The 56440-nt window shown below is 68.2% G+C and carries 53 protein-coding genes (1 of these 53 only partly in view); 20 read left to right on the forward strand and 33 right to left on the reverse strand.

Annotated features, from left to right (window positions below; all coding sequences use genetic code 11):
* From ACLJRL_RS24650 to ACLJRL_RS24670, 5 genes are all read right to left on the reverse strand, one after another.
* Positions 1 to 1704 carry the beginning of a LamG-like jellyroll fold domain-containing protein gene (locus ACLJRL_RS24650; protein ID WP_410658619.1) on the reverse strand. 2511 nt of this gene lie to the left of the window's left edge, so 1704 of the gene's 4215 nt are visible here — the first part of the coding sequence; it begins with the start codon at positions 1702 to 1704; its stop codon lies off the left edge, out of view.
* Positions 1705 to 1833: 129 nt separating this feature from the next.
* The gene (locus tag ACLJRL_RS24655) at positions 1834 to 2235 is read right to left on the reverse strand and encodes an Imm7 family immunity protein (protein WP_410658620.1); all 402 of its coding nucleotides are present in this window, start codon (positions 2233 to 2235) and stop codon (positions 1834 to 1836) included.
* A gap of 38 nt (positions 2236 to 2273) precedes the next feature.
* Positions 2274 to 2813 carry a DUF2716 domain-containing protein gene (locus ACLJRL_RS24660; RefSeq protein WP_410658621.1) on the reverse strand — a complete coding sequence of 180 codons (540 nt, stop codon included), beginning with the start codon at positions 2811 to 2813 and terminating at the stop codon, positions 2274 to 2276.
* A gap of 188 nt (positions 2814 to 3001) precedes the next feature.
* On the reverse strand, positions 3002 to 3610 hold the full coding sequence (locus ACLJRL_RS24665; protein ID WP_410658622.1) for a hypothetical protein: 609 nt from the start codon (positions 3608 to 3610) through the stop codon (positions 3002 to 3004).
* A 75-nt stretch (positions 3611 to 3685) separates the two neighbouring features.
* Complete coding sequence (locus tag ACLJRL_RS24670; protein WP_410658623.1) at positions 3686 to 4192, reverse strand: hypothetical protein; 507 nt, start codon at positions 4190 to 4192, stop codon at positions 3686 to 3688.
* A 243-nt stretch (positions 4193 to 4435) separates the two neighbouring features.
* Here ACLJRL_RS24670 and ACLJRL_RS24675 point away from each other — a divergent pair, with 243 nt between their 5' ends.
* The 6 genes from ACLJRL_RS24675 to ACLJRL_RS24700 all read left to right on the forward strand — a co-directional run bounded on the left by ACLJRL_RS24675 (position 4436) and on the right by ACLJRL_RS24700 (position 12715).
* Positions 4436 to 5626 carry a hypothetical protein gene (locus ACLJRL_RS24675; RefSeq protein ID WP_410658624.1) on the forward strand — a complete coding sequence of 397 codons (1191 nt, stop codon included), beginning with the start codon at positions 4436 to 4438 and terminating at the stop codon, positions 5624 to 5626.
* A gap of 143 nt (positions 5627 to 5769) precedes the next feature.
* The gene (gene fliL / locus ACLJRL_RS24680) at positions 5770 to 7128 is read left to right on the forward strand and encodes a flagellar basal body-associated protein FliL (RefSeq protein ID WP_410658625.1); all 1359 of its coding nucleotides are present in this window, start codon (positions 5770 to 5772) and stop codon (positions 7126 to 7128) included.
* Positions 7129 to 7133: 5 nt separating this feature from the next.
* A complete protein-coding gene (locus tag ACLJRL_RS24685; RefSeq protein WP_410658626.1) occupies positions 7134 to 8477 on the forward strand; it encodes a methyltransferase in 1344 nt (447 codons plus the stop codon).
* A complete protein-coding gene (locus ACLJRL_RS24690; protein ID WP_410658627.1) occupies positions 8474 to 10393 on the forward strand; it encodes a glycosyltransferase family 4 protein in 1920 nt (639 codons plus the stop codon). Before ACLJRL_RS24685 ends, ACLJRL_RS24690 begins: the two co-directional genes overlap by 4 nt.
* Complete coding sequence (locus ACLJRL_RS24695) at positions 10386 to 10949, forward strand: hypothetical protein (protein ID WP_410658628.1); 564 nt, start codon at positions 10386 to 10388, stop codon at positions 10947 to 10949. Before ACLJRL_RS24690 ends, ACLJRL_RS24695 begins: the two co-directional genes overlap by 8 nt.
* Positions 10946 to 12715, forward strand: a complete 1770-nt coding sequence (locus ACLJRL_RS24700) for a glycosyltransferase (protein ID WP_410658629.1) — start codon at positions 10946 to 10948, stop codon at positions 12713 to 12715. The genes ACLJRL_RS24695 and ACLJRL_RS24700 overlap by 4 nt, the downstream gene beginning before the upstream one ends.
* Positions 12716 to 13084: 369 nt before the next feature.
* On the opposite strand, the gene ACLJRL_RS24705 is transcribed toward ACLJRL_RS24700, so the two are convergent.
* From ACLJRL_RS24705 to ACLJRL_RS24735, 7 genes are all read right to left on the reverse strand, one after another.
* Positions 13085 to 13576, reverse strand: coding sequence for a hypothetical protein (locus ACLJRL_RS24705; RefSeq protein ID WP_410658630.1), 492 nt, complete (start codon positions 13574 to 13576; stop codon positions 13085 to 13087).
* A gap of 32 nt (positions 13577 to 13608) precedes the next feature.
* Positions 13609 to 14370 carry a Crp/Fnr family transcriptional regulator gene (locus ACLJRL_RS24710; RefSeq protein WP_410658707.1) on the reverse strand — a complete coding sequence of 254 codons (762 nt, stop codon included), beginning with the start codon at positions 14368 to 14370 and terminating at the stop codon, positions 13609 to 13611.
* Positions 14370 to 14669 carry a hypothetical protein gene (locus ACLJRL_RS24715; protein ID WP_410658631.1) on the reverse strand — a complete coding sequence of 100 codons (300 nt, stop codon included), beginning with the start codon at positions 14667 to 14669 and terminating at the stop codon, positions 14370 to 14372. Before ACLJRL_RS24715 ends, ACLJRL_RS24710 begins: the two co-directional genes overlap by 1 nt.
* A 461-nt stretch (positions 14670 to 15130) precedes the next feature.
* The gene (locus ACLJRL_RS24720; RefSeq protein ID WP_410658632.1) at positions 15131 to 15799 is read right to left on the reverse strand and encodes a response regulator; all 669 of its coding nucleotides are present in this window, start codon (positions 15797 to 15799) and stop codon (positions 15131 to 15133) included.
* On the reverse strand, positions 15796 to 16920 hold the full coding sequence (locus ACLJRL_RS24725) for a sensor histidine kinase (RefSeq protein WP_410658633.1): 1125 nt from the start codon (positions 16918 to 16920) through the stop codon (positions 15796 to 15798). The genes ACLJRL_RS24720 and ACLJRL_RS24725 overlap by 4 nt, the downstream gene beginning before the upstream one ends.
* A 58-nt stretch (positions 16921 to 16978) precedes the next feature.
* Positions 16979 to 17842: a hypothetical protein gene (locus ACLJRL_RS24730; protein ID WP_410658634.1), complete on the reverse strand. Its 864-nt coding sequence runs from the start codon at positions 17840 to 17842 to the stop codon at positions 16979 to 16981.
* Between the two features lie 63 nt (positions 17843 to 17905).
* Positions 17906 to 18739 (reverse strand): helix-turn-helix transcriptional regulator, encoded by an 834-nt coding sequence (locus tag ACLJRL_RS24735; protein WP_410658635.1) that lies wholly within the window; start codon positions 18737 to 18739, stop codon positions 17906 to 17908.
* Positions 18740 to 18847: 108 nt separating this feature from the next.
* Here ACLJRL_RS24735 and ACLJRL_RS24740 point away from each other — a divergent pair, with 108 nt between their 5' ends.
* From ACLJRL_RS24740 to ACLJRL_RS24750, 3 genes are read left to right on the forward strand one after another with little or no spacing between them, the layout of a single operon-like run.
* A complete protein-coding gene (locus tag ACLJRL_RS24740) occupies positions 18848 to 20278 on the forward strand; it encodes an MFS transporter (RefSeq protein ID WP_410658636.1) in 1431 nt (476 codons plus the stop codon).
* Positions 20279 to 20331: 53 nt separating this feature from the next.
* The gene (locus tag ACLJRL_RS24745) at positions 20332 to 20853 is read left to right on the forward strand and encodes an RNA polymerase sigma factor (protein WP_410658637.1); all 522 of its coding nucleotides are present in this window, start codon (positions 20332 to 20334) and stop codon (positions 20851 to 20853) included.
* Positions 20846 to 21739 carry a VOC family protein gene (locus tag ACLJRL_RS24750; RefSeq protein WP_410658638.1) on the forward strand — a complete coding sequence of 298 codons (894 nt, stop codon included), beginning with the start codon at positions 20846 to 20848 and terminating at the stop codon, positions 21737 to 21739. Before ACLJRL_RS24745 ends, ACLJRL_RS24750 begins: the two co-directional genes overlap by 8 nt.
* Before the next feature lie 145 nt (positions 21740 to 21884).
* Here ACLJRL_RS24750 and ACLJRL_RS24755 read toward each other — a convergent pair whose 3' ends face one another.
* The 3 genes from ACLJRL_RS24755 to ACLJRL_RS24765 are packed head-to-tail and all read right to left on the reverse strand — an operon-like array spanning position 21885 to position 25291.
* Entirely contained in the window at positions 21885 to 23651 is a 1767-nt protein-coding gene (locus ACLJRL_RS24755; protein WP_410658639.1) for a gamma-glutamyltransferase family protein, read from the reverse strand.
* 32 nt (positions 23652 to 23683) lie between these two features.
* Complete coding sequence (locus ACLJRL_RS24760; RefSeq protein ID WP_410658640.1) at positions 23684 to 24088, reverse strand: hypothetical protein; 405 nt, start codon at positions 24086 to 24088, stop codon at positions 23684 to 23686.
* A gap of 9 nt (positions 24089 to 24097) precedes the next feature.
* Complete coding sequence (locus ACLJRL_RS24765; protein ID WP_410658641.1) at positions 24098 to 25291, reverse strand: FAD-dependent monooxygenase; 1194 nt, start codon at positions 25289 to 25291, stop codon at positions 24098 to 24100.
* A 114-nt stretch (positions 25292 to 25405) separates the two neighbouring features.
* On the opposite strand from ACLJRL_RS24765, the gene ACLJRL_RS24770 reads away from it, so the two are divergent.
* Positions 25406 to 25984 (forward strand): TetR/AcrR family transcriptional regulator, encoded by a 579-nt coding sequence (locus ACLJRL_RS24770; RefSeq protein WP_410658642.1) that lies wholly within the window; start codon positions 25406 to 25408, stop codon positions 25982 to 25984.
* A gap of 6 nt (positions 25985 to 25990) precedes the next feature.
* On the opposite strand, the gene ACLJRL_RS24775 is transcribed toward ACLJRL_RS24770, so the two are convergent.
* On the reverse strand, positions 25991 to 27301 hold the full coding sequence (locus ACLJRL_RS24775; RefSeq protein WP_410658643.1) for a UDP-glucose dehydrogenase family protein: 1311 nt from the start codon (positions 27299 to 27301) through the stop codon (positions 25991 to 25993).
* A 160-nt stretch (positions 27302 to 27461) separates the two neighbouring features.
* On the opposite strand from ACLJRL_RS24775, the gene ACLJRL_RS24780 reads away from it, so the two are divergent.
* The gene (locus ACLJRL_RS24780) at positions 27462 to 28220 is read left to right on the forward strand and encodes an SDR family NAD(P)-dependent oxidoreductase (RefSeq protein WP_410658644.1); all 759 of its coding nucleotides are present in this window, start codon (positions 27462 to 27464) and stop codon (positions 28218 to 28220) included.
* Positions 28221 to 28289: 69 nt separating this feature from the next.
* On the opposite strand, the gene ACLJRL_RS24785 is transcribed toward ACLJRL_RS24780, so the two are convergent.
* The 3 genes from ACLJRL_RS24785 to ACLJRL_RS24795 form a co-directional block, all read right to left on the reverse strand.
* The gene (locus ACLJRL_RS24785) at positions 28290 to 28964 is read right to left on the reverse strand and encodes a class I SAM-dependent methyltransferase (RefSeq protein ID WP_410658645.1); all 675 of its coding nucleotides are present in this window, start codon (positions 28962 to 28964) and stop codon (positions 28290 to 28292) included.
* Between the two features lie 118 nt (positions 28965 to 29082).
* Positions 29083 to 29727: a PadR family transcriptional regulator gene (locus tag ACLJRL_RS24790; RefSeq protein WP_410658646.1), complete on the reverse strand. Its 645-nt coding sequence runs from the start codon at positions 29725 to 29727 to the stop codon at positions 29083 to 29085.
* A gap of 80 nt (positions 29728 to 29807) precedes the next feature.
* A complete protein-coding gene (locus ACLJRL_RS24795) occupies positions 29808 to 31490 on the reverse strand; it encodes a TM0106 family RecB-like putative nuclease (RefSeq protein ID WP_410658708.1) in 1683 nt (560 codons plus the stop codon).
* 54 nt (positions 31491 to 31544) lie between these two features.
* Here ACLJRL_RS24795 and ACLJRL_RS24800 point away from each other — a divergent pair, with 54 nt between their 5' ends.
* A complete protein-coding gene (locus ACLJRL_RS24800) occupies positions 31545 to 32009 on the forward strand; it encodes a DUF6474 family protein (RefSeq protein ID WP_410658647.1) in 465 nt (154 codons plus the stop codon).
* 69 nt (positions 32010 to 32078) lie between these two features.
* On the opposite strand, the gene ACLJRL_RS24805 is transcribed toward ACLJRL_RS24800, so the two are convergent.
* The 4 genes from ACLJRL_RS24805 to ACLJRL_RS24820 are packed head-to-tail and all read right to left on the reverse strand — an operon-like array spanning position 32079 to position 35649.
* Positions 32079 to 33038, reverse strand: coding sequence for a glycine betaine ABC transporter substrate-binding protein (locus ACLJRL_RS24805; RefSeq protein ID WP_410658648.1), 960 nt, complete (start codon positions 33036 to 33038; stop codon positions 32079 to 32081).
* Position 33039: 1 nt separating this feature from the next.
* Positions 33040 to 33819, reverse strand: a complete 780-nt coding sequence (locus ACLJRL_RS24810) for an ABC transporter permease (RefSeq protein WP_410658649.1) — start codon at positions 33817 to 33819, stop codon at positions 33040 to 33042.
* Positions 33816 to 35015: an ABC transporter ATP-binding protein gene (locus tag ACLJRL_RS24815; RefSeq protein ID WP_410658650.1), complete on the reverse strand. Its 1200-nt coding sequence runs from the start codon at positions 35013 to 35015 to the stop codon at positions 33816 to 33818. Before ACLJRL_RS24815 ends, ACLJRL_RS24810 begins: the two co-directional genes overlap by 4 nt.
* Complete coding sequence (locus ACLJRL_RS24820) at positions 35002 to 35649, reverse strand: ABC transporter permease (RefSeq protein WP_410658709.1); 648 nt, start codon at positions 35647 to 35649, stop codon at positions 35002 to 35004. The genes ACLJRL_RS24815 and ACLJRL_RS24820 overlap by 14 nt, the downstream gene beginning before the upstream one ends.
* A 303-nt stretch (positions 35650 to 35952) precedes the next feature.
* Between ACLJRL_RS24820 and ACLJRL_RS24825 the strand changes: the two genes are divergently transcribed.
* The 4 genes from ACLJRL_RS24825 (at position 35953) to ACLJRL_RS24840 (ending at position 38886) form a co-directional block, all read left to right on the forward strand.
* Positions 35953 to 36441, forward strand: a complete 489-nt coding sequence (locus ACLJRL_RS24825; RefSeq protein ID WP_410658710.1) for a hypothetical protein — start codon at positions 35953 to 35955, stop codon at positions 36439 to 36441.
* Positions 36442 to 36511: 70 nt separating this feature from the next.
* Positions 36512 to 37294 (forward strand): YcnI family protein, encoded by a 783-nt coding sequence (locus ACLJRL_RS24830; RefSeq protein ID WP_410658651.1) that lies wholly within the window; start codon positions 36512 to 36514, stop codon positions 37292 to 37294.
* Positions 37295 to 37858, forward strand: a complete 564-nt coding sequence (locus tag ACLJRL_RS24835) for a copper resistance protein CopC (RefSeq protein WP_410658652.1) — start codon at positions 37295 to 37297, stop codon at positions 37856 to 37858. It begins immediately after the preceding gene.
* A complete protein-coding gene (locus ACLJRL_RS24840; protein WP_410658653.1) occupies positions 37855 to 38886 on the forward strand; it encodes a copper resistance D family protein in 1032 nt (343 codons plus the stop codon). Before ACLJRL_RS24835 ends, ACLJRL_RS24840 begins: the two co-directional genes overlap by 4 nt.
* Positions 38887 to 39135: 249 nt before the next feature.
* On the opposite strand, the gene ACLJRL_RS24845 is transcribed toward ACLJRL_RS24840, so the two are convergent.
* Positions 39136 to 40023: a phosphotransferase family protein gene (locus ACLJRL_RS24845; protein ID WP_410658654.1), complete on the reverse strand. Its 888-nt coding sequence runs from the start codon at positions 40021 to 40023 to the stop codon at positions 39136 to 39138.
* Positions 40024 to 40036: 13 nt separating this feature from the next.
* Entirely contained in the window at positions 40037 to 41440 is a 1404-nt protein-coding gene (locus ACLJRL_RS24850; RefSeq protein ID WP_410658655.1) for a tetratricopeptide repeat protein, read from the reverse strand.
* Positions 41441 to 41761: 321 nt separating this feature from the next.
* Between ACLJRL_RS24850 and ACLJRL_RS24855 the strand changes: the two genes are divergently transcribed.
* Entirely contained in the window at positions 41762 to 42136 is a 375-nt protein-coding gene (locus tag ACLJRL_RS24855) for a hypothetical protein (RefSeq protein ID WP_410658656.1), read from the forward strand.
* A 13-nt stretch (positions 42137 to 42149) separates the two neighbouring features.
* Positions 42150 to 42584: a hypothetical protein gene (locus tag ACLJRL_RS24860; protein ID WP_410658657.1), complete on the forward strand. Its 435-nt coding sequence runs from the start codon at positions 42150 to 42152 to the stop codon at positions 42582 to 42584.
* Positions 42585 to 42908: 324 nt separating this feature from the next.
* On the opposite strand, the gene ACLJRL_RS24865 is transcribed toward ACLJRL_RS24860, so the two are convergent.
* Both ACLJRL_RS24865 and ACLJRL_RS24870 read right to left on the reverse strand, forming a co-directional pair.
* On the reverse strand, positions 42909 to 44165 hold the full coding sequence (locus tag ACLJRL_RS24865) for an MFS transporter (RefSeq protein WP_410658658.1): 1257 nt from the start codon (positions 44163 to 44165) through the stop codon (positions 42909 to 42911).
* Complete coding sequence (locus tag ACLJRL_RS24870; protein WP_410658659.1) at positions 44158 to 45480, reverse strand: GH1 family beta-glucosidase; 1323 nt, start codon at positions 45478 to 45480, stop codon at positions 44158 to 44160. Before ACLJRL_RS24870 ends, ACLJRL_RS24865 begins: the two co-directional genes overlap by 8 nt.
* A 139-nt stretch (positions 45481 to 45619) precedes the next feature.
* On the opposite strand from ACLJRL_RS24870, the gene ACLJRL_RS24875 reads away from it, so the two are divergent.
* Positions 45620 to 46264, forward strand: a complete 645-nt coding sequence (locus ACLJRL_RS24875) for a TetR/AcrR family transcriptional regulator (protein WP_410658660.1) — start codon at positions 45620 to 45622, stop codon at positions 46262 to 46264.
* A 293-nt stretch (positions 46265 to 46557) separates the two neighbouring features.
* On the opposite strand, the gene ACLJRL_RS24880 is transcribed toward ACLJRL_RS24875, so the two are convergent.
* Positions 46558 to 47742 (reverse strand): amino acid deaminase/aldolase, encoded by a 1185-nt coding sequence (locus tag ACLJRL_RS24880; protein ID WP_410658661.1) that lies wholly within the window; start codon positions 47740 to 47742, stop codon positions 46558 to 46560.
* A gap of 104 nt (positions 47743 to 47846) precedes the next feature.
* Between ACLJRL_RS24880 and ACLJRL_RS24885 the strand changes: the two genes are divergently transcribed.
* Positions 47847 to 49151 carry a D-arabinono-1,4-lactone oxidase gene (locus ACLJRL_RS24885; protein WP_410658662.1) on the forward strand — a complete coding sequence of 435 codons (1305 nt, stop codon included), beginning with the start codon at positions 47847 to 47849 and terminating at the stop codon, positions 49149 to 49151.
* On the opposite strand, the gene ACLJRL_RS24890 is transcribed toward ACLJRL_RS24885, so the two are convergent.
* The 5 genes from ACLJRL_RS24890 to ACLJRL_RS24910 form a co-directional block, all read right to left on the reverse strand.
* Positions 49148 to 50095 carry a ribose-phosphate diphosphokinase gene (locus tag ACLJRL_RS24890; protein WP_410658663.1) on the reverse strand — a complete coding sequence of 316 codons (948 nt, stop codon included), beginning with the start codon at positions 50093 to 50095 and terminating at the stop codon, positions 49148 to 49150. The two genes, ACLJRL_RS24885 and ACLJRL_RS24890, sit on opposite strands and share 4 nt — an antisense overlap.
* A gap of 61 nt (positions 50096 to 50156) precedes the next feature.
* Positions 50157 to 50807, reverse strand: coding sequence for an NAD(P)H-binding protein (locus tag ACLJRL_RS24895; protein WP_410658664.1), 651 nt, complete (start codon positions 50805 to 50807; stop codon positions 50157 to 50159).
* A gap of 19 nt (positions 50808 to 50826) precedes the next feature.
* Entirely contained in the window at positions 50827 to 51477 is a 651-nt protein-coding gene (locus ACLJRL_RS24900) for a hypothetical protein (RefSeq protein ID WP_410658665.1), read from the reverse strand.
* Between the two features lie 364 nt (positions 51478 to 51841).
* The gene (locus ACLJRL_RS24905) at positions 51842 to 54079 is read right to left on the reverse strand and encodes a serine/threonine-protein kinase (RefSeq protein ID WP_410658666.1); all 2238 of its coding nucleotides are present in this window, start codon (positions 54077 to 54079) and stop codon (positions 51842 to 51844) included.
* 29 nt (positions 54080 to 54108) lie between these two features.
* Positions 54109 to 56352, reverse strand: coding sequence for a protein kinase domain-containing protein (locus ACLJRL_RS24910; RefSeq protein WP_410658667.1), 2244 nt, complete (start codon positions 56350 to 56352; stop codon positions 54109 to 54111).
* Positions 56353 to 56440 lie beyond the last annotated feature (88 nt).

Below are 56440 nucleotides of genomic sequence, written 5' to 3' on the forward strand. Positions count from 1 at the left end.
GGAGTCGCTCAGCACGTTGTCGACACCTGCCTCGCGGCCGTCCCATGCATAGTTTCCGGAGCTCACCGCGCCCTTGTAGACCCGGAAACCGGTGTAGAGCATGCCGCCGTCCGGATCCTGAACGTTCGCCTTGGCCACGTAGCCGGTACTCGTTCGACCGAGGACAGGACGGACTCGCGGCTTTCCCAGAACGGCCGGAACGCACGGTTCGGTCGAAGTCCCATTGACGATGGCGAGGTTGAACGGCGCTTTCGGACTCGAATTGTAGGTGACCGAGAACCCGACCTGGGTGGAATACCGTTTCCAGGTGTTCTGGTCGTTTTCGTTGGGCGAGAGGATGCCGAAGGTGAAGGTCGGCCCGCCGGCGTTCACCAGCTCCGTGATCGTCGGTTTGATGTTGAACCCGACGTTGGTCGGACAGCCGTTCACTTCGCCCAGTCGGCCGTACCAGGGCGGACCACTCCCGAACTTCAGCCCTGGACTGATCACGCTACTCAACACCACATTGTTGGAGCCGGCACAGGAGTTCGAGTTGTTCACCGCGAGGTTGAGCTGAGCGTCGTAAATCAGCTTCCCCGCCAAGCCACCGAGGTTCATCTCGACGAAGGACCTTGCGGTGACCAGCTTCCCGGCGCAACTCGACTGGTTGTCGTAGATGTACCCGACCCTCAGCTGGTCATCCGAGTCCCATGCCGCGTTACCCGGCGTCTTCGACCCGCCGCAGGCGTACTGGACCAGGTAGTGGTTGCGGCCGCAGTTGGAGCAGTAGTTCGTCTGCCAGGTGGGGTCGACGTAAACCGGGTAGGCGGCGTTCGCCAGCAGGTCGGGGTCGGGCGTGAGAAGCAGCGCCTTGCCCGAGATCTCGGTCGAGACCTTGGCCTGGCGCCCGCCGGCCGCCGGACCGCGGACGAAATCCGTCGTCCCGACTTCCACCCCCGACGAGTCCCACATCAACGGCGCTTTGGCCAGGAAGACGTCGGCCCCCTTGGCGTCCTTGACTCGCAGAGCGCCGTCGTCGTCCTTGGTGACCTTGCCGTTCTTCACCGGGAGGCCGAGCTTGATCTTCGCGATGGCCGGGTTCTTCGCTGCCTCCGGCGTCTTGATCACGACGACCTCGTGGACCTTGTCCACGTCCACCTCGACCTTGAGATCGACCCCGGGGAGCACGTCGGGATAAGTGGCCGTGCCACCCGAAACCACCGGCTGGGGAAGCACGCCCGGCCAATCGAGTCCCACTGAGGTGCCGTTCGCGCTCAACTGCAGCAGAGGCACGGTCCCCGCGGTCTGGACATCACCTCGTCGACCAGCGGAAAGCGAGATATCGGCCATCGCGGCCTTCGGCGACAAGGCCCCGTTCGGCCCGGGGCTCAGCGTCGAGTCCGCGGGAACCCAGCCACCGTCACGGGAGACCCGGACCGGGCGAGTGTTCTGCGTCAGCGTCATGGAGCCGTCCGGGTTCGCGACGGTTTCCGAACGCTCCGAGGTCAGATCGTCGATCCGGACTTTCTTCTGGCCTTGCTTGGCGAATTTCGTCGCGGCCGCGGCGTCGGGAGCGGAATTCGGTACCGCCGACGGCGCTGGGGACGCGGCTTCCCCCGGATATGCGAAAGCCGTGGCCGGGAATACCCCGAAAGCCACGGCCACCACGACGACGACGACACCGAGACGCGATCTCAGGCGCGACGATCTCACCAGGTAAGTCATCCGCGAATCCCCCTCGTTCTGCGGGAATGAATCACCCGCACCCAGGAGAAACACTGTCCTATTCGGACCGCCAGTGAAAGCGGCCGAACAGCCTAATCCGATTATCCGGCGGATTGCCCAGGAAACGGCTCAGATCTCGTAGCCGTCCACCACGGTCGGAGCGACCGGGGACAGGTGGTCGTCGCCGCGTTCGGTGACCAGGCCGCGGGCCATCCGGTACACCTTGAACTCGTTGTCGTGCGCCGGGTCCTGGTCGTCCCACACGTGCAGGAGGCCGTAGGACCCGGGCGCGAGATCGCCGACGCGGGTGAAGAGGTCCACCAGCTCGGTCCCGATCGTCGCGCCGTGCTTGTCCATTCCGCCCAGGTGCAGCACCGGCACCCCGGCGGCCCAGCGGAGGTCCAGCAGGTCGCCGTCGTCGAAGTCCCGGACGGCACGGTGCACCCGCTCGACGATGCGTTCGAGCAGCGCCGCGTCATCGTCGCCGGAAGGGTTCGCTTGGATGGTCACCCACCCGTGGTATTCGAACATTTACCAGAGTTTAAGCAGGTCCGCCCGCCGGACGACGGTCAGCCCGCCATGGCGACCGGTGAACCGTTGCGGCGCAGGGCGTTCTTGAAAACACCGCCGCCGTGCTGTTCGAAGGCGGGCACGAGCTTCTCGCCGTAGACGCACAACGTCCGCTCCCACGGATGTCCGAGCGTGCCGAAGCGGAAATCGTTCGCCAGGAACAGGTGATAGTCCCCGCGAGGGAACACCGGGACCGGCCACGGATCGAGCGCGGCGTGCCGATGCGGGTAGAAGCGGTATGACTGGTGCTGCCAGTGCAGCACCCAGACCCACTCGTCCTCGGCGACGCAGTCCTTCAGCGCCGAGAGTGCGACACGGGCGACGTCGTTCTGCTCGACGGCGTACGGGCCGACCCGGAACTCGGCCGACGACCTGTCGAGTCCTCCGGGCGCGAGATCCCACGCGACGGACGGCGCGGGTTCACGGAAACCCGGCCACGCGTGCGAGTAGGTACTCGGCCAGAACGCGAGCTTCTCGTAGACCCAGTACCAAGCAGGTTCATCTGCGACCCTGGAGATGGCTTCCCAAGCGTTGTTCACTCGCGACCCTCGGTGGTTCGGCCGGTTAAGACTGGGAAAGCTTCGTGTTCAGGGGCCCAAGTTGTCCAGCTCGTGGGCATAGTCCGTCAAATTGTCACCTGATCAGGTGTCTTGCGCCGCCGTCGAAACCGTGAGAATGACGGTGTGTGAACGGCGAGCCCACCCGTAGTGGGCTCGCCGTCGCTCGGTCATGCGGCCGCCTCCCAAAGGCTCATGAACGCCGACGCCTCACTTCGCACCCACGGCCGGACCTTGTCGCGGTCGCGCGGGGACAAGGAGAACTCCTTCGCCCGCCGGACGTCGATCACCAGCGGACGCCCGCCCGGGCGCAGGTCGTCCATGGTCTGTTCGAGCAACCACAGCACCAGCTGCGCCGCGTCCCGGCTCAACGGCTCCTCCCGGAAATAGAGCCAGGTCGCGTACACCGGGCCATCGCCCTTCCGCAGCCCGATGTGCGGGTTGATGCCGACTTCGAGCGAGCCGAGCCGCCAGCGCGCCCGGCCGACCTCGGCCAGCCGCAGGTCACGCCGCCCCAGGTAGCGCAGCCAGCCGTTGGCGATCTCGGTGTAGTGCGGCCGCGTGCGCTCGTCCGCGTTTTCGACGAGGGCGCGCATCACCTCCCGATCCCGCCCGGAGATCCGCCCGGCCCGGATCGCGTTCGCGGCACGAAGGTAGAAGTTGAATCCGCCCCGCGCCGGATCCTCGTACTGGCGACGCCAGCGCCGGACGAAAGAGGAACGCGAGGGACCCGAGCTCGTGCTGTATCCCACGAAGGTGGGCAGGGTGATGTAGGCCATCCGTGTCTGCCTTTCGCCGCTGTTCCTGCTGTACAACGTCCATTTTAGAACACATGTACGACAGAAAACGGCGCCTTACGGGTGACGTGGCCGAGGAGGCCAAGGGCCTTCGAGCAGCTCGGCCGCCTCTTCCAGGATCGGCACTTCGCAGACGTCTCGCGGGGTGAGGTCGGTCGGGATCCAGGAGTCGAGCATCGCCGACCATCGCGCGATCCCGCGCAACGCCGCCGGCGACCCCAGCAGCTCCCCGACCTCGCTCACGAGAGCACCGCCGGCCGACGGCGAGAGGTCGCCCTTGACCATCGCGAGCAGCCAGCCATGGACCAGTTGCCAGCGCGCCGCCGTCGGGTCGGCGGGCAGTTCGAGGCCGAGTTCGTCGACGACCTGGCCGAACGCCTTGTCGACGGCGTCTCCGGCGGAGGACTCGAGTCCGGCGAGCAGCGCCAGCGACGGGGCATCGAGCCCGGCGACGATCGCGTCCAACCCGGCCTCGACCAGGTGCGACGTGCGGACGTCACGCCCGGCGAGCCGTCCGATGGCCAGCTCGCGCAGCGCGCTGCGACACGCGTCGATTTCCGTCACCCGGCACTTCCCACGTTGGCCACCGTACCGGCGAGACGCGCCGACCGCCTCTGACCTGCCGAAAGAGCGAGGCAGGGGGTCGTGAGCGATTTGGGTCGTTCTAACGACCCGAATCACTCACGACCCCGCGATCTGTGCTGGACCGGGTCGCGAGTGGACGCAAGAATGGGCGAAAGACCAATACCGACCACCCGTACGGGTGCATGCAACACTGGCTGCCCACACCCGGCGGCAGGGGGCTACATGAGCTGGCAGGACGAGCTTCGACAGTTGGACGTCGAGCTGGCCTCGGGTCGCCTCGGGCATGCCGAACACCGCAGGAGGCGCGACGAACTCCTGGCGGAGGCGTCCGGCGGGACGATGCCGTCCCCGGTTCCCTCGCCGCTGCGGCGGCCTGGCGGGTCCTGGCACAGCACCAACCCCGCCGCCCAGCCGATCGAACTGCCCGCCGCCGCGATCCGGCAGCCCCACCAGGCGTACGCGCCCCCGCCTCCGCCGATCCCCCGGCCGGAACAGCGGACCCAGCCGCTGAACACCGAGCCCGAGAAGCCCAAGGCGCGCGAAGCGAAGAAGACGCGGAACGCCGTTCCCCGCATCGCCGACCACAGGACGACCGCACCCTCGCCCGCCGACATCAATCCGACGGTCTACCTGCGCGCCGAGCCGCCACCCCAGCTCCAGAACAAGCCGCCGGCCCGGCAGGTGAACCGGCCGCTCCCGCCGTTGACGCCCGAGCCCGGGCCTCGGCACAGCGCTCCGACGGAGGATTACGCGGTCGTCGGCAAGCGCAAGCCGACGTGGTTGTTCATCGGCGCGGGCGTGCTGGTGGTGCTGGCGCTGATCATCGGCGGCACGCTCTGGCTCGGCTCGTCGCAGGAGAACGTCGCCGGTCCGCCGGCGCCGAGCGTGGCCCAGCCGCCGGACGGTGTTTCCGGGCTCGAGCCCAGCGGACAGCCCAACAGCGCCCAGACGCCGTTGGAAGACCGTCTGCCCGCGATGCCGGGAACGCCGTCGAAGGACAACTCGACGATGTCGGTCGCGAAGGGTGTCGAGCTCAACCTCTACTCGAAGGCCGCGGGCGATTACCTCGCCTCAAAGGGTGTCACGTCGGTCACCTACAAGGGTTCGAACGAAGGCACGAACAGCTACCTCGTTCTGGTGATCCCGGCGAACGACGCGAAGGACGCCGCCTCGGTCGTCAAGTACTTCCGTGAGAACTCGATCAACGCCGGACTGCGCGAGCAGCGCATCGGCGACCGGCTCGCCCTGGTCGGCGCGAACAAGAACGGCCAGCTCAGCGGCATCGGTTACGTGTCCGGGACGATGGCCGTGACGACCTGGGTCTCGCAGCCGCTCGGCGGCGACTCGAAGGCGCTCGACACCCGTCTGGAGCAGACGCTGACCTCCTTGGACACTGTTCTTCCGCCGAGCTGAGAGGCACAGGTCGCGGGGAGATCACGATTCGACCCGCGAGGGCGCGCCACAGCCGGGCAGTGCAGAATGTGCGAGGTCACCGCAGTGGTGGTATCGCGAAGGCCGGGAGCCGTGCTTCCCGCCCGAATCGGATAAGGGGGCTGGTGGTGTCCTGGCAGGAAGAGCTGCGCAATCTGGACGAGGAGCTCGCATCTGGACGCCTCTCCGCGGACGATTACCGGCTCCGGCGTGACCAGGTGCTGTCCTCAGCGGTCGCGTACGGCGAGCCCGTCCAGCAGCCCGGTCAGCAGCCGCAGCAGCCTTTCCAGCAGCAGCCGCCTGCTCCGCAGCAGCAGCCGCCGCCTCAGCAACCCCAGCAGCAGGCTCCGCAGTCCGGACAGCCGAGCAGCGCCGATTCGACCCAGATCATCGCGCCGGTGAACCTGCCTCCGGCCGCGGACGGCGGCGCCGAGCGCACGCAGGTCGTCCCCAACTGGCAGCAACAGGCTCAGCAGCCGGACCCGAACCGCACCCAGGTCGTGCAGCCGATCGCGTCGCCGCCCGGCGGTTTCCCGCAGCAGGGCCAGGGTTCCCCGGCGGGCGGTTTCCCCCACCAGGGTCAGGCTTCGCCCGCGGGCGGTTTCCCGCAGCAGCCTCAGCAGCAGCACGGCTACCCGCAGCAGCAGCAACCTCAGCAGCAGGGCTGGACCGACACCGACGCCAGCCCGCCGTGGGGTGGTTCGGACTTCCCGCCGATCTCGCCGGTCGGCAGCACGGAGTGGGTCAAGCAGGGCCCGGAACTGTTCGAGGACAAGCCCAAGGGCAAGGGCGGGAAGATCGCGATCATCGCGATCGTCGCCGTGCTGGTTCTCGCCGGTCTCGGCGTCGGCGGTTACTTCGCCTTCAAGGGCGGCGGTGACGAGCCGGTGGACCCGACGGCCGGGCCGCAGCCGACCCAGTCGCAGAACGTTCCCCCGACGTCGTCGGCCAAGCCGAAGACGCCCGAAGAGCTGCTGTTCGAGAAGATCCCCGAGCAGTCCGGCGAAGAAGACGCGAAGAGCGGTGTGATCACCGCGGCCCAGCTCGCCGCGATCACCGGCATGGAGCAGGCCGAGGCCGATCTGGTCATCGCCGCCGGCGTGAAGCAGGTCGCGTACCGCGGCTCGCAGAAGCAGCCGGACGAGACCGGGCCGCAGCCGGCGAAGATCTCGGTCACGGTCATCCCGCTGACCAGCCCCGGTGCCGCGAGCGAACTGGTGAAGCAGTTGCGCCAGTACCAGACGAGCCACGGGTTCGTGCAGATCACCGAGCCGCTGCCGGGTATGCCGCCGAAGCTGAACTTCCAGAAGAAGGTCGACGCCGACAAGGGCGACTACCGCGGTACCTGGATCAACGGCAACAACATCATCCGGGTGGACATCCTGCAGAATCCGCTCGGCGGCGAAGAAGGCGAAAAGGCGTTGAGCGGCACGTACCAGCGTGCGGTGAAGAAGACGCTGGAAAACTACGCCGTCACCAGCTGAGCCCGATGACCGCCGAGAACGCACGGCTGCTCACGACTCTGCTTTCCCTGGCCGAGGACACCGGTTCGCTGTCCGACGAACTGCACTTCGCCGGCTGGGACGCCACCGAGCGCACCCCGCTCGACCACGGCGCCGCGAACGTCCTCCGGGCGCTCGCGCTGCCGCCGGCGGCACGAGTTCTCGAGGTCGGCGCCGGTTTCGGTGGTCTGACGCGGTATCTGGGCGAGGTCGCCGAGACGGTGCACGCCGTCGAGGCCGACCCGGTCCGCGCGGCGGCCGTCCGCTTCCGCACCCGTGACCTCGGCACGGTCGCGGTGTCCGAGCGGCTGCCGGCCGACGGTTACGACCTCGTCGTCGTCCAGCAGCCGTACGCGACGCGGAACCTGCTGGAGTCGGTGAGAGAACGGCTGGCGCCGATGGGCGCGGTCGTGGTTCTGACCGCGTCGCGAGGTGTCGCCAAGACGCTCGCGGCGGCGGGACTCGAGGTCCAGCGCGAACTTCTCTGTTCCCCCGGCCACGAGGTCGCCCGCGCCGTGCGCACCGCGCAGATCGACGCCGAACTGCCCCGCCTGGCGGCCGCGATCGCCGGCGGACCCGCGAACGGCCTGCTCCTCCTGTGCGGCCCCGGTGCCGCCTCGCTCTGGCCCGCGTACCGGCTCGCCACCTACTTCAACACCGCCGAGCGCGCCGAGTTCGCGTGCACGCGCGCGGACGTCGTGCGCACCGGTGAAGGAGCCGAGGTCCGTCGCACTCCGCTTTCCCCGTCGGCGCCGGTCGCCGGGATCTCCGTCGGGCCGTGCACGGACAAGGTGTACGACGCCCCGACCATGGTCGAGGTCCTGATCGCCGAACCGGAGCGGGCCGCGGAACTGCTCACCGGCTGGCGGGATCTCCTGCGCGAGGAGGCCGCGCGCGGGGTCGAGGCGCTGTGGGATCTGGTGCCGCACAACGTGCTCGTCGACGGCCGCGCGCTGCGCCCGATCGACCTCGAGTGGCGGAACGCCGGCGCGGGCGTCGCCGAAGTGATCGAACGCGGCGTCCTCGTGCTGGCCGACAAACTCGCCGACGCGGAATGGTCCGCGGCGGCCGAGGGCGGTTCGATGCGGGAACTGGCGGGTTGGCTCGGCGTCCTGATCGGCCTCGATCCCTCCTTTGTGGACGATGCGATCGCGCGGGAGGTCCGCTTCTCGACGATCGGCTCGTGCGGCACCGTGCACGGCACGGACGAGGTCCGCGAGTCCATCGCCGAAATCTGGCGAACGCGCTTGGCGCGGACCGTCCACGGGTACCGTTCAACGAACGTCGGCGCCGGTGTGGCGGCGAACGAAGACGAGGTAGCGAAGCGATGACGAGCCTGCACACCGCCGGCATCCTGACCCCGGACCGGCCGGTCGGGCACCTGTTCGAGCTCCGGGGATGGACGACCGGGATCAGCCGGATCGACGAGATGTCCGTGACCATCGCGGACGTCGAGGCGAACCTGTTCCCCGAGCCGTGCCCGGGTGCTCCCGAAGGCACCTTCGGCTGGCGCGCCGTCCCGGCGACCTGGGTCCCCGCGGGCACTCAGGACATCGTCGTCGCCGGGCCGGACGAGCGTGTGCTGAACCAGGCGACCGTCCACGTCGGCACGCTGCCGGGCGAAGAACCGTTGTGGCTGGGCGAAGTCGAAGCGCCGAAGCAGGGCAAGGTCTCCGAAGGCCACGTCGTCTACGTGACCGGCTGGGCGATGCTTCAGGGCCGCGCGCCGAGCCTGATCGAGGTCATGGTCGAGGGTGGCGGCACGGTCAGCGCGCGTACCCGCCTGCCACGCAAGGACGTGCCGAAGGAGTTCCCCGGCTTCGACGACGCAGCCGTCAGTGGCTTCGAGGCGTGGGTGCCCGTCGACCTGCCGTACGGCGAAGAGCGGACACTGTCGCTTCGCATCCGGTACCGCACCGAAGGCGTCGGCGAGGTCGTGTCGCCGAAGCGCACTTTCACCCTTCGCAACCCCGTCGCGGACCCGGACGACGCCGAACTCGCCGACGAGCTGGCCGGCGACACCGCGAAAGCGATGGCACGGGTCAACATCCCGACCGATCCGAAGCACGTGCTGGTGTTCACGCACAGCCTCGGCGTCGGCGGCGGGCAGCTGTGGCTGCAAGAACTGCTGAGCCGGATCGTGACCGACCACGGCTGGCAGGTCAGCCTGGTCAGCGAGACCGACGGCCCGCTGCGCGCGGACTGCCACGAACTCGGCATCCCCGTGCACGTCACGACCCACTACCGGAACCAGACGGTCCCGTCCTACGAAGGTCACGTCGCCGAGCTGGCGCGCTTCGCGAAATGCTCCGGAGCCGGCGTCGCGCTCGTCAACACCCTCGGCGGCTTCGTCGGCGCGGACGCGGCGAAGCGCGCCGGGATGCCGACGGCGTGGGTGATCCACGAGAGCTTCTCGCTGCCCGCGTTCGCCTACCAGAACTGGGGCCCGGTGAAGCCGCCCGCCGCGGTCTGGAAGCGCTGGGAGAGCACGCTCGGCGAGGTCGACAAGCTGCTGTTCGTGGCGGACGCGACCCGCGAGATGTTCCTCCCGTACAGCAAGCCGGAACGCTGCCGGACCGTCCGCTACGGCACGCCGATGTGGAAGTTCGGCGGCCGCACGCGGTCGGAGACCCGGCGCCAGGCGCGGAACATGCTCGGCTACTCGCCGGACGACATCGTGCTGGTCAACATCGGTATCGCGGAAGCCCGCAAGGGGCAGGCGCCGCTGATCTCGGCGATGGAGCGCATCCACAAGGTCCACCCCGAGGCGAAGCTGTCGATCGTCGGCCTGCACCCGTCGCCGTACGGGCTGGCGATGGAGGAATCGGTGGAGCGCGCCGGGCTGGAGGAGTCGGTCAGCCTGATCCCGATCCAGCCGGATCCGCTGCGCTGGCTGCAGGCCGCCGACATTTTCGTGAACAGCTCGGACATCGAGTCTCTGCCGCGGTCGATCCTCGAAGCCGTCGCCTGCGGCATCCCCGTCGCCGCGACCGACGTGTTCGGCGCGCGGGAGATGATCGTCGACGGCGAGAGCGGCTGGCTGTTCGAGACCAACGACGTCGACGCGCTGACGGCGGCGCTGCTGCGCGCGCTGGGCACGTCGGCCACGCGCCGCCGCGAGATGGCGAAGGCCGCGCACGAGAAGCTGCTGCCGTGGCTCGACCCCGCGGGCTACGCGCGCGAGTACTCCGAAATCCTTTCCGAACTGGCCCTGCACGGGCAACCGAGTGGGGGCTCCCATGTCTGATGACCACACTGAGATTCCCGGCCGTGTCCAGGCCGAACTGACCCGGCTGCGGGCCGAACGGCAGGTGTTCACCGCCGAGCAGGACAGGCTGAAGGCCAAGCTTGCCGAGACGGAGCACGAGTTGCGTGAAGCCACCGCCGTCGTCGCTCCGAACGAAGGCGAGTCGGCCGCTGTGAACCAGGCTGAGCTGAACCAAAAACTATCCTCCCAGCAGGAAGAACTCGACGTCGCGAAGGCACGGCTGAAGGCGCTGGAGGCCGAAGTCCTGCTCTCCCACCAGCAACGTGACTCGCTGCGCGCGGAGCTGAAGACCTGCCGTGAGGAGCGGGACAAGCTGCGGCTCGCGCTGCTCGACGCCGAACTCGTGGTCTCCGCGGGCGTCGTCGACGCGGACCTCCTGCCCGGTGGCGAGCCGTCGGCGGACCGTCAGCGCGTGCTCAACGCCGAACGTCTCGCCGCCGAGATGGCCCGCGAACTCGACGCCACGCGCCGCACCGTCAGCTGGCGGGTCACCGCGCCGCTGCGGATCGTGCGCAAGAAGATGGACCGGCCGTGACCGAACTCTGCCTCGTCTCCGCCGAGGGCGGTTCCGCCTTCATGGAGGAACTCCTAGAGGTGGTCGCCGACGCCGTGCGCACGGCGGGCGGCAAGGCCAGGACCGCGGTCGGCAAGTACCCCGAGGCCGGATCCGACACGGTGTACGTCGTCGTCCCCCACGAGTACTTCGTGACCGCTCCGGACGCCGACTTCCCGACCCCCGAACAGTGCCGCCGGACCATCGGGTTCTGCGTGGAGCACCCCGGCACCGCGACCTTCGAACGCAACGCCGAACTGCTCTCCATCCTGGGCGGCGCCGTCGACATCAACACCGATTCGACCGCCGAACTGCGCCGACGCGGGATCAACGTCGAGCATTTCCAGCTCGGCTACAGCCCGCTGTGGGACCTCTGGGGCGGCGACCTCGACAGCCCGCGCGACCTCGACGTCACCTACCTCGGCACGGCCGAGCGGCGGCGTTCGGTGCTACTCGGCTCGTATGCGCGGGACCTCGCCGGACTGCGGGCGCGGCTGCTGACCCCGCCGCACGAGCCGATGACCACCGCCCGCGTCGACTTCCTGCCGGGCAAGGCGAAGTTCGAGCACCTGGCGCGGTCGCGGTTCCTGCTGAACCTGCACCGCGAGCGGAAGCAGACCCTGGAATGGGTGCGCACGCTCGAAGCGATGACCAACGGCTGCGTGGTGATCAGCGAGACCTCGGCCGACGTCGAGCCGCTGGTCCCCGGCGAACACCTGGTGCTGGCGCGGCCGGAGGCGCTCGGCGCCGTCGCGGCGGCGCTGGCCGACGAGCCCGAACGCGAGCGCCACCTGCGCTCGGCCGCGTACGGGTTCGTGAAGTCCCTGGACATGACGGCGTCCGCGCGGCGGCTGATCGAGCTGGCGTCGTCGCTGGGTTCGACGCCGGCCGCGGACATCGCCCCGGCGCGAGCGCTGGCGACGAGCCTGCGGAACCCCGAAGACGCGCTCGCGGTCGACACGCCGTCGTTCGACGCGCGGTTCGCGGGCGACCGTTCGGCTGGCGGCCCGGCTTCGGCACGTGGGACTGCGTTGTCGGCCCGGATCGCGCAGCGCGCGGCAGGTGCTCGCCGGGTCACGACGCGGCGGTGGGAACCCGCGGCGGCTTCCCCGACCGGCTCGGCCGACGTCGATGTGCTGATCGTGCGCCGGACCGGCGAGGTCGACCCGGACGATCTGGCGAACGACCTGCTCACCGGCACCGTGCTGCCGCGGCGCGTGCTCGTCGGCGAGGACGGCGTGCACCCGTGGCCGCGTCCGCGTCCGTACGACGTCCTGCTGCACGACGCCCCGCTGGGCCGCGGGCTCACCCGCAACTCGCTGCTGGAGCGCTCGACGGCGTCCTGGCTGCTGGTGCTCGACGGCGGGATGCGCGCTTCGGAGTTCCTGCTGGAGCGGCTTCTCGCTTTCTCGGAAGGCGCCGACGTCGTGCACTGCCCGGTCGCGGACCCGGTGGACGGCCTGGTCGGCGCGCTGCCGCCGGAGGAGCGGCGGCTGCGGAAGCTGCCGTACCTGGGCAGCGGATATCTGGTGCGGCGCTCGCTGGTCGACGAATTCGGCGGCTGGAATTCCGAGGTGCTCTTCGAGGGCCTGGAGGACCACCTGTTCTGGCGTCGCGTGGCTTCGGCTTCGCGGCCGACCGCGCTGGTGCAGCAGGTGCTGCTGCGACGGCTGCGGCCGGATCCGGACTCGCGGCCGATGGACCTGGATCCGCATCGGGTGTGGGCGGCGGTCGGCAGCGCTCTGTAGTCCCGGACGTGCCATGAACGGCCCGTTACTTGCAAATTTTGCAAGTAACGGGCCGTTCATGGCACCGGGGGTAGGCGTGATCTTCGCCCATTCGAGTGAGTTAGGCCGTGTCGGTGAACGTCCTCCCCCGGTGACGCGCCTTAGGGGAAGAGCATCGAAACGTTCCGATGCCGGACGAGGAGGTGCCGCAATGGCCTGGGAAATCGCCCTGGTCGCCGCGCTGGCCGTCGTGTTCGTCATACGGCTCGCGCTCCAGTTGAAGCGCGGCTAGCTCCTTCTCGGACCTTCCAGCTCAGCCCGCTCCCGCGGCGCACGAGTGAGATGAACGGGGCGTTCCTCTCGGATTTCGCCGGGAACGCCCCGTTCGTCTCACGCAGGGACGCACTCGTGGCCGCTCCGGGTGGCGACCACCTGGTCGAGCACCGGATCGTCGAGCACCGGGCCGTCCCAGGACTCCCGCGCCGTGAAAGCGAAGCTGACCTGCACGTCCTTCGCCGGCCGGGTGCGCAGGTAGACCGCGCCGGCCTGGTCGTCGTCCACCTCTCCGGCGACGAGCCGATCGAACCGGGTGAGCGTCACCCTCGGCAGGGTCGGCAGCCCGCCGAATCCCGGCACCTTGACGGTCTCCCTGGATCGCACCGGCAGCAGGATCAAGTCGATCTCCTGGCAGGAACAGACTTCAAGACGCACGTCACCGAAGCCGAACCAGCGCGGCCACACATTCCGGCGGCGGTGTTTCTCGACCCCGATGCGCTGTGGCTCCCCCATGGTCACGGCCAATTCCGGGAGCGAAGCCCCACAGTGAATCGGCCCGAACCGGCCCTTCTCACTGAACCGGGTCGCGACGTCCAACAAGTCCACGGTCCCCTCTTTCCAGCACGCTCCGTGTCTGTTCAGCATTGCCTCGAAGTCACCCCCGGTAGCCGATGCGCCAAGCCATCGATAGGCAGGTTCTCGGTCACCAACGGTGGCGACACGTCCGGCCGGAGCGGCTTCTTGACGTGAATTGTTTTGTAGCCCGTGGCGATATAGCCCTCGTCCTTGAGTTTGACCATTTCCGCGGTCACCGACGCCACGGATGCCCCGATCGCGGAAGCGATATCGGAATGGTTCAGACCTATATCGATGACAATGCCGTCCTTTCCCGGCTCGCCGTGCACGGCGAGCAAGCGGACCAGAAAGGCGATGAGCCTGCTGCGCACCTTCACCGAGGAAAAGGCGAGCGCCGTGTCACGCAGCCGGATCCGGTGGGCGAGGATCTGGCCGATGGCCGCCATCGCCTGATGGTTGTCGCGAAGAAACGTGAAGAAGGCGCGTTGCGGGATCTCGAGCGCCTTGACCGGCTTCGTCGTCACGAACGCGGCATGGCTCGGTCTGCCGGCGAGGCAGTCCTCGACACCGAGGACGTCGCCGGGCCCACCGAGGTCCAGGATCATCGGACTGCTGTCGCCCTGCGCCGTACGCTGCACTTTTACGACGCCGGACTCCAGGATGTACACGGGCGGGGCCGGATCACCCTCGTTGACCATGTTCGCGGTGGCCGGATAACAGACCGGCTTGGCGATCGCTTCGAGCCGGCGTCGCGACCAGTCCGTGAGTTCGGCCGTGAACGTCAGGCGGCCGCGCGGGGGCCTGGTCCAGCCCGCGGGCCGCATCACGCCACCACCGCCGCGAAGGCGTAGAGCACCGCGGGCAGCCCGGCCAGCAGGAGAGTGAGCGCGCCGACCGCCCGAATCGGATGCGTGACCCGTTTGGCGAACAACTGACGCGTGACAACCACGGCGAAAACAATGTAGGCGAGAACAACGATCCCGGCGGTAATGACCAGCAACGGATCGGGCGTGCTTGAAGGCAAGGGAAACTCCACCTGGGGGCGTGAATCTGATCTTGAAGTCGCGTCGAGTCCGAGATGATCGGTCGAAGCGAAGACTTCACCTATGCGGCCGAACGTCATCGAGAGTAGTTGCACAGAGCTGCATAGGGGAAGCCGCACTACTGCATACGCGTCCTCGATCGTGAAAGCAAACGATTGCTATCTCTACACAGAGTGACCGTCTAGCGGGGCGCCACTCGGACTATCGATAGCGAAGAGTGAATGAAGGCGCTTCGATTTTCGTTGCTTTTCTGCGAAAGGACACCAGAATCAGGATTACCAGTACGAACATATGGTTTAAGATGCGCAGCGAGAGACAATCGAATGCTTTGTCGGATCCGAGGTTTCCGCAGGTGGATCGCGAATATCGGCTCGGGGCCGATCGCCCGGCCCGGCGGCCGCTCAGTGGCGGCGCCGGAGTCGCTGACAACGAGCAATCCTGACGACCACAAGTAGCGTCGCGACAGGTTTTCGGTCACGCGAAGTGACATTTCGAGTTCTTGGCCAATCCCCGGTTTTAGCGAATCCCTCGCCGTGACCCGTCAGCCACGGCGCGGGCTGACCAGCCCGGACTCGTAGGCGAGCACCACCAGCTGCGCCCGGTCCCGCGCCCCGATCTTGGTCATGATCCGGCTGACGTGTGTACGCGCCGTGGCCGTGGAGATCACCAGGTGCGCCGCGATCTCATCGTTCGACATCCCGCCGGCGACCAGCCCGAGGACCTCCCGCTCGCGATCGGTGATCTCGCGGATCGCGCTCACGTCGATGCGCCGGTTCTCCGGCCGGTCGACGAACTCCGCGATCAGCCGCCGGGTCACCGTCGGCGCCAGCAGCGCCTCGCCCGCGGCGACCACCTTCAACGCCCGCAGCAGTTCCACCGGTTCGGTGTCCTTCAGCAAGAACCCGCTCGCGCCCGCGCGCAACGCCTCGTAGACGTACTCGTCGACGTCGAAAGTTGTCAGGACCAGGACCTTCACCCCGGCCAGTTCCGGGTCCGCGGTGATCCGCCTGGTCGCTTCGAGCCCGTCGACGCCGGGCATGCGGATGTCCATCACCACGATGTCCGGCTTGTGCTCGGCCGCGGCGACGACGGCCTGCTCGCCGTCACCGGCCTCGGCGCAGACCTCGAACCCGTCTTCGGTCTCCAGCAGTACCCGGAAACCCGCGCGTACCAGCGCCTGGTCGTCGGCAAGGACCACCCTGATCGTCATCGTTCCCCCTCGATCGGTAGATCCACGCGAACCTGGAACCCGCCGTCCACCACGGACGTGCTGAACTCGCCGCCCAGCGCGGCCGCCCGCTCGGACATCCCGCGCAGACCGTGGCCGAGCGCGGGTTCGACGGCGCCACGGCCATCGTCGCGGACGAGCAGCGTCAGCGCACCGGTTTTCCGCTCGAACCTGACATCGACCCCGCGCGCCTGGTTCGCGTGCCGGACGACGTTCGTCAGCGACTCCTGCAGAATCCGGTACGCGGCGCCGTCGACGGGCGCGGGCAGCTCGCCCGGTTCGCCGTCGACGCGGACCTCCAGCCCGGCGGCCCGCGCGTGCTCGAACAGTTCGCCGGCCTGGGCGAGGCTCGGCGCGGGCGCCTTGTCCTCACCGGAACGCAGCACGGCCAGCGTCGCGCGGAGATCCTTCAGCGCCGAAGCGCTCGCTTCCTTGATGTTCAGCAGGGCCTCTTTCGCCTGCTCAGGCCGCCTGTCGGCGACGTGGGCGGCGACGCCGGCCTGCACGTTGATCATCGCCAGGCTGTGCGCGACGACGTCGTGCACCTCGCGGGCGATGGTGAGCCGCTCCTGCTCGGCCATCCGGTGCCGGTGCTCGTCGGCCTGTTCGCGACGGGCCCGGGCGGCGGCCATCCCGTTGCGCACCGCCGTCCCGATCCCGACGACCGCGACCACCCAGACCACCCCCAGGCCGGCCCGCACGTCGAACGCGGCGAACCCGTGCCGGGCGAACAGCGCGATCCCCGCGACCAGCAGGAGCGCGCCGCCGTTGATCCCGGCGACCAGTGGCCCGCGGATCTTCGTGAGCACGAACAGCGCGATCGTCGGCAGCACGATCGCCGGCCCGCCGGGGTTGCCCGAGGCGTAATACCCCAGCGTCAGCGTGGACGTGAGCAGGAAGACCGGCATCGGGAACCGGTGCGCCACCAGCAGCGGCAGCGCGGTGGCGATCAGCCACAGGTACCCGAGCGGGGTCAGCACCGGCGCGTCCGGCTGCCAGCGGGACGCGCCACTCGTGACCCCGAGGACGAACCCCAGCGGCAGCACCGTGCGCAGGACGCGGCCCGCCCACTCGCTCAGGGGATTTCTGTCTTTCAGCAGCACAGGACGAAAGCTACCCGGGGGAAGGGCGTACCGCGTCCGTCGGGAAGCGGCTTCTCGGCTACGCCGCGTGCGGTAGGCGGCGCAGGATCGACGTCATCATCAGGACGCCGCCGATCACCTGGACGGCCAGCACCGGCACCGGCCACCAGCCGGTCGAACCGTTCGAGCCCATGTTGAGCGCGCTGAACAGGCCCCAAGCCCCCGAGCCCGCCATCGCCCCGGCGCCGGTCCACACCAGCACCAGCCGCGGCCAGAACCGGCCGCGGGACGCGGTCGCCAGCGCGATCGCGGCGAGCACGCTGAGCAGCGCCACCACGACGTCCTGGCCGCGGGCGGACATCCCGCCGGAGCCGAACGCCCAGATCACGTGGGCGGTCGCGGCACCGAGGGCGGCGGCGATGCCCAGCCTGCCTGCCATCCCGAGCATCCCCGGCCGGACGGTCCCGGTGACGACGAACCACCAGCGGTCGCGGGCGTAGAGCACGAACGCCGTCAGCAACATGACGCCCTGCCAGGCGAAGCCGCCGTAGACCACGGCCCAGACCCAGTTCTCCAGCGGCATCTCGGTCAGCTGCTCGGTGGACAGGTCGGCGACGATCACCGGGAGGTTCAGCACGATCGGCGCGAGCAGCCCGGTGCCGATCCAGATCGGGAACAGCACGAGCGGCGCGGGGATCTGGCGGCCCCAGGAGTAGGTGAACGCGAGCGCGAGAATCACCGCGACGACGTCCATCCCGCCGGTGAGGAGGTTCGCGAACAACATCAGGTCGGAGTCCACAAAGGACGGGTCGCGGAGACCGAGGTCGCCGCCGGTGACCCAGGAAGTTTTCAGTGTCAGGTAAGGGAGCGTGCCGAGGATCGCCGCGTAGCAGACGATCAGGCGCGCACTGGATATCTTCGGGGAGGCGACTGCTGCGGTCATGCCTCAAGCGTCGGTCTCCAGGCCGCGGAATGACTCCCTCGCGAGCCTGGTCCTTCTCCCCCTTCAGAAGGAGCCGGGCAGTTTCGCCGCGGTTTCCTCATCCGCCGGAGTGAGCGTGGCCAGCGAGATCTCCGAACGACGTCCCAGGTAGAGGTACGAGAACTCGAACCGCAGCAGGCCGACGTCCGGGTGCAGGTACCGCTTGAGCACGATCCGCTCGCTGGAGACGTCGTGTTCCTTCCACATCCGCTCGAAGAGCTCGGATTCCTGCCGCAGCCGTTTGACCAGGTTCTTCCATGCCGGTTCGGCGAGATGTTCGGCCATCGCCGCCCGGAATCCGGCGATCACCCGGGGCAGGTTGGTCTCCCAGTCCGGCAGCCGTCGCCGCCATTCGGGATTGGTCAGGCACTGGATCATGGTGTTGCGTTCCTCGAACGCGATCGAGTCGACGTCGCCCATCAGCCAGTTGTAGGCCCGGTTGTAGGCGAGGATGTCGCACCGCGCGTTGCGCACGCAGACCGGGAACGGCTCCAGTTTCGCCATCATCCGGTAGACGTTGTCGCTGAGGAGCTTGCAGTCCTTCTCCAGCGGCGGCTCGGGCGCGCCGGCGAGGGTGAACAGGTGCAGGTGCTCGTGCGGGTCGAGCCGCAGCGTGCGGGAGATCGCCTCCAGCACCTGGTCGGACGCGTTGATGTCCCGGCCCTGTTCGAGCCACGTGTACCAGGTGACCCCGACCCCGGCCAGCTGCGCGACCTCTTCACGACGCAGGCCCGGCGTCCGGCGCCGGCCGCTGATCGGCAGGCCGACCTGGTCCGGGGTGATGCGCTCGCGGCGGCTGCGCAGGAACGCGGCCAGTTCGTGCCTGCGTACCTGGGCCACGCGCGAATCGACGGTCATGGTCACCCCATCAGGGTCGCAAAGCTCGGAGCCGGTTACCAGGTAGTGGTAATACCAGGATAAACACACTCCTGGTACCAGGGTGAAGAACGCCGGATCGTAGTACCCATGACTTCGACGCAAGCTCCGGCGACGCCCACCCGCGTCGCCGCCGGACCGGCCCTCACCTCGGCGGGCCTGGTCACCGTGCTGCTGGGGGCAGCACTCCCGCTCATCGACTTCTTCATCGTCAACATCGCCCTGCCGGCGATCGGTTCCGATCTCCGCACCTCCTCGGCCACCCTCGAAATGGTGGTCGCGTCCTACGGGATCGCCTACGCCGTGCTGCTGGTCGTCGGCGGCCGTCTCGGCGACGCCTTCGGCCGCCGCAAGATGTTCCTGATCGGGCTGGCCTCGTTCACCGTGACCTCGCTGCTCTGCGGGATCGCGCCGACGGCGCTGACGCTGGTACTGGCCAGGGCCGCGCAGGGGGCGGCCGCCGCGCTGATGCTGCCGCAGGTGCTGTCGATCATCCAGGCGACCACCACCGGCGAGCGCCGGGCCAAGGCGCTGGGGCTTTACGGCGCGACGGCGGGACTTTCGATGGTGCTCGGCCAGTTCCTCGGCGGGGCGCTGGTCGCCGCCGATCTCTTGGGCACGGGCTGGCGGCCGATCTTCCTGGTCAACGTGCCCGTCGGGATCGCCGGACTGGTGATCGCGCGCAGGCTGATCCCGGAAAGCCGCTCGCGGAATCCGATCGGCATCGACCGCCCGGGCACCGTCCTGCTGGCGATCGCCCTGGTGTCACTGCTGCTCCCGCTGGCGGAAGGCCCGGTGCTCGGCTGGCCACTGTGGACGATCGCGCTGCTCGTGGTGTTCCCGTTCGCCGCCGCCGGTTTCGTGCACGTCGAACGCAAGATGGAACGGCACGGCGGTGTCCCGCTCCTGCCGCCGTCGGTGATGCGGATGCCGAGCGTGCGACAGGGACTGCTGGTCGGGGTCCCGTTCTTCGTCGGGTTCAGCGCGTTCATGTTCGTGTTCGCGGTGACCCTGCAGGACGGCCTGCACCTCGGCCCGCTGGGCTCCGGGCTGGTGACGGCGCCGCTTTCGCTCGCCTTCTTCACGATGTGCCTGGTCAGCAGCCGTCTGGTGACGCGGTTCGGGCAGCGGGTGGTGGCCGCGGGGCTGTCGATCCAGTTGCTCGGGCTGCTGGTCCTGATCGGCACCGTGCTGATGGGGTGGCCGAACCTGGGCGTACTCGATTTCGCGCCGGGGATGCTGCTGTGCGGATTCGGGCAGGGACTCGCGATGACGACGGTGTTCCGGATCGTGCTGTCGAAGGTTCCGCCGGAGATCGCCGGGGTCGGCAGCGGGATGCTGACGACGTCGCAGCAGGCCGCGATGGCGCTGGGCGTGGCGACGCTGGGGACCCTGTTCGCGTCTGTCGGCGCCGGTTCGCTCGGGATGAAGGGCGCGTTCGTGCTGGTCATCGGTATCCAGGCGGTGCTGACGGTCGGCGTGATCACCGTCGCGCGGAAGCTGCCGGACCCGCGGGTCTGAGAAAGTTCGGATTCACCCGTCGGAGAAGTGGCTCCCCGAGCGACTATGAGGTTGTGACGGAACCTCGGGTGCAACGGGACCCGGCCTTCGCGCTGCTGTCGCTGTACGACACGGCGTTGCCGGAGGTCTACGGGTACCTGCTGTCCCGGTGCGGTGATCGCACGCTCGCCGAGGAACTGACGTCCGAGACGTTCCTCGGCGCGGTGAGGGCCTGTCGCAAGGAGTTCGCGCCGGCGGTGAGTACCGGGTGGCTGATCGGCGTCGCCCGGCACAAGCTCGCCGATCACTGGCGGCGCAAAGAACGTGAGGAACGCGGGCTGCGGCTCGTCCACGAGGAGGAGGACTACACCGATCCGTGGGACGAGCGGCTGGACGCCCTCCTGGCGCGCGAAGTGCTCGCGTCACTCGGAGCGCATCATCAAGCCGCATTGACGCTTCGGTATGTCGACGGCCTCCCGGTACCGGAGGTCGCCGCCCACCTGGACCGCACCGTGCACGCCACGGAGGCGTTGCTCGTGCGGGCCCGTGCCGCGTTCCGGCGTGCTCACCAGGAGAAGGAGGGTCGTGATGCCTGATCCGTTCGACGTGCTTCGCGCACCCTCGCAGCCGGTCGATCCCGACCCGCTCTTCGCCGCCGAACTGCGTGACAACCTGCGTCGCGCCGTCCTGAACGGAGCCGATATGACCACGTCCACCGAAACGCCGACGACGAACGCCGAAGTCCGCGCTCTGACCCCGTACCTGGCCGTTTCCGATGCCCGCGCCGCGCTCGACTTCTACGTCGAGGTGTTCGGGGCGCAGCGCCGGGCCGAACCGATCGTGATGGAGGACGGCCGGATCGGGCACGCCGAACTCGCGATCGGTGATTCCGTGCTGATGCTGGCCGACGAGTTCCCCGACATCGGGCACGTCGCGGCCACCGCGGGCGGCGCGTCGATGCGGGTGGAAGTGTCCGATGTGGACAGAAGTTTCGAACGGGCGGTGGCGCTCGGGGCCGAGGTACTCGAACCGGTGAAGGCGTCATCGCACGGACGCGGCGGCTCGATCCGCGACCCGTTCGGCCAGCGGTGGCTGGTCTCGCAAGCGGCGCCGCGCCCGACGTCCGACGCGAATCCGGTGCGACACGGTGAAGCGGGCTACTTCACCTTCCAGGTTCCGGACGACGAGCGCGCGAAGGCGTTCTACGGCGCCGTCCTCGGCTGGCAGTTCTCGCCGGGGCACGTCGAAGGCGGCTGGGGCGTCGAGGGTTCCGGCCTGCGGGGCGGACTCTGGGGCGGCCCGGGCCGCCAGGTCGGCTGGAAGGTGATGTACGCCGTCGACGACCTCGCCGACGCGCTGGACCGCGTCCGCTCCCAGGGCGGTCAGACCGGCGAAACCGAACAGCAGCCCTACGGCCTGAGCGCGGAATGCGTGGACGACCAGGGCATCGAGTTCTGGTTGTGGGAACAGCCGCGCTCTTAAGTCACCATCCCAGCCCCCACCCGAACCCTGGGGGGCGACCCCGAAGCCAGTCTATCGCCGAAGGGGGAGGGGAAGGGGGACTGAGCCGAGTTGTCCACAGGCGGGGGTCGTTGTGGACAACTCGGGCTTGGGCACGGGAAAGCAGCTAGCGTCCCGCCGCGTATCCCTGCATTCCTCGCGCGTTGGCGGCGGCCCGGAGAAGGCCGTCGCCATCGCGCGAGACGGCGGACAAGCGCCCGAGCGACCAGGGGCCCGCGTCGACGACGTCGTGCCCGCGCGCGGCCAATGCGTCCATTGTGGACTGACCGAGCCGCGACTCCACCACGAGTTCCCGCGGCGTCCACGAGCGCGGATAGAACGAACTGGGGAAGGCCGTCGTGTGCCAGGCGGGAGAATCGATCGACTCCTGCAGGTTCAGCCCGCCGAGCGTGTGCGCCAGCCAGAAACACAGCTGCCACTGGTCCTGCTGGTCACCGCCCGGCGTCCCGAACGCCAGCACCGGCTCGCCGTCCCGCAGGCCCATCGACGGCGAAAGCGTGATCCGCGGCCGTTTACGCGGGGCCAGCGAGTTCGGCAGGCCCTGTTCCAGCCAGAACATCTGCCCGCGCGAGTCGAGGCAGAAGCCGAGTTCGGGGATCGTCGGGCTCGACTGCAGCCAGCCGCCCGACGGCGTCACGGAGATCATGTTCCCGGCCGCGTCGACGACGTCGATGTGCACGGTGTCGCCGCGGGTCTCGCCCAGCGGCCCGACCGTCGGCTCTCCCGTCGCGCCGGATCCGGATTCGAGCCCGCGCAGTTTTTCGAGGATCGCGGGCAGGCGCGGTGAAGGTCCGCCCGGCCGGAGTTCCGCGGACGCCTCCTCGGTGATCAAGGCCCGGCGCGTTTCCGCGTACTCCCGGGAAATCAGCAGATCGATCGGCACGTCGGGAGAATCCCCGTACCACGCCTCGCGATCGGCGAACGCCAGCTTCGCGGCCTCGACGGCCAGGTGCACCGTGCGTTCGGTCGGAATTCCGTCTACATAGGACAGTTCGTCGCGCAGGCCGTCCAGCAACCGGGCCTGCTGCAGCAACGCCGGCCCCTGAGTCCAGGCGCCCATCTTGACCAGGCCCCAGTCGCCGAAGTCGACCTGCAACGCGTCTTCGTACGTCGCTTCCCAGCCCGCGAGGTCCTCGCCCGTGAGGAGCCCGGCGTGGTCACGGCCGGAGTCGTCGCGGAAGGCCTTGCGGCTGAACGCGTCGATCGCCTCGGCGACGAAACCCTGCGACCACGCGCGCCGTCCGGCGTCGATCTGCGCCTCTCGCCCGCTGACCGACTCGGCCTCGGCGACCAGGCGTTCCCAGGTGTCCGCGAGCGCCGGGTTGCGGTGCAGTCCCTCGGCGGGCTTGCCGTCGGGCAGCCATAGCGCCGCCGACGTCGGCCAATGCCCGGTGAACAGGTCGCGTACCGCGCGGATGGTGTCACCGACCCGGCTGACCAGCGGAATCCCGTTGCGGGCGTAGGAGATCGCGTAGCCGAGCACCTCACGCAGCGACTTCGTGCCGTGATCCCGCAGGAGCAGCAGCCAGCCATCCCACGCCCCCGGCACGGTCGCGGGGAGCAGCCCGCTGCCGGGGATCAGATCGAGCCCGAGGTTCGCGAAGTACTCCGGAGTCGCGGCCGCGGGCGAGACCCCCTGACCTGCGAGGACGCGAGGCGTCCGGTCTGTCGCGGTGACGAAGATGCCGGGGACCTGACCCGCCGGGCCGCAGAGATGCGGCTCGGCGATCTGCAGGACGAACCCGGCCGCGACGGCCGCGTCGAAGGCGTTGCCGCCGTCTTCGAGGACCGCCATACCGGTGGCCGAAGCCAGCCAGTGCGTCGATGCCACCATGCCGTGGGTGCCGGCCAGTTCCGGCCTGGTCGTGAACACCCGGCTAATACTACGCTTTGCTAACTACTTCTTCAGTCCCAGAAGTTGAAGAGGGCGTTGCCGAGGACGTCGGGCCGCCAGTACCTGGCATCGGGATCGTTCACCCAAGGCGGCACCGAGAGGTCGATCGACGCCTCAAGTTCAGCCCGGCTGTACAACCGGAACTCAGGAAGCAGCTCTCCCAGAACGGCCAGCAATCCCGGCTCGTCGACGAAGGTCATCGATCCCCAGCCCACGGGCGCTTCCGCGATGCCCAGGATCTCGTGCCTTCCGTTCTCGTCCCACTCCTGCGTCCACAACACCGCGGCGGTTCGATGGCGATAAGCGATCTCGCCCGTCTCGAAGTTCCCTGCCATCGGCACGAACCCGGTGACCTGGCCACGCGTTCGCCGAGCCGCCTCGTAGCAGGCCCCGCGAAACTCCTTCAGATCCCTCACATGCCGAAGTTAGCGCTGTGCGGCCACCGGAGCGTCATAGTTTTCCAGCGTCGCCGCGTTGGCCGCGCGCGAAGTGATCCAGGTGAACACCTTCGTCATCGGCCGCGAACCCAGCACCCGGTACAGGAAGTTGCGGTAGCCGATCACGAACCGCGTCTTCGGGATGAGGAACGTGCCGATCCCGGCCGCCTGCTTCTGCGAAACCTTCACCGCACCGCGCAGTTTCTCTTCGTAGCGCGCGAAAGCGACTTCGTGGTCACCGTGTGCGGCAGCGAGTTCGCCCGACAGGATGTACGCGCCCATCATCGCGAGCCCGGTGCCCGAACCTCCCGGACCGGCGCAATACGCGGCATCGCCGAGCAGCACGATCCGGCCCTTCGACCACTTGTCCAGGTAGATCTGGCTGAGCGAATCGAAATACACGTCATCGGCGTCCTTGAGTCCTTCGAGCAACTTCGGGACTTCCCAGCCCATGCCGGCGAACCGCTCCATGACGACCTTCTTCTGCGCCTCGACATCGCGCCGAGGCACCTCCAGCGAGTCCGACGCGAAGAGAAAACTGACGTTGAGGACCGAACGATCGCGACCGCTGGCCGCCATCACCGTCCGGCCGGGGACGCTGCAGATCAGGCCCAGATGGTCGAGGTCGAGGTGGTTGGGCACGACGAAGCCCGCCGTGTGGAAGCCGAGGTCGGTACGGAACCGCTCTTCGTCGCCGAAGGTCAGCCGCCGCACACCCGAGTGCAGGCCGTCCGCGCCGACGACCAGGTCGAATCTGCGCTGCTCACTGTTCGCGAAGGTGACTTCGACGCCGTCGCGCTGCTCGTCCAGCCCGGTGATCCAGTCTCCGAAGACGTATTCAGTGTCGTCCTTCGTGTGCTCGTAGAGGATGCGTGTCAGGTCTCCGCGCTCGATCTCGACTTCGCCGCTGAAGAAGACCGAAGGCATCTCCGCGATCTTCTTGCCGCGTGAATCGATGACGACCTGCGAGCCCATCGCGATTTCCTTAGCGCGGATGTCCTCCAGGATCCCCATGCGCTTGAGCAGGGTCATCTGCTCGCCGCGGAAGTCGACCGCGCTGCCGCCTTCACGCAGGGCAGGGGCGCGCTCGACGACGGTCGGCGCGAAGCCCCGCTTGCGCAGCCAGAAGGCAAGGGCCGGTCCCGCGATGCCGGCGCCGGAGATCAGAACGGTGGTGGTCATGGCTGCTCCCTCAGTGTTCGTGGTGATGGGAGCGACCGTACGGCAGATTTGCACGCTTGGTCAAGCCATTTGGTTAAACCAAATGGATAAACCGCATGGTCTAAGATCTCGGGCATGGGTAATCGCGAAGACCTGATGACGGGCGCCATCCAGTGCCTCAAGGAAAAGGGCTGGTCACGCACCACGGTGCGGGATATCGCGGCGGCGGCCGGGGTCAGCCACGCGGCCATCGGCTACCACTTCGGCTCGCGCGAAACCCTGCTGCTGACGGCGTTCTCCCAGGCGATGGACGACTGGGGTCAAGAGGTTCAGCGCGAGATGATGAGCGCCGTCGACCCCGGCGCCCCGGCGGACGAGCAGTACCGGGCGTCCTGGCACGCGATGATCGACTCCTACGGGCGCAACCGGCAGCTGTGGATCGCCTCGATCGAGGCGTTCGTACAGTCCGAGCACCATCCTGAGCTGCGGAAACAGCTTGCGGCGGCACAGCGCGAAGGACGTCGCGGGATGGCAGCGGGCCTCCTCGGCGTCGATGAGGACACCCTCACCGAGGCGGACGAGCGCCGGATCGGCGCGGTGGCCACGGCGCTGAACTCGGGCATCATGCTGCAGCACATGCTGGACCCGGAGAACGCTCCGACGGCCGAGGAGGTCGTGGACGGGCTTATGAAACTCGTCGCCCTGGTGTCCTGAACGGCGTCATGAGACGGCGACCTTCCGCCGCAGCGCCGCCCGCGGCCGCCCGACGCCCTGCCACGACAGGCCTGCGTCCAGGATCCGTTGCGGGTCGAGCAGATTGCGCGTGTCGACGACCGAGTCGCCGTCCATCTGGTCGGCCATGTAGCGCCAGTCGAGCCGCTTGAACTCGTCCCACTCCGTCAGCACGACGACGGCGTCAGCCGCCTTCGCGACCTGATACGGGTCGTCGACCACGGTCATTCCGGCGATCTCGCCGCCGACTGCCGGGTCGTAGGCGGTCAGGTCGGCGCCGAGCGCGCCCAGCACCGAAGCGACCGCGAGGGCGGGCGAGTCGCGCAAGTCGTTCGTCCCCGCCTTGAACGCCAGCCCGAGGACACCGATCCGCGAACCGGCCAGCGTGCCGCCGACCGCGCCGGCGATCTTCGCGACGATCCGGTCCCGCTGGGCGATGTTCTCCTCGATCGCCGAGGTCAGCAGCGTGAAGTCGTACTGCACCGACTCGGCGACCTTGACCAGCGCGCTGGTGTCCTTGGGCAGGCACGAACCGCCCCAGCCCGGGCCGGGCTTGAGGAACGAGCGGCCGATCCGCCGGTCGTAGCCCATGCCTTCGGTGACGAGGTCGATGTCCGCGCCGAGCCGTTCGCACAGTTCGGCGATCGAGTTCACATAGGACAGTTTCATCGCGAGGAAGCAGTTCGCCGCGTACTTCACCAGTTCCGCGCTGGCCGCGTCGGCGACGACGACCGGGGCGGCGAGGTCGGCGTAGAGATCGCCGACCCAGCGGGCGGCCGCGACGTCGTCCGAGCCGACGACGATCCGGTCCGGGCCGAGGAAGTCCTCGACCGCGGTGCCCTCGCGCAGGAACTCCGGGTTCGAGACGACCGGGACGTCCGTCCGGCCGAGCATGGCCTGGATGCGCTTCGACGTCCCCACCGGAACGGTCGACTTCGTGATCAGCGCGCAACCCGGAGGAATGACGTCGCCGATCTCGTTCGTCACGGCTTCGACGGCCCGCAGATCCGCCGAGCCGCCCGCGCCCATCGGCGTCGGCACACAAAGGAAAACGGCCTCGGCGTCACGAACGGCGTCGCGCGCGCCGACCACGAAGTTGAGCCTCCCGCTGGTCAGCCCCCTCGACACCAGCTCCGACAATCCCGGCTCCAGGATGTCCACCCGTCCGGCGGAGAGCCTTGCGACCTTCGCCCTGTCGACATCGACGCAAGTGACTCGATGCCCCAGGCCGGCCAGACAGGCCCCCGTGGTCAATCCGACGTAACCGGTCCCCACCACCACGATCCGAGCAGCGCTCATGCTGCTGAAGGTGACAGCCGGAGTTGACCTCCGAGCGAACGGAATGCTTCAGGACCGAATACTCCTCACGACATGCTCCGCACCGACGTGAGCCAACACACCCGCCCGGCCGATGCGAACGAGCGTTAACCTAGGCGGGGTTTTCGACGAAAGGGAGAACATGCAGATCACCGATACCGCGGCTCTCGTCACGGGTGGCGCGTCGGGGCTTGGCGGTGCGACCGCGAAGGCGCTCGCGGCGAAGGGCGCGCGGGTCTTCGCGCTGGACCTCGCCGGCGCCATCGCCAACGCCGAGCAGGTCGAGGGCATCACCTACGTCGAGGCCGACGTGACCGACCCGGAGCAGGTGCGGGCCGCCGTCGCGACCGCCGCGGAATCCGGGGTGCCACTGCGGACCGTGGTGAACTGCGCCGGGATCGGCCCGTCCGCGCGGATCCTTTCGAAGAAGGGCCCGCACGACCTCGCCCTGTACGCGAAGGTCGTCCAGATCAACCTGATCGGCTCCTTCAACGTGCTGACGCTGGCCGCCGAGGCCATCGCGAAGACCGAGCCGCTGGCCGACAACGCGCGCGGCGTCATCATCAACACCGCGTCGATCGCGGCCTACGACGGCCAGATCGGGCAGGTGGCGTACTCGTCGTCCAAGGGCGGCATCGTCGGGATGACGCTGCCCGCCGCGCGTGACCTCGCGTCGCACGGGATCCGGGTGCTGACCATCGCGCCGGGCATCGTCGACACCCCGATGCTGGCGACGGTGAGCGACGAGTTCCGCGCCTCGCTCGCGGAGGGCATCCCGTTCCCGAAGCGGCTCGCGCGGCCGGACGAGTACGCGCAGCTCGCGCTCTCGCTGATCGACCACGACTACCTGAACGGCGAGGTCGTCCGGATGGACGGCTCGCTGCGCATGGCGCCTCGGTAGCCCTTCCTCACGTGCCATGAACGACTCGTTACTTGCGAATTTTGCAAGTAACGAGTCGTTCATAGCTTTTCAGGGACGGGTGAGGCGGACGTCCAACCCGATTCCCGCGGTGGTGACCTCACAGGTCCGGAACGCGGTCTCGGCGACCAGCCCGCCGAACTGCACCGGCGTGTAGGCGCGCCGCCGGAGCTGGCCGAGCGTCTGACGGACGCCGAGCCCGGCCAGCTTGCCGAGCTTCATGCCCTCGACCTCGCGCACGATGTCGCCGTCGGTCGCGTCGCGGTTCATGTCCTGCACGATCGCCGTGCCACCCGGCCGCAGCACGCGGTACATCTCGTCGAGCGCCTTCACCGGCCACACGAAATTCTTGAACGCGGCCTGGCAGACGACGAGATCGAACGACTCGTCCTCGAACGGCATCCCCGAGACATCGCCCTCAAGGAACTCGACGTCGATGCCTTGGGTCCGCGCGTATTCGCTCGCGATCTCCACGAACGTCGGCGCGACGTCGAGCCCGGTGACGGAGAATCCGGGCCGCGCCAGTTCGACGGCGAAGTAGCCGGGCCCGAACGCGACTTCCAGGATCCGCGCGCCGTCCGGGAGGTCGGCGGTGAGTTCGACCGCCTGCTTACGCCACGCTTCGAGCTGCGGTTCGGTGCCGCGTTGCCGTGCGTAGTTGCGTGCCAGCGCGCCGCCCATCTCCGGGAGGAGCTTGAACCGTTTTCTGTCCTTGATCTCCGACATGGTCACTCCAGGTTGATTTCCCGGAGCCCGGCTATTCTCAAGATGCCTTCTCGTGGCCGGGTTCCGGTTGCGGGATCGTCGCCCCGGCGGGGTGCTGCAACACCTCGCCGGGGCTCTTTCACGTGCGGGTACTCCCCCTCTCGGCAAGCTCGGCGACCTCGGCCGAGCGCTCTCCGGTCTCGCGGAAGGTCCGCCATTCGGCGAGGCCCGGCATCGAGCCGGAAGTCAGTTCTTCGAGGATCGAGCGGACCCACGCGGCCTCCGCCGTGCGGATCGCCAGGTCGTACTCGGCTTCGAGCAGCACCAGCCGCGGCAGTTCGACGAGAAGCCGCGTCAACTCCGCACGCGTCGAAGCGATCTCCTCGTCCAGCGCTGCCAGCCGGGAACGGAACAGGCTGATCACCTCGTCCGGCCCGAGCCACGGCATCACCGACAGCCCGGCGACGAATTTCGGCTGTTCCGGTGCGAGTTCGGCGAGGAGTTCGCGGACCCAGTCGAGCATTTCGTCACGGCCCGCGCCGGTGATCCCGTACACCGTCCGCTCGGGGCGGGCGCCGTCACGATTGCTCTCGACGGCCTCGATGAAGCCGTGTTTCTCCAGGTTGCCGACGACCGTGTAGAACGAGCCCCATTTGATCCCCATGTCGCGGTCCTTGCCGCGCGCCTTGAGGATCGAGGCCATTTCGTACGGATGCATCGAGCGTTCGTGCAGCGTGGCCAGGATCGCCAGCGCCAGCAGATTCCCGACCTTCCGTCGCTTCACCGCGCCTCCTCGTTCACGAGTACTCGTCTACGAGTATCCGCAGACACGCGAGTGATCGCAAGTGCCTCGGGCGAGAAGACTCAGAGGTCGTTCATGTACGGCACGGACTTCTGCGCGTGGTCGGTCATCCACTCCCGCAGCGCGCGCGTGGCCAGGACGTCGTCCTCGTTGTAGCGCAGCAGGCGCTCGCGCTGGGCGTCGTCGGGGACGCCGCCGTCCATACCGACGGCGTCGCGGTACCAGCTCATCGACGCCTCGCCACTCGCTTCCGCGTCACGCCAGGTGAAACCGGCGACCGGGGCGATCACCTTGAGCCCCTTGCCGTGCGAACAGAGGAACTGGTCGGTGACGCTGCGGAAGAGGTCGATCCACTCGTCGGAGTCCACAAAGGACGAGATCTCGGCCTTCGCGGGAACGCCCGGATACTCACCGAACCGGTTCACGGAACCGAAGAGCCAGCGGTTCTCGGCGAGCGCGTTGTAGCAGTAGGCACGGAAGGTCAGCCCGGCCGCGAGCGTGCGCTCGCGAACCTCGGTGAACCAGGCCCAGAACTCGGCGAACGACCGCGCCTCGTCCGCCGTCGGCAACGGCTCCCACGTCGCGAAGGCCCGGTAGCCCTGCTCCATCCCGATGTCGGCGCCGGAAAGCAGCGAACCCCACAGGTACGCGCCGGAATCGCCGAAGCTCTCCATGTCGACATCGACCTCGACGTCGCCGCGCGAGACCTCGATGCGGTCGACCTTGCGCACCATCGTGAGATCGGCGAGCCAGGCGCGCGCGAGGATGATCGCGTCGGCGAAGGTGCCGCCGGTCCAGTTCATCGGCGGCGGCTCGTCGGCCGGATCGAGCGCGGCCAGCTTGTCCACAGTGGACACCCCGGCACGGCGCAGCTCCATCGCGTCCTCGCCGCGGACGACCAGGCTGACGTCGCGGGTCTCGGTGAGCACGACCTCGCACGTCGGCCACCAGGGGCAGCGACGGCATTCCAGGATCCGCGACGGTTCGGCCAGCGGCTCTTCGCCCTCGGCCGACGCGCTCGCGACGGCGAGCCTGTCGGCGAAGCGGTTCTGGTACTCCGTCAGCGCGCTCCGGCCGCCCGGCCAGGTGCCGGCGGACAGGTCGTGCCAGACGACGACGTCCGCGTCGAGACCGATGACGCCGCCGATGGCGCGGTGCCCTTCGTGTTTTCCGAGCGTCTCGAGCATCCGGTAGAGGTGCGCGAGCCGCATCTGGTCACGCGGCTGCGACCGGACCTTGCGCGCCGGATCCGGCAGCCGGTTCGCCGGGTCGAGGTCGGTCATCACCGTGGTGGGCGCGCCCGCGCCGCGATCGGTGATGCGATGCCGCACGACCAGCACCGGCACGTATCCGTCGTCGGTGCGGACCAACAGCTCTGAACCGCCGCGGCGGTGTCCGGCGCGATCCACCGGGAGCAACGCGCCCCAGATGAAGCGCGCTTCGGCGGCGAAGGCCTCTTCAGTGAGCTGTACGCGCTCACTGGCAGGGAGGTCGCGTGCGATCTTGACCCAGCTCGCGTCCGGCCCGGTCGCGTCCATCAGGCGCTGCACGATCGCGTCGCGATGCGCCGAGGCGTCGGCGATCCGCAGCTGCGCGGCAGGGTCAGGCGGGGCGAGCGGAACCTCGCGCATCGCCGGATCGTGTTCGAGGTGCACGCGACGCCGGCAGCGGCTCACCGCTCCCGCATCCAGTAGCACCTCGTTACTCACAGACAACACTCTAGAAGGCCACCGGCAAGCCGACATGCCCGCCACTTCGGGGACCAGTAAGTTCGACGGTGACGAAGCGTGGGAGGTGCCATGGCGCGCAAGGCCAAAGCCATCGAGGGCGAAGGCAGATTCACCCCGAAGAAGGCGAAGAACGCCGTCGCGGTGGCCAAAGTGCTCGGACCGGCGGTACTGCCGATCGTCGCGCCGTACGCCGTTCGTGCGGCCGGCGCCGCGCGGGAGCTGTACGACCGTTACCAGGCACGGAAGCTCGGAGTCGCCGTCGATCAGCTGGGCGAGTTCAGCGGACGCGGGGCCGCGCTGCACGCGCGGATCGCGGGATTGACGCAAGGGCTCACGGAGCTGCGGAAGTCTGCGAAGGCGACCGACGCCGACGTGGCCTTCGCGAAGGACACTCAGGGAACACTGGAGCAGCTTTCGGCGACAGTCCGCGCTTCGGAGCGGATGCCGGCCGCGCGGCGCAAGGCCGCGCACCGGGCCGTCGCCGGGGAGCTGGACCAGCTCGAGGGGAAGCTGCTGCACCGCCTCGGGATCTGAGCCCGGATGTCATGAAAGGGTCTTTCAAGACGTTTTTTGTCCTGAAAGACCCTTTCATGACACTTCTCGCTACTTGATGAACCCCTTTTTCTTCATCCACTCGTAGGCGACTTCGCCTTGGTCGCGGCCGTCGACGTCGACCTGCTTGCACAGCTCGATCATCTGCTCGTTGTCGATCGCGGCGCTGACGGCTTCCAGCGGTCCGCGGATTTCCGGGTACCGGTTCAGGAATTCCGTCCGCAGCGTCGCCACGGCGTTGTACTGCGGGAACGCCTTCTTGTCGTCCTCGAGTACGCGCAGCTTCAGGCCGGCGATCCGGCCGTCGGTGGTGAAGATCTCGCCGATCGGGCAGGTCCCGCTCGCCACGGCCGAGTAGATCGTGCCGATGCCGAAGTTCTTGATCACCGAGTTCTCGAACCCGTACGCCCGCACGGCGGCCGGGAAGCCGTCCTGGCGGCTGGTGAACTCGGTCTCCAGGCAGAACACGTTCTGGTCGGGCTTCTGCTTGAGGAACGCCGCCAGATCCGTCGTCGTCTTCAGGTTGTTCTGCGCGCCGTAGGCCTCTGTGACCGCGAAGCCGTACTGGTCGTTCAGGGGCGAGTAGTTCAGCCAGCTGATGCCGAACTTCGCCTCATCGGCCGCCTTCGTGGCCTCGTACTGCGCCTTTTCCCCACCGGGCACGGGAAGTTCGTTGCCCTGATAGTTGATCCAGCCGGTGCCGGTGTACTCCCACGCGACGTCGGTCTGGCCGGAGAGCAACGCCTGCCTCGACGAGTTCGAACCCTTGATGTCGGTCAGGTCGATGACGTCCGCGCCCGCCGCGGAAAGCGCCATTTCGGCCATATAGCCCAGGATGATGTTCTCGGTGAAGTCCTTGGACCCCACCGTCACCTCGACGCCCTTGAGCGACTGGATGGGCTGGATCGAGCCGGATTCGATCTTGTACGGCAGCGCGGTGTTGACCTCGAGCCCGCACGCGGAAAGCGTGCCGCACAACAGAACCGCGCCGAGAATCGCCTTTAACCGCATGTCAGCGCAGTCCCTTCGGTCCGAAGAACTGTTCCGCCACCGCGCCGAGCCAGTCCACCAGCAGTGCCAGCGCGACGGCGAGCACCGAGCCGGTGATCAGCACCTTCGTCAGGTTGAGCTTGTAGCCGGTGTCGATGAGCAGGCCGAAGCCGCCGGCGTTGACGAACATGCCGAACGTCGCCGTGCCCACGGCCAGCACCAGCGAGGTACGGAGCCCGGCCAGGATCAGCGGGATGGCCAGCGGGAACTCGACCCGCCACAGCACGCCGGAGGCCGACATGCCGATCCCGCGGCCGGCGTCGATCAGCGCCGGGTCGATCTGCTGCAGACCCACCATCGTGTTCCGCAGCACCGGAAGCAGCGAGTAGAACGCCAGCGGCAGCGCCGCGACCCACAGCCCGCCGGTCGCCCCGGTGACGATGAACCACAGCACCAGCACACCGAGCGCGGGCGCGGCCTGGCCGATGTTCGCGACGGCCAGGAAGACCGGCGCCGCCCACCTCGCCCACGGCCGCGTCACGAGCACGCCGAGCGGTACCGCCACGGCGACCACGATCGCGGTGACGACGATGGTCATCGCCAGGTGGTCGCGCAACGCCGTGAGGAGCCCGGCCACGTTGAGCGTCGCCTTCTCCGTCGCGGTCAGATCACTGGCGAACACCCAGATCAGCACCCCGGCGACGATCACCAGCACCACCGCGGGCTGGGCGAACAGCCGGACCCGCTCGGCGCTTCTCGAGGAGGACTCGGTCGAGAATCCGGTATCGACGGTGGCCGTCATGCGGAAGCACCTTCCGCCTCGGAGCCGTCCGCGTGCTCTTCGCGCAACTGCTGGATCGTCGCGATGACGGTGTCGAGCTCGATCGTCCCGGCGTACTCACCGCGGGCGCCGGTCACCGGAACGCTGCCGCCCTCGGCGAGCATCGCCTCCAGCGCGTCCTGCAGCGTCGACTGGAGACTGACCGAGTCACGCAGCGGCTTGCCCGCGGTGGCCAGCGACGTCGCCGCCGCCAGCTCGCGGACGTGCACCCACCGCATCGGGCGACGGCGCTGGTCGAGCACCAGCACGAAATGCTTGCGCTGCTGAGTCAGCTTCTCGCGGACGTCCGACGGCGATTCGCTCACGGCCGCCGTCAGCGCGTCCTGCTTCAGTTCGACGTCGCGCACCCGCAGCAGCGTCAGCTGCTTCAGCGACGCGCCGGCCCCGACGAAACCGGCGACCGTGTCGTCGGCCGGGTTCGCGAGGATCGCGTCCGGGGTGTCGTACTGGAGGATCTTCGACTGGTTGCCCAGCACCGCGATCTTGTCGCCGAGCTTCACGGCCTCGTCGAAGTCGTGCGTGACGAACACGATCGTCTTCTTCAGTTCGGTCTGCAGGCGCAGCAGTTCGTCCTGCAGGTTGCCGCGGGTGATCGGGTCGACAGCGCCGAACGGTTCATCCATCAGGAGGACCGGCGGGTCCGCGGCCAGTGCCCGTGCGACGCCGACGCGCTGCTGCTGTCCACCGGACAGCTGACGCGGGAAGCGGTCGCGGAAGTCGATCGGGTCCAGCCCGACCAGGTCCATCATCTCCTCGACCCGGTCGTTGACCTTCTTCTTGTCCCAGCCGAGCAGGCCGGGCACCACCGCGATGTTCTGCGCGACGGTGAAGTGCGGGAACAGCCCGGCCTGCTGGATCGCGTAGCCGATGCGGCGGCGCAGGGTGTCGACGTCGAGCTTCAGCGCGTCGTCACCGCCGATGGTGATCCGGCCGGACGACGGCTCGATCAGCCGGTTGATCATCCGCATGGTCGTGGTCTTGCCACAGCCGGACGGGCCGACGAAGACCACGATCTTGCCCGCGGGCACCACCATCGAGAAGTCGTCGACCGCAGGCTCGCGGGTGCCGGCGTAGCGCTTGGAAACGCTCTCCAGCTCGATCTCGACGCCGGACACGGTTTCGGAGTGCACGGTTTCAGTCGACTCAGCCACGGACACCCCTTGAGACGGTCAAACGGTTGATCAGGACGTAAACGGCGTCGAGGACCAGAGCGAGGACGACCACGCCGAGCGTCCCGGCCAGCGCCTGGTTGAGGGAGTTCGTGCTCCCCGCGTTGGTGAGACCGGAGAAGACCTCCGAGCCGAGGCCCGGGCCCTTCGCGTAGGCCGCGATGACCGCGATGCCCATCAGCATCTGCGTCGCGACCCGCATTCCGGCGAGCACGGCCGGCCAGGCGAGCCGCAGCTCCACCCTGGTCAGCACGCCGAACCGGCTCATGCCGATACCGCGCGCCGCGTCACTGACCGCCGGATCGACGCCGCCCAGCCCGACGATCGTGTTCCGGACGATCGGCAGCAGCGCGTAGAGCACCAGTGCGATGACCGTGGTGTTCGCGCCGAGGCCGAACACCGGGATGAGGAGACCCAAGAGGGCGAAGGAGGGAACGGTGAGGATCGTGCTCGCCAGCGCGGTGGCCACGGCCGACCCGACCGGGCTGCGGTAGACGGCGACACCGATCGCCACGCCGAGCACGGCGGCGATGATCGTGCACTGCACGACCGCGCTGACATGCAGAAGCCCTTGGAGGGCGAGTCTGTCCCACCGATCCGAGATGTACTCGAAGAGATTCATCGCGTGCTGGTTCTCCCGCCGCCTCTGGGTGATGGTCCTCACCCATTCGGAGTAGCTGTAACGGGAGCCTGACTACCCAGAACGCTCGCGGTCAAACCCCTGTTTACCGCCTTGTATCCCGCAAACCTTCCCCATTCGGCCTAGATGGGCAAACGCACGCGCCGTCTGGACGACGTCTTTCTGACTGCTCAACACCCGGGAGGACATCGACCACTCGACCGGACGTCGCATACCCTTCACCCCGTGAGCAAGGGACGTCATCACCGGAGCGCGTTACGCGTTGTGCGTGGTGCGCTGCTCGGCGTGAGTTCCGCAGCGCTGGCCGTCACCGCTCACGTGATCGGGGACGGCGAAGTACCCGATACGGCGATGACGTTGTTGCTGACAGTGCTCATCGGCTGGAACGCCACCGCGCTCGCGGCGAAGGCACGCGGACCGCTCGCGACGATCGTCGATCTCGGCGCCGGACAGGTCGTGATGCACCTCGTGCTCAGCTCGCTGAGCAGCCACGAACTCATGCACGACGAACCGGCGCCCTCGGGCGGCCTCTCGATGACCGCGGCGCACGTCGTCGCCACGCTGGTCACCGCGGTGCTGCTGGCCAAGGCCGACGGACTGCTGCTGGGCGTCCTCGACTGCCTGCGCGCCCTCGTGCCGTTCGTCCTCCGTGCTCTTCCGGTGCCCGCCGCGGTACCGGCCCCGGCGCTCGCCCGTCCGGCGGGTCCCGGTCACCTCGTCCGCGTGGACCTTCGCCGGGTCCACGGCAGGCGCGGGCCACCGCTGTTCTCCTGAACCCCAGCTCATCCCCCGTAAACCGGCGAGGTCCCCGAACCCGCCGTTCAATCACGTTCAGGAGTACTTCGTGTCCAATCACGCCTTCAAGCGCGCCGGTTTCCTGGCCGCCACCATCGGTATCGCCGGTCTGCTCTCGGCCGGGGTCGCTTCGGCGCACGTCACCGCCAACGTCTACGGCGCCCAGCCCGCGAAGGGCGGCTACGGGACGATCTTCTTCCGCGTCCCGAACGAGGAGAAGGACGCCGGCACCGTCAAGATCGAGGTCACCGTCAAGCCCGAGTACGCCCTCGGGTCCGTGCGCACCCGGCCGATCCCCGGCTGGACCGCCGAAGTGGTCAAGTCCAAGCTGCCCGCCCCGGTGACCACCGCGTCCGGCACCCAGATCACCGAAGCCGTCACCAAGGTGTCCTGGACCGCCCAGCCCGGCACCAAGATCGCCGCCGGTTCGACCGAGTTCCAGGAGTTCCAGATCAGCGCGGGCGCGTTCCCGACCACCGTCGACGCGCTGGAGTTCCCGACCGCCCAGACGTACGAGAACGGCAAGGTCGTCAACTGGAATGAGCCGACTCCGGCCGGCGGTGAAGAGCCCGAGCACCCCGCGCCGACCGTGAAGCTCGCCGAGAAGAGCGCGGACGGCCACGGCGGCGGCGGGCACAGCACCGACGCGAAGGCCTCGGACGACTCTCACGCTGCTTCGTCGACCTCCGACAACACCGCCCGCTGGCTCGGCGGCGCCGGACTGGTCGTCGGCGCGCTCGGCCTCGGCGTCGGCGCCGGTGCCACCCTGCGCGCCCGCCGCGCCACCGCCGCCGCCTCGTCCACCAAGAGCAACACCGAGGGAACCGAATAAATGCGGAAGGTGCTCATCGCGCTGGCGATCACCGGGGTGGCGTGGCTCGCCACCGCCACCCCGGCGCTGGCACACAACGTGCTGATCTCGTCCGACCCGGCGAAGGACGCTTCGCTCACCACCGGTCCCGCGAAGATCACCCTCACGTTCGACCAGTACGTCCAGAACGCGAACGTCAACCAGATCGCGGTCATCGGACCGGGCGGCGGCCAGTGGGCCGAAGGCCAGGTCGAGGTCCGCGACAGCGTCGTGTCCGTGCCGCTGCGGCCGCTCGGCCCGGCCGGCGACTACAAGATCGGCTACCGGATCCTGTCCGCCGACGGGCACTCGGTGACCGGTGAGGTGCCGTTCACCCTCACCTCCGCCGGCACCGGGACTCCGGCGGCCACCGACGCCGCGCGCAGCAACGCGGGCCAGGGCGAGACCACACCGGCGACCGGTGGCGAAAGCTCGTCCGGCGTGCCGATCTGGGTGTGGATCGCGGGCGCCGTCGTCCTGCTCGCCGTCGGGTTGACCGTCGCGCTGCGCACCGGCGCGGGCGACAAGGAGAAGAGCGGGTCATGACACAGGCCGAGACCACCTCGCGGGCCCGCGTCGCCACGCTGTTCTGTGTGGTGACCGCGGCAATCGTCGGCGCCCTCATCGGCGTCGCGCTGACGGCCACCGCCCCGGTACCCGGGGTCGCGCAGGTCAGCGAGGCGGTCTCGGTCTCCATCCCGATCGTGCGCGTGCTGCTGGACATCTCGGCGGTCGCGACGATCGGGCTGGCGCTGCTCTCGGTGCTGATCGGCTACGACCGGCCGAAGCTCTCCGAGCCGATCATGCGCATCGCGCGGCCGGCGAGCGTCGCGGCCGCGCTGATCTGGGCCACGACCGCGCTCATCGCGCTGATCCTGCAGACCGCCGAGTACCGGCCCGGGGCCAGCACTCTTTCGATCTCGGACGTCGGGAGCTACATCGCCGACGTCGGCGCCGGGAAGGCGCTGCTGATCGTCGCCGTCCTGGCGCTGCTGCACGCGGGACTCGGCGTGCTGGCGCTGAAGCACGGAGAGAAGGTGCCCGCCGAAGTCCGCGTCGGGCTGGGGTTGTTCGCGCTGCTGCCGCTGCCGGTCACCGGGCACGCGTCGAACTGGAACTACCACGACTACACGATGATCTCGATGGAACTGCACGTGATGAGCGCGGTCGCCTGGACCGGCGGGCTCGGCGCGATGGCGGTGCTGCTCATCGGGAACCGGACACTGCTGGCGCACGCGCTGCCGCGGTTCTCCAAGCTGGCGACGCTGTGCCTGATCCTCGGTGCGGCGACCGGTCTGTTCAACGGGCTGATCGAGATCACGCTCAACCCGTCACTCGGGTTCTGGGAAGGCGTGTTCACCACGCCGTACGGGCAATTGGTGCTGCTGAAGCTGCTGTGCACCGCCGTCATCGCGGGGCTCGGCGCCTACACGCGGTGGAAGCTGCTGCCGCGGATCATGCGGCACAACCGCACGGCGCTGGCCGCCTGGGCGACGCTGGAACTGACCGTGATGGGGCTGGCGTTCGGTTTCGCCGTCGTCCTGACCCGGGCCCCGGTCGTCCCGACCACCTGACGCTCTCTCCCCCCGCGTTTAGTCCTCTAGTTGCGGTCGTTGCGCGTGCAAGGACCGCAACTAGAGGACTAAACGCCTGGGTTCGGAACACAGAGCGTAGTTGCAAGTTGCACAAATGGGGGAGCGTTGATCCGATAGAAGTGATTAGCGCGGCCGAATTTGTCACCCTTTGATCGGCGATTTCGGGCAAGCGACGAACGGTCATTCGTCAGCGGCGAATGCACGTGCAGGATAACGATCTCGGGCGACTCAGCGATACCGGGTCCACTGGGCCCCGGTGCGGCCGTTCCGGAGATCGTCCAACCGTTTTCGCAGCTCATCCCGCACGCTGGGATGACTTCGAAGAATCGGAAGAACACTCGTGGTGAGCTTCAGTTCACGGATCGCCCGCAGTACGGAGAACCCGGACCACGTCGTCACGTCGAATCCGTAGCGTTCGGCGAACACGCGATACCGGGCCGGTGGATCACCGAACCGTTCACGCCCGACGGCGAGCGGCGTCAGGTCCCATTCCGGCGGTCCGACGCAGGAGGAATCGAAATCGCACAGCACCGGCCCGTCCGGCCCGGGGATCACATTCCCGGTGTGCGCGTCGCCGTGGACCAGGCCCCGGGGCAGCGGGAAATCGAGTGTCGCCAAGGCGTCCTCCAGCTCGGCGCAGCGCTCCAGCAGGAACCGCCGGTCGTCGTCGGCCAGCTCCTCCGCGTCGAAGACCCGGGCGCGGACGGCGGCGAACGGCGCCCATTCGGCGAGGCCGGCGGGCGGTGCGAGGGCGTGGACCCGGCGGAGCAGCACGGCGAGCTCCGCCGACTTCGCTTTGCGGCCGGTGGACGGCACTTTCCACCACACGGTCACGAGGTGCTCGCCGACCGGCAAGGGCTGGTCGAGGCCGGGAAGCAGGCGGATCGCCGGTACTCCGTGCAGTTCGAAATGCCGCGCCACCCGCACGACCGTGCCGACGCGGTGCCGCAGCCGGGTCGAACCGACGATCCGGACGACGAACGGCGCGCTCTCCAGCTCGTAGACGGCGTTGTTGGTGAACCTCAGCAGGCGGGCACCCGCCGGGTCCACGCCCAGCAGTTCACACGTGCGCGCCAGGGCCTCGTGCAGTTTGCCGGGCGTGAACCGGCCGTCCACTCCGGAACCGGGCTCAGGCGGCGTAGAAGGCGTTGAGCCGGTCCGCGAGGTCTCGAGCGTCGGCGTTGTTCCGACGACGCTCCGCCTCGACCTGCAGCGGCCGCATCCGGTCCTTCACCCGCTCGGACTTGATGCTCTCGGCGGTGTCGACAGCCTTGGACCCGACGCGGGAACCATGATCGAGATCGCCTTCGATCAGGTGATTCGTGGCCAGCGCGCTGAGCATGAACGTCTTGCTGCGCGCCATGTCGTCGGTGTAGGACTCGACGGCCTTGGTCAGCGCCGGGATCGCGTACTTCGTGTGCTCGGTGTTCTTCGCCGCGAGCACCGTGTGGACGGTGCCGATCATGGCGTAGACGTCGGTCTCGGTGAAGAACTTGACCCACGATTCGGCCTCGGCCAGGTTCGCGCGGGCGAACTCGTCCTTGCTCCGGCCGAGCAGCTTCGTGGCCTGGTCTTCGTTGCCCATCATCGCGTAGGCCCACGCTTCGTTGGCGCAGAGCACCGCGACCGCCAGCTCGGAACCTGATTCCTGGGCGGCGATCTGGCCGAGCTGGAACAGCTTCAGCGCGTCGTTCGGCGCGTCCTGGTGCAGGTAGACGCGACCCATCCGGTACAGCACGTTGGCGACCAGCGGGTGGTTTTCGCCCTGTTTGGCCAGGTCCAGCGCGTTCGCGAAATGTCCGCGCGCGGAGTCCATGAGGCCGGTGTCGAACGACGTCCAGCCGGCGAGGCTGTGCAGGTCGGCGAGTGCCACGTACAGGCGGGTCTTGACCAGTTCGGTGCCGTTGGACTCGAGCATCTGCTGTCCCCAGGACAGCTGGGCGACCACGGCGTCGCGGCAGAAACCGCCGCCGTACTGGTAATCGAGCGCACGGAGGGCTCTCGTCGCGGCTTCCACCTGACGGACGTCCGTCATGCCGATCCGGCCGGGCGCCGGCGTCTTCGCCGGTCCCGAAGACCACGTTCCCGATTCCGGACCGAACACCGCCGCACCCATCGTGACCTGGGCGGCGTGCGCGAGGAACCTCCGTCGCTTCACGGACTCGTCCTCCTCCGCCTGCCGGCCGTCGGCTGCGCCGACGACCTTTATCGCTGTCGCCTCGTCGTAGGCGAGACCCATGTATCCCCTGGGGACACCAAGGCCGTCAGCGATGCGGGTGAGCACGTCGTACGCCATCACCTGGCGACCTTTGAGGATCTCGGACACCTCGGACTGCGACTGCCCGGTCATCGCGGCGATCTGCCGTTGCGATACACCGTGCTTGCGCAAAAGCCGGTACACGGAGGAGATCTCCCGTGTCGCCAGTGCGGCTCGCATCTCCGGCTGCTCCCAGGCATCCGGCGGCACGGGGTGGCTCTGGCGGCTCGTGGGATTCGAGCCGGCGACAGCGCCGCCACCGATACTGGCGTCCATTGCGCCCCCTCACAGTTCCGTTGGGGTCTAGAAACAGCGTAGGCATACCTATTGAACCGTGTGAAACACCGGAATGCCCGTCGTGATCGGCCCGGCAGAAGTCGTCTGACCGCTTACCGTGAAACCGCGCCCGGTCACCGCTATGACGTCGGTTCGACCTTCTATCGCACTCGGTTTCACATCACTGTAGTTGTCAGATCTCCGTGACCGTCCAGCCACCGGCAGCGATCACAGAGAGCTACCAGTCTCCGAACCCCCTAAAGGTGCGGACACGCGGATACAGAAGACGACGACGTGGAACGAGAGAGCGGAGCAGAGCCAGTGGAGTTCGTGGACTCGATCGCAACAGGCTCCATCCCCGCGGGACGGGCCGGTATGGCCACGCGTCACCTGCGCCCGGCCGGCCCGGCCGGTCAGCAGGCCGTCGCGGTCGCCCCCGGTGCCAACCGTCCGGTCTCCCCTTCCGCCGCGGTCGACCCTCGTACCGCGAGTGTGCGCCGTTATGAAGGCGGACAACTGATCTGGCGGGTGCAGTGCGGCGATCTCATCAGCCGCGAGCGCGCCGTCACCGTGTTCGTCGAAGACAACCAGGTGGTTCTCGTCTCGCCTCCCGGAGAGACGGCGCGTCTGACGTCCGGACAGCTCGGACAGCTCAGGGCCGCGCTTAACGAAGCCGCCAAGATGGCGGAAAGGTAACGGTGAGTTCTCCGTGGATCAGGTCCTAGGGCAAGTCCTCCGCAACGCGGTTTGGGAACGCCTCGACATGCTCTCCGATCTCGCGACCCGGGCGGACGCGCAATCGCTCGTCTCCGTCGCCCGCTCGGAGCTCCCCCGGCTGACCGAGGGCTGGCGCGCCATGCTTCAGGCGCACGAGCCCGATGAGCGTGGGGACTGCCCCACCTGCTCGACCCGCTGGCACAAGTGCAAGGCCCCCTGCTCCGTCTGGCAGGTCGCGCACGAGCACCTTGTCGCCGGTGGCCTCGCCCCCCAGCAGACCGCGGCCACCCAGGACCACCGGCAGCAGACCCGCCGGCGCGTGCCTGGTCAGAACCGCGGCGCGAAAGCACCCACCCCCGCCGAGACCACCGGAAGGCACGCGCTCGTCAACCCGCGCCGTGCCGCCATCGGTGGCGTACACGCCTAGCTCTGTTTCACTAAAAGCAGGCGAGCGAACGGCGGACCGAGCGCCCCCTCGGAGCACGCCCGAACTCGCCTTTACCGACGAAGGTTCGCCCGTACCCCCGAACGTGACGAGCCGCTCTCGGTAACCATCCCGGTCCCCACCGCGATTAATCGAAAATTTTTGGCATAACACCTAGCGAAGGCCGTAATCCGTCGCTAAGTTGATGATCACAAACGCAGCGCAAGGCCTTGTCAGGAGGCACGCTGCCATCCCCCGAACTCCGCGGGCCGGTGCCGTTGCACTCCCCTCCCCCGACCGGCATCGGTCCGCGGTCTCCAAGCTGTTTCAGCTGACGGCCTTCACCCGCGTGACCAGCACCGCGGCGATGACGGTGGACAGCGCCGAAGCCGCGAACAGGCTCGGATATCCGCCCAGGTAGGCCAAGATCGGCGCGGTCAGCATCGGTGCCACCACCTGCGGCAGCGAATTCGCGATATTGATGACCCCGAGATCTTTCGCCCGGTTTTGCGCGGCGGGCAGCACCTGGGTGAGCATCGCCAGCGCGACGGCCATATACGCACCGAAACCGACGCCCAGCAACGGGGACGCCACCAGCGCGGCCGTCCAGTTCTGCCAGACGACCAAAAGCAATGCGGCGACGGCCATCACCGCTGCCGCCGCAAGGACGTAGGGCTTACGCCGTCCGGACTTGTCGGAGAAATGCCCGGCGATGAGCGCGCCGACGATGAGCGCGGCTCCGTACAGACCCATCATGATCAACAGCCCCGTGTCGGGGTCCTCGTGGTGCACGGCGTCCTTGAGGAAGAACAGCAGATACAGCGTCCCGAAGGCGTTGCCGAGGCCGATCATGAAGTGGCAGCCCCACGCCCAGGCGAAGTCCGGATGTCTGCGCGGGGAGATCCACAGGTTCGACAGCAAGTCCCGGGACCGCATCGACGACCGGAACGCGATCGGCAGGCGCGCGTCCGGTGTGCGGAGGACGAAGGCCGCCGCTCCCGCCAGGACGATCGCCGCGCAAACCGCGTACGCCAAGGGAAGTCCGGCGAGATCGAGCATCACCACGACCACGACGGCGCCGAGGACGGTCCCCAGCATCTGGGCGATCCCGACCAGACCACCGACCTGCGCGCGCTGCGGCACCGGCACCCTGTCGGCGATCGCCGAGACCAGCATCGCGAGCATGCCGTTCAGCCCGGCCTGGACCAGGCACCAGCCGAGCACCATGACCGCGATGTTCGGGGCGAACGCCAGCACGAGCAGTCCGGCCGCGGCGACGACCGCGCCGGCCGCCGTCCACGGGTGACGACGGCCGCGCGCGGAACACGTCCGGTCCGAGAGCAGGCCGACGGCCGGGTTCGCGATCAGCGCGACGATCGCGCCGACCCCGGTGACCAAGCTGAACACGCCCTCCTTGTTGGCGGCGTCCAGCAGTTCGGCCTGTTTCGGCAGAAGTACTTGGATGGGCGCGTAAACCCCGAGCCACAACGCGATGTTCGCGAAGAACAGCAGGCTCATCCAGCCCGCGCGGACCCGGGCGACCGGCTCGGCGAGCGCTTCAGGAAGCTCTCTGACCTCACTCATGGCGCACCAGTTTCCGGTACCAGCCGAAGGAATCCTTCGGCGTCCGCTTCTGTGTCTCGTAGTCGATGTGCACCAGGCCGAACCGCGGCTGGTATCCCTTCGACCATTCGAAGTTGTCCATCAGCGACCAGACGAAGTATCCGCGGATGTCGACACCGGCGTCCATCGCCTCGCGCACCGCGGTGAGGTGGCTGTGGAGGAAGTCGATGCGCTCCTGGTCGTGCACGCGGCCGTCTTCTTCGACGACGTCGGCGAAACTGCAGCCGTTTTCGGTGAGGTAGACGGGCGGGAGATGCTCCCGATAGCGCTCCTGGAAGGTGACGAGGAGATCGCGCAGCCCGTGCGGGACGATCGGAGAATCGTTGGTGGTCATCGGATATCCCTCGATCGCGCGAAGCTCGAAGGGAAGGGGATTGCCTTCACCGGGCGCCGCGACACCCTGCGGCTCGTAGTAGTTGACGCCGTAGAAGTCGAGCGGCTGCGCGATGGTGGGCAGATCGTCGGCGAATCCTTCGGGAAGGTGTTCGACGATCTGTTCGGGATAACGGCCCAGCAGCACCGGATCCGCGTAGGTGCGATTGATGAGGGCGTCGATCCATTCGCCGGCGGCCTTGTCCTCCGGTGAATCGGAGGCGGGCCAGATCGGCGAATGGTTATTGGCCGTGCCGACGCTGCGGGCACCGGTCGCGCGCAGGGCTTGGACGGCGAGGCCATGAGCGAGATTCTGGTAGTGCGCGGTGGGAACCGCGCCGAGCAGGAGTGTCTTGCCCGGGGCGTACTCGCCGATCGCGTACCCGAAGATCGACATGACCATGGGCTCGTTGAGCGGGATCCACATTTTCACCCGATCGGAGAATCGCTCGCCGACGATGGCGGCGTACTCCCCGAATCGCTCGGCGGTATCCCGGGCGAGCCAGCCGCCCTCGTCCTCGAGCGCCTGCGGGAGGTCCCAATGAAAGAGCGTCCCGGCAGGGGCGATCCCGGCGGCGCAGACCTCATCGAGCAGCTTGTCGTAGAAGGCAAGACCTTCGGCATTCGGTTTGCCGTCGCCGTCAGGCTGGATCCTGGGCCAGGAGAAGGACATCCGGTACGCGCCGACGCCGAGTTCGGCCATCAGCGCGATGTCCTCCGGGTAGCGGTGGAAGTGATCGGCGGCTACCTTGGCGTGCTCAGCCCGCGCGATCTTTCCCTCCGTTTCGGTGAATGTGTCCCAAATGGACTGTCCTCGGCCGCCTTCCCCGGTCGCCCCCTCGATCTGGAAGGCGGAGGTCGAGACACCCCACAGGAATTCGGACGGGAAGGTCGGATTCTCCACCGGCGACGCACCTTTCCTCAGGACACGAACTTCGGGACACGAACCGAACATGAAAAGTTCTCAGATACTATGCCTTCACTCGACCGTGGGGAACCCTGTCGGCACGATAAAGTCGCAGATCAGCGAAGGAGGCGCACGAGTGTCCGACATCCAGGCCGCGAAACCGCAGACGGAGACGACTCCGCTCCGGCGGCAGCCCGTCCAGCAACGCAGCGCCAAGCGGGTGGAGCAGATGCTCGACGCCAGCGCGCAGCTGATCGACGAGCTCGGTTACGACGCATTGACCACCACGTTGATCGCGAAACGTGCCGGGGTGGCGGTGGGGTCGCTGTACCAGTTCTTCCCCGACAAGCGGGCCGTCGTGCAGGCGCTGACACAGCGAAACCTGGAACGGTTCGTCACCTCGGTGTCGGAAACGCTGAACCAGCTCGCGCCCGAGCACTGGTGGGACGTCGTGGACTCGATCCTCGACATCTATCTCGACATGCACCGCGAGGTCCCCGGGTTCTCGAAGGTCCACTTCGGTGACGTCGTGGACCGGCAGCTGCTCGACGAGACGCGCGACAACAACGCCGTCATCGTCGACGCGCTGACCGACATCCTTTCGGCGCGGATCTCGTCGCCGCTCGATGAGATCCGGTTCGCGCTGACGATCGCGAACGAGACCGCCGACGCTCTCCTGAAGCTCGCCTTCCGGCGGGACCCCCGCGGCGACGAGCGGATCGTCGCCGAGGCGAAGTCCGTCGTGAAGGGCTACTTGGCGAGCAAGTTCGGCGAAGCCTGAGGCCTGCTCAAGTACGTGATGGCCCCCTTCCTTGCGCCTAACGCAAGGAAGGGGGCCATCACGTACTTAGCGGCACCCTGGGGCACCTCAGTAGTCACACGGCCCCCAGCAGCCACGCTTGCACGTACCCTGACCTGGCCTTACTCGGTTATCCACAAAAGTTGTCCACACCCACCCACAGTTGTGGACAACTCGGCCCTCGACCCCTCGCAAACCCGGCTCCCGACGCCCCCTCCCGATACGCTGGTGCAGGGCGCGCCCCCCAGGGACGGGTGGGGGTGGGGTTCGCGGGATCAGCCGAAGTTCTGCTGTTCGCCTCGGTAGGTGGGGACGGTCCGGTCGACCCGATCGCCGACGACGACGTGGTAGTGGGTGAAGCGTTCGGCGAGTTCGCCGGCCTTCGCGTGGCGGAGCCAGACGCGGTCGCCGAGACGCAGGTGGCGGGCGGCTTCGCCGGTCACCGGAGTCTGGACCTCGCCGGCACCTTCGAAGCCGAGAAGTGAGAGGCCTTCGGGCAGGTACGGCGTCGGGAGCCGCGAAGACTCGGCAGGCCCCGAAGCGATGTAGCCGCCGGAGAAGAGCGTCGCGACCTTCGGCGCCGGACGTCGGACGACGGGAAGCGCGAACATCGCGGCCGGGCGGGGCGAGAAGTGCGCGTAGCCGTCGAAAAGGGTGGGCCCGATCAAGCCTGAGCCCGCGGCGATTTCGGTGACGGCCTGCTCGACGCCGGTCGATTCGACGCTGCCGCTGCCGCCACCGTTGACGAATTCGAGGTCCGCCAAGGTGCGCACGGCCTTCACCGCGGCGGCCCGGCGCTTCGCGATTTCCACAATGGACTTTCGCTGCATCCAGCCGATGACGGCGTTCTTCGCGCCACTGCCGGCCGCGTCGCCGAGACCGGCGATCTGGCCTTCGTACGCCATCATCCCGACGAGCCGGAAACCCTTGCGGGACAAGATGGTTCGCGCCAGGTCCGCGGCCTGTCGCGGGCTGAACACCGGCGAGCGCCGGGTGCCGACGTGCACACCGGGCACCGGCCGCCAGGAGGCGTCCAGTTCGAGGCAGACGCGGATCTCGGCGTGTCCTTGACCGAGAGCCGCGTCTACCAGATCGAGGTGTTCGGGCGAGTCGACCATGATCGAGATCGCCGCCCGAGCGCGGTCGTCCGCCGCCAGCCGCCGCAGCGCGCCGTGATCGGCCGTCGGGTACGCGACGACGATGTCCTCGGTCGTGCCCTGCTCCACGTGCCAAACTGCTTCGGCGAGCGAGTAGCACATGAGGCCTTCGAAACCGGGTCGCGCGAGCACCCGCTCCAGCAGGTACCGGCAGCGGACCGACTTGCTGACCACGCGGATCGGTTTGCCGGCGGCCCGCCGCAGCAGGTCGGCACCGTTCGCGTCGAACGCATCCAAGTCGACAACCGCGAACGGAGGATCCAGGTCCTTCGTCGCCAAGTCGTACACCGTCGCACTGGTCACCCGAACTAAGGTACGACAGAAAGGCTTGAAACGCGAATACTATTCACTTACTGTTTCGGCACTCAGACACTTCAAGGACGGCACTCCCGGAACTAGGTGGGCGCATGACACGGTGGACCAACTGGGCCGGTACCGCGACGGCGTCGCCGCTTCGCGTGCATCAGCCGCGCGACACGGACGAGATCGCCGAGGCCATCGGCCGGTCCGCCACGGACGGACGACGTCTGCGCCCTTGGGGCAGCGGACACTCGTTCACGGCCATCGCCGCGGCGGATTCCGACGCCATGGACCTGACCCGCTGGACCGGCATCGCGGGCGTCGACGTCGCGAAAGGCCTGGTCACCGTCCGTTCGGGCACCACACTCAAGCACCTCAACGCCGAACTCGACGCGCTCGGGCTGGCGATGACCAACCTCGGTGACATCGACGCGCAGACCGTCGCGGGCGCGATCTCCACCGGCACCCACGGCACCGGCGCGCGGCTCGGCGGCCTCGCCACCCAGATCGCCGCGCTCGAAATCGTCCTCGCCGACGGCACCGTGGTCACCTGTTCGGCGGATGAGCGCCCGGACCTGTTCGCCGCCGCGCGAGTCGGCCTCGGCGCGCTCGGGGTCATCAGCACGATCACTCTTCAGTGTGAGCCGTCTTTCCTGCTCTCTGCTCAGGAGCGACCCGAACCACTCGAGCAGGTCCTCGAAGGCTTCGACCAGTTCGCCGACGAGAACGACCACTTCGAGTTCTACTGGTTCCCCTATGGCAAGAACGCGCTGGTCAAGCGCAACAACCGGCTTCCGGCGGGCAGCGAGCGCAAGCCGCTGAGCAAGGTGAAGGAATTCGTCGACTACGAGATCACGGAGAACATCGCGTTCGGCGGCCTCTGCCGCCTCGGCCGTGCGGTGCCGAAACTCGTGCAGCCGCTCGGCAAGTTCGCGTCGAACGTCCTCTCCGCCCGCGAGTACAGCGACACGTCGCACCACGTTTTCGTGACCCATCGCGGCGTGCGGTTCGTCGAGTCGGAGTTCGCGGTGCCCCGTGAATCACTGCTCGACGTCTTCGCCGAACTCCGCGCGCTGGTGCCGAAGCTGGAGAACCCCGTCATGTTCCCGGTCGAGGTGCGTGTCGCCGCCGCGGACGACATCTGGCTTTCGACCGCGAACGGCCGCGACTCCGCCTACATCGCGATCCACCAGTTCCTCGGCATGCCCTACCGCGAGTACTTCGCCGGTTTCGCGTCGATCGTCGGCGAGGTCGGCGGCCGCCCGCACTGGGGCAAGATGCACGACCTCGACGCGGCGACCCTGCGCTCGCGCTACCCGCGGTTCGACGATTTCCAGCGGGTGCGCAAGGAAGTCGACCCGGCCGGGGTCTTCGCGAACACGTACCTCGACCGGGTCTTGGGCACTGTCTAGGCCGTTTCGAAGAGCGCGCTGACGGACTCACCGTTGTGGATCCGCCGCATCGCCTCCGCCAGCGCGGGCGCGATCGACAGGACCTGCAGCTTCGGGCCCTGCTCTTCCGGCGGGATCGGCACGGTGTTGGTGCAGACGACTTCCAGCACGTCCGGCTGGCTGCCGATCCGCTTCAGCGCGCCGCTGGAGAAAAGCCCGTGCGTGCAGGCGACGCGGATCGAGCGCGGCTTCATTTCCCGCAGCTTGTTGAGCAGTTCGATCACCGTGCTGCCCTTGGCGATCTCGTCGTCGAGGACGATCACGTCGCGGCCGGTGATCTCACCGATCACCGAGCTGATCTCGACCCGGTCGTCGGCGAAGCGCTGCTTCGCGCCGGCGGCGACCTGAGCTCCGAGCAGCCGGGCGAAGTGCGCGGCTTCCTTGGCGTTGCCGAGGTCGGGCGAGACGACGGTCGTCGCGGAGAGGTCGTACTGGCGGAAGTGCTTGGCCAGCTCCTGCAAGGCGTGCAGGTGATCGACCGGAACGCTGAAGAAACCGTGTACCTGCGGGGAGTGCAGGGTCATCGCGAGGATGCGGTCGGCGCCGGCGGTCGCCATCAGGTCGGCGACGAGCCGGCCGCCGATCGAAATGCGCGGCGCGTCCTTCTTGTCCGATCGTGCGTACGAGTAGTGCGGCATGACGACGGTGATCCGCTTCGCCGACGCGCCCCGGGCGGCGTCCAGCATGAGCAGCAGTTCGACGAGGTGCTCCTGGACCGGCCGGACCAGCGGCTGGATCAGGAAGACGTCGCGCTCGCGGCAGTTCGCCTGGAGCTGAACTTCGAGGCAGTCGTTCGCGAACCGCTGCACCTGCACGGGATGCAGCGGGACGCCCAGATGAGCGCAAATCTCTTCGGCGAGCCCGGGATGTGCACTCCCGCTGAAAACCGCGATGTCCTCGCGCAAGGACCTACTCCGTTCACTTCAGAGACGGATTACGTCCACACACTAGCCAGGAGGCTTGGTTTCACAGAGCGGAAACAGCCTGATCGATAGCAGTATCACCCGAGATCGCCTCGATGACGCGGCCCGCTGTCGACGGGTTGTCGAGCAGCGCCACCAAGGTCGCGGCGACGTCCTGGCGCGGGATGGGTCCGCGTCCGGTGGCCTCGGCGAGCAGGATCCGGCCGCTGCCGTCGTCGTCGGTGAGCTGGCCCGGGCGCAGGATCGTCCACTCGAGATCACGGGCGCGCAGATCATCCTCGGCCGCCTTCTTGGCCTTGAGGTAGATCCGGAAATCGGGCGAAACGTCCGCGGTCTCCCCTTTGTCTGCCCCCATGGAGCCCACCTGGATATGCCGCCGGACGCCAGCCTGCTCGGACGCCGCCGCGAAGAGTTCCGCAGCGGCTCTGTCCACAGTGTCCTTACGAGCGGTCCCGCTGCCAGGCCCGGCGCCTGCCGCGAAGATGGCGGCGTCGGCACCTTCGAGCGCCTTGGCCACAGCGTCCACATCGGACTTTTCGAGGTCGAGGACGACGGCTTCGGCACCGATCGCCTCGATGTCGGCGACGTGATCGGGATTACGCACGATCCCCACCGCCTGATCACCGCGCGAAGCCAGAAGTTTCTCCAGCTTCAGCGCGATCTGACCGTGTCCACCCGCAATGACGACTCGCATGATCACGAGAGTAGTGCGTTCAGTCGACTTCGGCAGGGGCCTCGGTGCCGCGCAGCAGCTGGTCGTAGACGAACTCGTTGACCAGGCGCGAAACCGGGTCTTCGTCCAGGATCATCCGCTCGTTGTGGCCCTCGAGGTCGAGGTCGATCATCCCGTTCGGGTCGGCGGTGACGATGCCGAGCCCGTAGGCACGGGCACGCGGCAAGCAGTTGCCGACGTAATCTTCGGTCAGTACGGCGGGCGATGGGAGCACCATCGCGGCCTCGCCGTAACGTGCGAACGGGACCGCGGAGGCCATCGCGGTTCGCCAGTGCCGTGCGACCGCGAGGACGCCGATGATCTCGGCGGCCGGCGCGGGTGCGGTCGCGGCCAGCTCTGGCCATGTCCAGGTGTCGACGGTGGCGCGATCGACGACGGGACCCATGCCCATCGCGATGCGCTCCGCGTGCACGTCGGTACGGAGCCGGGCGACCACACAGATCTTGCGGCCGAGCACGGTGGTCTCCGGCAGCACGACGCCGTTCCAGCCCAAGAGGGCGGCGGCCTTGCGTGACAGCTCTTCGACGCTCGCGGGCAGTTCGATCGGCGGCACCACCCGGCTCGGCAGTGACCGGCTGCGCTTCGCGCCACCGGCGACCGTCGAGCTCTCCATGTTCGGTGTAGCCGCCACGTTCCGCCTCCTTCGAACCTGGTTTCCCTAAGGCTCTTCATCCCCGTGCCACCTCGGTGGAAGCGGCACATGACCTGTCTAACAGGGCGGACAGGCGGCGGCGCCGGACAACGGGAGTGGCTGCGATCGACGGCGCTCAGCGGTCGGTGACCGGTCGGTAGGCGGTCATCGGACTTCAGTCCGACCGTGCCGCCAACCGAGTGAGAGCGAGGTAAGTGGTGTTACCCGGTGTCTCCGAACGGTCACGGGGATGGACGTGCCGGCACCGAACACAGGCGTGGCAACGGAATCAACGTGTTAGTCCATTCAGCCCAGTGAATAGCTATTCCACTGTGGACATTTCTGGGACCTTCGCAGGTCAGGGTCATCCGACGGTCGCCGACCGGAGGAGGTCTTCGACGCCCGGGGTGCGCCACTCGTCCATCACGACGATCTGCCTCTCCGCAAGGAACCAGATCCGTTGGGTCACCTGCGCGTCGCCGGTTCCACCGCTCTGTCCACGAGGAACACACTGAATCGTCCACTCCTCATAGGTGGCCGTCGCGTCCCCGATCGGTGCGGTGGCGGAAACCGTTTTCACCGCGTCACCCTCTTGGCGGAGGTCCTTGCGGCCGGCCGCGTTGCAGGCACGGCCGCCCGCGCTGCGCCGGTAGAACCCGCCCGGCCGGTACGGCGGCTGCTCGGCGGACTGCTCGGTGTTGTCCGTGAGGAGGAAGTACTTGCAGTTGAAGTACTTCTCGGGGTCCGGGCAGCTCGAGTCGACGATCACCTTCTCCAGCCCCTGCGAAACCGCCGTCCAGCCTTCCGGCAGGTGCAGGGTCAGCGCGCCGGCCGAGACGTCGGTGAGTCCCGGCGCGGGTGCGCTGGTCTTGCCGCCGGTCTTGCCGCCGGTCACCCCCGCGACGAGCTCCGGGTTAAGGAGATCGGCCAGCTTGTCGTAGGGCACCGAGTAGTCCTGGACGCCGCAGGCGGTGGCGAAGCCGAGGGTGTTGAGGTCGACGGTGATCTCGACGGCCGCCGGGGTGAACGCGAGCCACACCTTCCGCTCGTCGGTGAGATCGGCCGTCTTGAGGGGCCGGTAGGGGAAGGTGTTGTTGGCCGGGCCGCACTGCTCCTTGTCGGGCCAGATCAGTGCGGCGAGGGTCCGCAGTCCGTCGTCGGTGAACTTTCCGGGGGCGAACAGTTCGGCGGGAGTGAGCGCCTTGCCCTCTTGCAGATCGATCGTCACCGCGTTACGGCCGTTTCCCCAGGTCGAATGCGGTTTATTGGCGAGATCATGGGTGTAGCGCACCGAGAGGTACCGCTCGTTCTGCGAGCGGATCTCGGCCTTCGTGAGGAGTTCGTACGGGCCGCGTTCCTGCTCCAGCTTGGCGGCGCCGGGGCCGGTCTTGCGGTTCCATTCGTCGATCGGCGCGGCCAAGGCGTCGTTGACCCGCTTCGACCAGGCCTGGTCGGTGGATCCGGTCACCTCCGGGTAGTCGCCGCTGTAGGCGAGATTCGTCCCGGGCACGGGGCCGGTCCGGCTCTTCATGGCGACCTTGAGCGCGACGGCCTGCTGTGTGGTGGGCGGCGCCTGCGGCGGGGTGCTCGGTTCGGAGAAGACGACCACCGAGCCGACCACCGCGGCCGTCGCCGCGACGACCCCGATGGCGATCTTCAGGCCGGCCGCGATCCCGCCGGTGGACGCGGCCACCGCGCCGGTTCCGGCCGCGGCCACCCCTGGTGCGGCCGCCGTCCCGGCGCCGAGCAGGGCCAGCGGCGTCATCGCGGCGAGGAGACCCGTCGCTTTGGCGAGCCGTGACCAGCCCTTTCGCTCCCAGTCGTCGCCGTAACCCGCCTGGGCGACGCGTTCCAGTTCGCCGACGAAGGTGAGCGCGTCGATCGGCCGTTTCGCGGGGTCTTTCGCCATCCCCAGCGCCACGATCTCGTGCACCGGTTCCGGCGCCTCGCCGAACGGGATGGGCGCGTATTCGTGCAGCGTGCGCAGCACTTCGGTGTCCTCGGCCTGGTACGGCCGGTGCCCGGCGACGCACTGGAAGAACACGCAGGTCGCGGCGTAGACGTCGGTGGCGGGCGTGGCCTCGCCACCCGCCCACTGCTCGGGCGCCATGTACGCCGGGGTCCCGACGCTCGGACCCCGTTCACCGGTCAGGACGGCCGTGCCGAAGTCGACCAGTTTGCTCTCGCCGGTGTCGGCGACCAGGACGTTTCCCGGTTTGTAGTCGCGGTGGACGACGTGGACGGAGTGCGCCGCGGCCAACCCGAGCAGAGAGCCTTTCAGCACCGCGAGGGCGGCTTCGGGCTCGAGAGCGCCTTCGGCCTGAAGCACCGATCGCAGCGAGACGCCGTTGATCGCCTCCATGACGATCGCCGCGCCCTGCGGCGTCTCGAAGAACTCGTACAGCCGGACGACGTGCGGGCTCGAAACCCGGTGCAGCGCCAGCGCCTCCTGCCGGAACGCGCCGAGGTACGCCGGGTCGGCGGCGAAGCGCGAGAACAGGTATTTGATCGCGACGTTGTGGCCGGTGTTCTCCTGGCGGGCCAGGACCACCCGGCCGAAGGTGCCCGTCCCCAGCTGTTCCAGCTCGGTGAAGCCGGGCAATCTCCACTCGTCGTTCAATGCCCCGGTACTCAATTCCAGCGCGCCTCTTCCAGGATCTTGTCGAGGCCTGGAGTGTTCCATTCATCGACGATCACGAGCTGCGTCTTCGGCAGGAACCACACCCGCTGGGTGATCGTCCCGCCTCCGGAACACGACAGCCGCCATTCCTCGTAGGCGGCCTTCTTCGTTCCGATCGGCCGAAGCTCCTTCTTCTGCAACACGGCTGAGCCCTGCGTTTCGGTTGCCCTCCCGATCGCATGACACGGGCGCGGACCCGTCGACCGGTTGTAGGGCTTGCCCGGTTCATACGCCGGAGTGGCCGCATCGGCCCGGGAGTTGTCGCTGAAGACCACGCTCGCGCACTGGGCCGGCTGTGCCCCGCCACCCGGGCACGGGTCGGCGGTCACCAGGTAGCGCTCGCTGTAGGCGTTGGTCAGCAGCGACCATTTCTCCGGCGTGGTGATGGTGAAGGCACCGACGTCGTCCTCTTTGGTCCGTGGTGCCTGAGCGCCGCCGGAAGTGAGGCCGAGCAGGTTCTCGGTCGTGGGGCTCATCAGGTCGCGCAGCCGGTCGTAGCCGACGGTGACCTCCGTCGGATCGCAGACCCGCGGATAGCCGAGCGCGGAGCCGTAGACGAAGAACCGCATCCCGTTCGCGGTGGGCGCCGCCTGCACGATGGAGTCGTAGTCGAAGGTGTAGCGCGCCGACATCGCGTCCGCCGGGAGGTGCTCGACGTCGTTCCGCGCGCCGGCGAGGCAGTCGCCCGGCTTCGCCGCTTCGAGGATCCGGTCTTCCACCATCCGCATCCGTGAGGCGGTGCCATCGACGTCGTCGAACAGGTGCGCGGTGGAGACCTGCTGGCCGGTCGTCAGATCGAGGACGATCGGGCGGATGCTGAAGCCGCCGCGATTGCCGAACTGCGTGGAATCGATCGAGCGTTTGTAGACGACCGACACCAGCTTGTCGTCCTTGCGCAGGATCTCGGCCTCGGTCTTCATATGCGGGACGTCGCCGTCGGGTTCCTTCTGCGGCAGGTAGCTGTCCGGCCAGAAGTTCTCGAGCCAGGCGTCGATGGGCGCCATCAATGCCTTGTTGACCCGTTCCTCGGCGGCCTTGTCCTTCAGCCCGCTGATCCGGACGTACTTGCCGTTGTAGTCGTAGCCGTCGAGCTTCTCGGTGCGGGTGAGGAGGTCGACCTGCATCGCGGCGAGCGTCGTCGTCTGCGGCGGCGGCTCGTCATTGTTGGCGTTGACCACCACGACCGTGCCGACGGCGGCCGCGGAGACGGCGGCGACCGCGGCGGCGATCTTGAGCCCGACGGCGATCCCGCCGCCGGTGGTCGCGGCGACCCCGCCCGCCGCGCCGCCCGCGACGATCGGCGCGGCGGCCGTCCCGGCGCCGAGCAGGGCCAGCGGGGACAAGGCGACCAGGACACCGGCGCCCTTGGCGAGCCAGTGCCAGCCGTTGCGCTCCCAGTCGTCGCCGTACGCCTTCCGCGCCGACGTCTCCAGTTCGACGACGAACTCGGCCGCTCCCGCCGGCCGCTGCTGGACGTCCTTCGCCATGCCGCGCGCGATGAGGTCGCGCACCGGCGCGGGGACCTCGCCGAACGGGATCGGCGCGTATTCGTGCAGCGTGCGGAGCACTTCGGTCTGTTCGGCCTCGTACGGCCGATGCCCGGCGACGCACTGGAAGAACACGCAGGTGGCGGCATAGACGTCGGTGGCCGGGGTGGCGATCGCGCCCGCCCACTGCTCGGGCGCCATGTACGCGGGGGTGCCCGCGGCGACGCCGGCCTGCCCGGACAGGACGGCGATGCCGAAGTCGACCAGTTTGCTCTGGCCTTCGCGGGTGACCAGGACGTTCGCCGGTTTGTAGTCGCGGTGGACGGTGCCCGCGGCGTGCGCGCCGGCGAGCCCGAGCAGTGAACCCTTGAGGATGGCCAGCGCGGCTTCGGGTTCGAGCTTCTCCTGACGGCCGAGGATCTCCTTCAGGGAAGTTCCGTGAACTGCTTCCATGATGATGGCCGCACCCTGTGGGGTTTCCACGAACTGGTGCAGACGGGCGATATGAGGCCCCGAAACGCGGCTCAGGATCTGCGCCTCATGGCGGAATTCGGCCAGTCGCTGCGGGTCGGCCGCGAACCGCGTGTACAGGTATTTGATGGCCACGACCTGGGCGGATTCGTCATGCCGCGCCAGGACGACGCGGCCGAACCCGCCCTCGCCCAGCGACCCCAGCTCGGTGAAACCCGGCAAGGCCCAGTCGTCCACAGATTCCTCCGCGATTCCCGATCGTGTGTGCTTGGAGGTGAGCTGCGCCGCAGCGGTTCCCCACCTTCCGGGTTTAGGGTTACTCGTC

The sequence above is a fragment of the Amycolatopsis sp. lyj-112 genome (assembly GCF_046549055.1).
GTDB lineage: Bacteria > Actinomycetota > Actinomycetes > Mycobacteriales > Pseudonocardiaceae > Amycolatopsis.

What these genes read in the sequence shown, in the direction of transcription:
- ACLJRL_RS24685 (WP_410658626.1), top strand. Translation starts at nt 7,134, where the DNA reads ATGACCGCCGAGAACGCACGGCTGCTCACGACTCTGCTTTCCCTGGCC.
- ACLJRL_RS24865 (WP_410658658.1), bottom strand. Translation starts at nt 44,165, where the DNA reads ATGAGTGAGGTCAGAGAGCTTCCTGAAGCGCTCGCCGAGCCGGTCGCC.
- ACLJRL_RS24775 (WP_410658643.1), bottom strand. Translation starts at nt 27,301, where the DNA reads ATGAGCGCTGCTCGGATCGTGGTGGTGGGGACCGGTTACGTCGGATTG.
- ACLJRL_RS24765 (WP_410658641.1), bottom strand. Translation starts at nt 25,291, where the DNA reads ATGACCACCACCGTTCTGATCTCCGGCGCCGGCATCGCGGGACCGGCC.
- ACLJRL_RS24715 (WP_410658631.1), bottom strand. Translation starts at nt 14,669, where the DNA reads ATGACGTTCGGCCGCATAGGTGAAGTCTTCGCTTCGACCGATCATCTC.
- ACLJRL_RS24805 (WP_410658648.1), bottom strand. Translation starts at nt 33,038, where the DNA reads ATGCGGTTAAAGGCGATTCTCGGCGCGGTTCTGTTGTGCGGCACGCTT.
- ACLJRL_RS24655 (WP_410658620.1), bottom strand. Translation starts at nt 2,235, where the DNA reads ATGTTCGAATACCACGGGTGGGTGACCATCCAAGCGAACCCTTCCGGC.
- ACLJRL_RS24665 (WP_410658622.1), bottom strand. Translation starts at nt 3,610, where the DNA reads ATGGCCTACATCACCCTGCCCACCTTCGTGGGATACAGCACGAGCTCG.
- ACLJRL_RS24820 (WP_410658709.1), bottom strand. Translation starts at nt 35,649, where the DNA reads ATGAATCTCTTCGAGTACATCTCGGATCGGTGGGACAGACTCGCCCTC.
- ACLJRL_RS24750 (WP_410658638.1), top strand. Translation starts at nt 20,846, where the DNA reads ATGCCTGATCCGTTCGACGTGCTTCGCGCACCCTCGCAGCCGGTCGAT.
- ACLJRL_RS24780 (WP_410658644.1), top strand. Translation starts at nt 27,462, where the DNA reads ATGCAGATCACCGATACCGCGGCTCTCGTCACGGGTGGCGCGTCGGGG.
- ACLJRL_RS24795 (WP_410658708.1), bottom strand. Translation starts at nt 31,490, where the DNA reads ATGTCGGCTTGCCGGTGGCCTTCTAGAGTGTTGTCTGTGAGTAACGAG.
- ACLJRL_RS24675 (WP_410658624.1), top strand. Translation starts at nt 4,436, where the DNA reads ATGAGCTGGCAGGACGAGCTTCGACAGTTGGACGTCGAGCTGGCCTCG.
- ACLJRL_RS24695 (WP_410658628.1), top strand. Translation starts at nt 10,386, where the DNA reads ATGTCTGATGACCACACTGAGATTCCCGGCCGTGTCCAGGCCGAACTG.
- ACLJRL_RS24720 (WP_410658632.1), bottom strand. Translation starts at nt 15,799, where the DNA reads ATGACGATCAGGGTGGTCCTTGCCGACGACCAGGCGCTGGTACGCGCG.
- ACLJRL_RS24690 (WP_410658627.1), top strand. Translation starts at nt 8,474, where the DNA reads ATGACGAGCCTGCACACCGCCGGCATCCTGACCCCGGACCGGCCGGTC.
- ACLJRL_RS24810 (WP_410658649.1), bottom strand. Translation starts at nt 33,819, where the DNA reads ATGACGGCCACCGTCGATACCGGATTCTCGACCGAGTCCTCCTCGAGA.
- ACLJRL_RS24740 (WP_410658636.1), top strand. Translation starts at nt 18,848, where the DNA reads ATGACTTCGACGCAAGCTCCGGCGACGCCCACCCGCGTCGCCGCCGGA.
- ACLJRL_RS24835 (WP_410658652.1), top strand. Translation starts at nt 37,295, where the DNA reads ATGCGGAAGGTGCTCATCGCGCTGGCGATCACCGGGGTGGCGTGGCTC.
- ACLJRL_RS24885 (WP_410658662.1), top strand. Translation starts at nt 47,847, where the DNA reads ATGACACGGTGGACCAACTGGGCCGGTACCGCGACGGCGTCGCCGCTT.
- ACLJRL_RS24730 (WP_410658634.1), bottom strand. Translation starts at nt 17,842, where the DNA reads ATGACCGCAGCAGTCGCCTCCCCGAAGATATCCAGTGCGCGCCTGATC.
- ACLJRL_RS24895 (WP_410658664.1), bottom strand. Translation starts at nt 50,807, where the DNA reads ATGCGAGTCGTCATTGCGGGTGGACACGGTCAGATCGCGCTGAAGCTG.
- ACLJRL_RS24850 (WP_410658655.1), bottom strand. Translation starts at nt 41,440, where the DNA reads ATGGACGCCAGTATCGGTGGCGGCGCTGTCGCCGGCTCGAATCCCACG.
- ACLJRL_RS24785 (WP_410658645.1), bottom strand. Translation starts at nt 28,964, where the DNA reads ATGTCGGAGATCAAGGACAGAAAACGGTTCAAGCTCCTCCCGGAGATG.
- ACLJRL_RS24800 (WP_410658647.1), top strand. Translation starts at nt 31,545, where the DNA reads ATGGCGCGCAAGGCCAAAGCCATCGAGGGCGAAGGCAGATTCACCCCG.
- ACLJRL_RS24735 (WP_410658635.1), bottom strand. Translation starts at nt 18,739, where the DNA reads ATGACCGTCGATTCGCGCGTGGCCCAGGTACGCAGGCACGAACTGGCC.
- ACLJRL_RS24840 (WP_410658653.1), top strand. Translation starts at nt 37,855, where the DNA reads ATGACACAGGCCGAGACCACCTCGCGGGCCCGCGTCGCCACGCTGTTC.
- ACLJRL_RS24710 (WP_410658707.1), bottom strand. Translation starts at nt 14,370, where the DNA reads ATGCGGCCCGCGGGCTGGACCAGGCCCCCGCGCGGCCGCCTGACGTTC.
- ACLJRL_RS24770 (WP_410658642.1), top strand. Translation starts at nt 25,406, where the DNA reads ATGGGTAATCGCGAAGACCTGATGACGGGCGCCATCCAGTGCCTCAAG.